The sequence below is a fragment of the Mannheimia kashgarensis genome (assembly GCF_041807705.1).
Lineage (GTDB): Bacteria > Pseudomonadota > Gammaproteobacteria > Enterobacterales > Pasteurellaceae > Mannheimia.
Genome location: NZ_JBGTYY010000005.1, coordinates 1 through 57,671 on the forward strand (window position 1 = coordinate 1; position 57,671 = coordinate 57,671).

The following is a 57,671-nucleotide window of genomic DNA, read 5'->3' on the forward strand; positions in this document are numbered from 1 at the left end:
ACCGAAAAAATTTCCCTTTATTCTTGAAGGAATGTGAATTTCGGTTTAACTTTGGTACACCAAAAGAACAGCTCAAAACGTTGCGAAAATGGTGTGAGATTTAGGGCTAATCTACTACAGCCCCATTACTAATTCTTTTCTTTTATAAACAAAATCCTCTATTTTCGCCGCATTAAAACTGAAATATAAAAGGGGATTTATGAGCCTAAGTATTACCAATCTTTCTCTTGGCTACCGAAAAAATAAGCATACCAAGACGATTTTGCACGATGTCGCTTTTAACGTAGAAAGTGGCACGCTAACCTCGATTCTCGGACCAAGTGGGGTGGGGAAGTCCTCGTTGCTGCGGGTGATTGCCGGGTTGGATAAACCGCTAAGCGGTAAGGTGGCATTGTTTGGCGAGCAAATCAGCCAGCCACACCCTGATGTGGGTTTTGTGTTCCAATCTGCCACTTTATTGCCGTGGCTTTCAGTACGCAATAATGTGGCATTTGGGTTGGATTTTAAATGCCGCACGAGCTTTCTGGCGGTATGGCTCAGCGTGTGAATTTAGCTCGTGCCTTAGCTCGTCAGCCGAAAGTGATTTTGCTTGATGAGCCGTTTTCTGCCCTTGATGAAGTGATTCGTAGCCAAATACAAACCTTGTTGCACGATATTGTTCGCCATCACAATGCGGCGGCAATTATGGTTACGCACGATATTGATGAAGCCTTATTAGTTTCTGATGATGTGTTATTACTTGGCGGCACGCCTGCTCATATTGTTGGAAAATGGCATTTATCCGATCCATTTCCTCGCACCGATCTACTCAGTTTAAACTATATTCGAGTGGATATTTTACAATCCCTCAGACAAGCTCAACAGCGTAATTTGCAAGAGCAAACGGTCGATTTTGTGATTTAGGAGGCGTTATGGATCAGCAACGCAGAGATTTTATGAAATTACTCAGCCTATTTTCTGTGGCTGGGAGTTTCCCTTTGTTACAAGCCTGTGAACAGGTGCAAAAAATGCGGAAAATCGACCGCTTGTGATTGGCTATTTACCGATTACCGATGCAACGCCTTTACTTGTCGCTCATGCTAAAGGCTTATTTGAAAAGTACGGCGTGAATGTGGAAAAGCCCGTGATGTTCCGCAGTTGGGCACAATTAGTTGAAGCCTTTTTAAGCGATAATGTGAATGTGGTTCATCTGCTTTCGCCAATGAGATTATGGGCGAAATATGGTGCCAATGCTCCTGTAAAAGCAGTGATGTGGAATCACTTGGCAGGTTCAGCCCTCACAGTTCGCCCTGAAATTAATAGCATTGCGGAGTTATCGGGTAAAACGATAGCAATTCCGTTTTGGTATTCCATTTATAACATCGTATTACAACGTTTATTGCGTGAAAATGGCTTAAAAGTAACCGAAAAAGAGCCGAAAAGTGGTGAAGTGCGTTTAAGTGTAATGGCTCCTTCAGAATGGTGGCAGCCCTTGCGAGTGAAGCGATTTTAGGCTTTATCGTAGCAGAGCCGTTCAATGCATTAGCGGAAGCTAAAGGCGTAGGCAAAGTGCTGCGTTTTAGTGGCGATGTGTGAAAAGATCACGCCTGCTGCTTAACCTTAATGCACGAATACGACATTCAAAATCGCCCAGAATGGGTGCAAAAAGTGGTGAATGCTTGAACCGAAGCTCAAATTTACACGCTGGAAAATCGTGCTGAAGTTGCGAAATTGTTAGCTCGTGGCAGTGGCTACACGCCACACGAGCAAAAAGTGTTGGAAAACGTTTTAGCTCCAAGCCAAGCACAGATGGATAGATATGTGGAAACAGGGGCGATTATCAATCCACAATGGCACCAAGACCGTATTGGCTTCCAGCCTTATCCGTTCGACTCCTATATGGAAGAGCTGGTTAAAATGCTAAAAGAAACGCACATTGCAGGCAATAACGCTTTCTTAAAACCGCTTGACCCAGTTGAGGCGGCAAAAGCGATTAACGAGCCGAAGTTTATGCGAAAAGCCATTGAAGAGGGCGGTTGGATTGAAACATTCAACCTACAAGCAGGTTGGACAAGAACCGAAGAAATTAGCGTATAAAACAGAAATATATTTACGGCTTAGCAGGTTTATTACTGCTGCTTTTAGGTTGGCAATTAGGCACAACCTTATTAAGCAAAGATTGCCAATGGCATCAATGTTAGCTCCGGCAAAAACCTGGGACAGTTTTGTTTGGTTGATTTCTTCGGGCGAAATTTTTCCGCATTTATTGGCTAGTTTAAAACGTATTGTAGTTGGCTTGGCAGCTGCATTGCTAATTGGCGTGCCTGTTGGGTTATTACTCGGTTTCTCACGCCATTTAGAAATGCTTTGCACGCCATCATTCCAACTGCTGAGAATGATTTCCCCACTTTCGTGGATGCCCATTATCGTGATGTTATTAGGCGTAGGCGATTTACTAATCTACTTTCTACTCGCTTTTACAACCGTGTGGTCATTGCTTATTTCTACCGCTTCAGGAGTAAAAAATATTGACCCACAATGGCTACAACTCGGCAAAGTGATGTCTGCTTCTCGCAAAGAATTGTTGTGTAAAATCGTAGTACCAGCCATTACAGGACACGTTCTCACAGGCTTAAGAGTGACTGTTGGTATTGCGTCGGTGGTGCTTGTACCTTGTGAAATGTTAGGGGTAAACGAAGGCTTAGGCTATTTCATTTTAGATACCAGAGATAGATTAGCCTATTCTGAGCTAATGGCGGTGATCGTCATCATCGGCTTAATCGGCTGGGCGTTGGATAGTTTAATTCGCTTAGCATTGGCGAAAGGTGGGAAATAAATCAAAAACGTAGGGGCTCGATACGCGTCCCCCACAGACGCACTCAGTGTATCCACAAACTTAGCTAGAGAACTCTATCAATCCAGTAACTTTGCCTTCATCATCAACGGCAATAAGCGAGTGAATTTTCAGTTCTTTCATTAAATCTTCGGCTTTTGCTAAAAATTCCGTATCGTTAATGGTTTTCGGGTTGCGGGTCATAATTTCTTCAGCGGTTTTATTTAGGCTCTCTGCCCCAAATTTTGCCAGCGTACGGCGGATATCACCATCGGTAATAATCCCCTCTAACTTTTCGCCTTGCATAATTACCGCTACACCCATTCGTCCTTCGTTCATTACAGAAAGGCATTCTGTAAAGGAGCTTTTTAAATCAACGGTTGGCACTTTTCGTACCATTACATCACGCACTCTATTTAACAATCTTCTACCAAGACTGCCACCCGGGTGGTAGCGGGCAAAATCTTCTGGGCGGAAATTGCGGGCTTTCATTAATGCAATGGCTAACGCATCGCCCAATGCCATTGTAACAAGGGTGGAGCTGGTGGGGGCAAGGTTATTCAAACAAGCCTCACGCTCTATGCCAATGTTTAAAATCACATCAGCATTTCGCCCAAGTGTGGAGTAAGGATTACCCGTCATCGCAATAATTTTATTGCCAAAATTTTTCAGGCTCGGAATCAGTTTGTTTACATCATCGGTTTCACCACTGTTGGAAATCAAAATCACCACATCAATCGGTTTCAACATTCCCAAATCACCGTGAAAAGCTTCTGTCGGGTGCAAAAAAAAGCTCGGCGTGCCTGTGGAAGCAAAGGTCGCCACTATTTTTTTCCCCACCAAACCAGACTTACCAATACCACCAACTACTACTCGCCCTTGGCAAGCCAACATCATCTCAACAACCTCATTAAACTCTTGGGAAAGTCTATGATTTAGCGTAATGATCTGTTGAGCGTAAAGGCTGAGAGTTTCTTTTGCACTGTCTAAATGATTCATTTCTTCCTCACAAGCGGTCAAAATCCGCTGATTTTTTGCAATGAGGTCAATTCTACCAATTTATCGAAATTTAAGCCAATTTTGAAAAACAAAAAGTCGGGCTTCCCCGACTTCTTTCTCACATCACTTTTGCAGTATATTTAAGGTTTCCGACCGCTTGTATCAGCGCTTGGTTATCCACACTTTCTTTTGCCACCACAGTCGCTTTCCGCTCTTTCATTGAGGCTTTGGTGGAAATCACGCCTTCTACTGCTCGCAGTTCTTTGTTTACTAAATAAACGCAGAGCTGGCAATACATTTCCGGAATGTGGAGGACGACGGTTTTCTCTGCTTGTTTCGTTTCAATTTGAGCTGTTTTTTCTTGTGCGTAGCTTGAATGAATCAAACCAAAAGCCAACAGCATCGTTGCGATATATTTTTTCATTTTATTCTCCGCCCCACATTTCCAAAATGCACGGCAATAGATAAGGGTAAGTTAAAAAGAAGATCACCAACACAAACACCACCCAATACAAAATCACTAGGGTCTTGCGAGAGAAGTATTTGGTACAAATAATCTTATTGGAAAAATTGAGCAGCCAAAAACCGTAGCCAAATGCACAAAGTGAAAGAATGAGCATTGGAATTTGCAAAAATTCAAGCTGGTTTAATTCCATCAGCCAAGGGGAAGATATGCCAAACACTAAATAAACCAGTGGCCCAATACAACAGAATGTGGAGGTCACCGCCGACACTACGGCGGTCACGCACATTGTGATAAATTTATGGTTATAACTCTTTAGAGATGAATTCATAGCCAAATTCTTTCGCCTCAAACGAGTTTAATGGGTCACCACCTACCTCAGCATAAGGGTAGCCAAAGTTATTCAGTGGTGTAAGTTCGGGTTGTGGATATAAATCGAAATCACGTCCGTGATTGAAGCCTACCCAGTTCATTTCCCAGTTGCCGAATAAGTATTTCGAGACCGTTTGAACATCAGCATCAGCCACGTCTTTTTTCTCGGCTAAACGCATTTTCGCCACATCGGCAGAATCCACCGGCACCCAACCGAAGCCAGCTAAATAGAACTCCGCACGGCAATGTTGCCCGGTGTTCTCATTCGCAATCCCTTCTTTCGAACTGCCAAACGCCGTTTTGGAATATTGCCCCATTTTGTGAGCTTGCCCTAAACGAATACCAAATACTTCACGAGCGGGAATATCAGAGGCTCTGGCAAGTGCCACAAACACCGAGTTGATGTCGGTACATTTTCCTTTTAGCACTTTGGTGGTGAGAATTTTCTCCACATCGCCATCACCGCAGCCTAATACCGAATTATCACGCTCCATATTGTCCACAATCCATTTGTGAATCAGCTCTGCTTTTTTGAGTGGATTTGTTTCATTGCCCACGATTTTATCGGCATATTCTTTCACAATGCCGTCTGTTTTGATGTGTGGCGTGGCTTTTAAATATTCCTGTACATCAACAGAATAAGTGATTTTCTCCGGCATTTGGTAATTGTTTAACGCTCCTTGTGCCATCGGCTCACGGTCTCGTGTTTCAATCACTAACTTCACTTTCATATCCCGTTTTGGAGCATCTTCGTCCCAAGTGGCAAACAAGGTTTTAGCCCCATAGGCATTATTTTCGGTAATGTACGCATTTTTATAACTGCCCTCAAACTCAATTGATTTCACCGTTTGATAATCGGTATCAGACGGCAGAGGAATCCACAAATTAGTGGTTCCGGACGAGCCTTTTGGCACAACTAAATCATAAGATTGCGTAAATTCGTAAGTGTGGGTAGTGGTGTGGAAATTGTTCTGTTGAACAGGAGCAGCAAAAGCCGTCGCACAGCTTGAAGCCACCAAAGAGGCAATAAGTTTATTCATTGAAATGATCCTTATTAGAGTGAAAAAACAGTTAAAACTTAACATATTAAGTATTCTAACTACGGATTGAGGTTGCATATTAGCCAATCGGGATAGGAAAAGCAATGGGGGGAGATGATTTTTTTAGATAGTGCAAGCGTCCACGCTTGTACTAGAAACAAAGCTAAAATAATCAATAGGCACGAGCGTGGACGCTTGCGCCATCAGAGAGAATAACAAGCGGTCAAAAATCCTCAAAATTTTACAAATAGATTTTTTGCCCTAATTTTGCACTTTCAAATACGCTTTCGATCACTTTTAGCACAAAAATGACGTCTTCGAGTTTGATCATTGGCTCAGCATTGTGAGCGAGGGCTTGGTACAAATCATCAAACAAGTTTTGATAACTGACTTCGGTATTTCGATAGGGCTGGCGAACCACATTACCTTCCACTTCAGTGTGTAAAATTCCCCAGTTCTCCTTTTCTTCGATATTCCAATCTTTGCCAATAGGTTGTACGCCATTTTTCAGCAAATCTTCTTGATTATCGGGAGTTTGTTTCAGATAAGAGCCTAATTTTCCGTGTAATACAAATGTCGGGCTTGGTTCACGAGCATATCGGCTGGCTTTCAGCACCACTTTAAAACCGTTAGCATAATAGAGCTGAATATCAAAGTTATCATCAACCAATGCCCCTTCGTGCTGATAACGCACATCAGCATACACCGCCTCCGGCTTCCCGAAAAGATACAAAGCTTGGTCAATTAAATGTACGCCTAAATCATACACTAAACCTGTACCAAGCTCGCCTGATTCTTTCCATACTTTAACATTTTTCTCTTTCGCATAACGGTCAAAACGAATTTCGCAATCTACCAACTCTCCCAGTAAATTTTGCTCCATTAGCGATTTTGCCGTCGCAATATGGCTGTCCCAACGGCGGTTTTGGTACACATAAAGCACCTTTCCTTGCCGCTTTGCAAGTTCCGCCAACTCTTCCGCCTCAGCCACTGTTGCCACTAACGGTTTTTCAACTAAAACGTGTTTGCCTGCAAGCAATGACTCTTTTACCATTACATAATGGGTTTGATTCGGTGTGGTAATCAGCACTAAATCCACTTCTGGCGTTAAAAGAGCGTTGAAATCCCGCACTGTTTCTGCATTCGGCAACCATTCTGCCGCATTGTTAGAGGTACGTTCATATACCTTTACAATATTAAAACGAGCATCTTGTTTCAAAAACGGGATATGAAAAACTCGGCTGGAAAAGCCGGCACCTGCGATGGCAATATTGATGGGTTGCATAGACAATCCTCATAAAATTTTGATGTTATCTGCTTAAATAAACAAGCGGTCAAATTTTAGGAAAATTTTGCAAAAAACAGATAAAATACGACCGCTTGTTTAACTAATCATAGGTTTTGCAAACAATATCTTTTTCTTCACAAAACATTTCACTGTGGTTTGCACGGCATTGCTTTTGTACATTTAATTTGGCTCTGCCTCGGCTACTATGTTCACTACGATATTCCTGAGTAAATGGCTTTAGAGTACAAATGTGAACCTCTTTGGAATCAAGTGGATCTGAGACACCAATTATAATCGGCATAGGGATACCGGCTTGCCCCGTAGGAGTAACCGGCACGACACAGCCACTTAATAGTATGCTTAAACTTATTAACCAATAACGCATATTTTTCTCCTTTTAAAATGTATAATAAATCAGAATGGAGCATCTTTATCGTTACAGTAAGCTCTTAATATCTTGCCTAATTTCTTGGTATTTTTATTAAAATTTCGGCATTTAGGGCATACCAAAAGATGCAACTGCAAACGCATATGTTGTTGCAAACGAAGTTTCTCATCACAAGACTGTGAAATAAGTTCTGTTGCTTGCCTGCATTTCATTTTTATTCCTCTCTAAACCAATTGCGAGATAAACACTCTTGTAAACTTAAACGAGCACGATAAAGTAATACATTTAAGTTAGAGAGAGAAATTTCACATTCTTGGCAAATTTCCGCACTACTCATCTCCAAATGTTCACGCATCATAAATACTCGTGCTTGCTGGGCGGGTAATTTATTTAAACAAATATCAAAAATTGCCCAAAATTCTTTTTGGTAAGTTGATTGAGCTATCCCCCTCCATTCAGTTACATCTTGATGTTCCAACCAATGATCGTGGCGATCGAAAAAGGCACTTGGTGATTCTTCTTCCTCACATAGAGAACTGACCGGAATATGTCGTTTTCGTGTTCTGAGTAAATCTAAAATTTTGTTCTTTAAAATAGCAAAAATCCAAGTTTTAAGTGCAGCTTCTCGCCGAAAAGAGGCTGAATGCTTATAGGCATTGGTTAAGGCATCCTGTACAACATCCTCAGCTAAATCTTTATCGGCTAGTTGTAGGGTGGCAAATTTAACCATTTGCTTTCTAATCTCTTCTATCTGTGTAGAAGATAGACTCTTCATATATCTCCTTTAGGGAATACCCAATAAAAAATTACACTTATTTTTGTAATAATTCTAGATCAGCTGAGTCCAAAATAATAACAACAATTCATAAAAAAAGGATAGTTCGATGAAAAAATTAACAATTCAAGATGTTACACCCGAAACTATTTTCTACCAACGCCGTAAAATTATTACCGCGTTAGGTTTAGGTATTGCAGCTTCTGCATTGCCTAAAGTAAGTATGGCAGAAACACAAAGACACTTGCAATCACTACAGTTTAAACCGGATCCAAATAAAGGGCTTGAACTCACTCCGGAAAACAAAGTAATAGGCTATAACAATTTCTATGAGTTTGGCGTGGATAAAAGTGCACCAGCAAAAAATGCGGCAAACTTCAAAACCGATCCTTGGACATTGGAAATTGGCGGAGAAGTTGAAAATCCGTTTAGCTTAAATCATCAACAATTGCTTAATACGTTTCCACTAGAAGAACGCATTTACCGTTTTCGCTGTGTTGAAGCGTGGTCAATGGTTGTGCCGTGGATCGGCTTTGAGTTAGCTCGCTTAATTGAGATGGCAAAACCAACCAGTAAAGCCAAATATGTGGTCTTTCACACTTTATATGATCCTGCACAAATGCCGGGGCAAAAAAATCGCTTGCTAGGCGGTGGGATTGATTATCCTTATGTAGAAGCTTTACGCTTAGATGAAGCCTTAAATTCATTAACACTACTATCCGTCGGTTTATACGGTAAAACCCTGCCACCGCAAAACGGTGCTCCTATTCGCTTAGTCGTGCCTTGGAAATATGGCTTTAAAAGTATTAAATCGATTGTGAAAATCACCTTTGCTGAAAAACGCCCACTCACTACTTGGGAAAGTCTTGCTCCAAATGAATATGGCTTTTATGCTAATGTGAATCCAAATGTTGATCATCCACGTTGGTCGCAAGCATCTGAACGAGTAATTGGTGCAGGCGGGTTATTATCCGTCAAACGCCAACCAACACTAATGTTTAATGGCTACGAAAATGAAGTGGCAAATTTATACCGTGGCTTAGATTTAAAGGTGAACTACTAATGCTAACCGGATTACGCATACTTATTCATCTCGGCTGTCTATTACCGCTAGTTTGGGTAGCTCAGCTATTATATACGGGTAATGAAACAGTATTAGGTGCCGATCCGATTAAAGAGCTGGAGCATTTTCTCGGTTATGGTGCGATCGTCATTTTTTGTATAATGTTTCTACTTGGTATTGCTCTACAATACCTAAAGAAAAATCAGTATCAAATTTTACGCCGTCCATTGGGCTTATGGACGTTTGTATGGGCAGCTCTACATATTTCAAGCTATCTATTGTTAGAATTAAGCCTTGATGTAAAATTATTTTTTAGCGAGCTTGCCGGTCGCCCATATTTGATTTTAGGAGCAGCTGCTTTTTTCATTCTAAGCATAATGGCAATAACTTCGCTGCCTATGCTAAAACGAAAATTAGGAACACGCTGGGGGACGATTCACCAGTGGGCTTATCCTGCATTAGTATTGGCGATGGTACATTATTATTGGTCGGTAAAGAGCGTAACATTCGATCCAATTATCATCGGAGTCTTAGTGCTGTTTATTGTTGCTCATAAAATACAGGCTAAATTTGCAAAAAAATAGCAAAATCACACCGCTTGCAGCAGTCAAACTACATACAAAAAATAATGGCATAAGTGACTCACTTATGCCATTTTTTATATGCTTTAACGTTTATTAAAAATCTTAAAAATATTGTTGGCTTCCTCTAAATAATGCAAGATTTTCCGCATTCATATTGCCGTTACCAACACCTGCTACGACAATACCTTGATAGCCTACATCTAACAAGGCCTTAGTGGGCCAATTTTCACAATCTGCTCACCTTTGATATTCGCCAATGTTTTCATTTCTGGCACTGCTTCAATTAAGGTTTCAATATTCAAATTGCCCCGCTTGATATGCACTGCTATTCGCATTCTGCTGACTACCGGCAATAGTTCCGCCTGTCGCTAAAATAGTGATATTAGGTAATTCTGCCGCATTGGCTGTTCCAAATAAGCCACCTAACATTGCTGCTAATACTAATTTTTTGAATTTCATATAAGACTCCTTAATTAAAAAAACTAAAGAGATCATACCGATAAATCAGTATAATTTGATCTGGTACATAAAAGTGAAAAGTAAATCTAACTCACTATTGCAGTGCTTATAAAATAACAACTATTGCTATTTTTACTGTTATAAAGGGTAGTATTTTTTCTAAGAAGCAATGTGGTTTGATAGAAAAGCTATTTTATTAATAGAAAAAAGCACTCGGTCAGAGACGAGTGCCATCAGGATAAGAAAATTATGGATTACAGTAAATTATAGGAATAATATTCATTTCTTTTGCTGCGTGAGAAAATGAAGATATAATCCATAAAAGTTGTATTATATGGCCTCTTACTTTTTCATCTGTTTTTATTTTATTAAACTCAGTCTCTATTTGACTTTTTGATAAAAATGGGCAACATAATATGCATTTTCTAGATAAAGAGTGATTTTTTAATAGAGAATCTAGTTTTGATTCAAAATCTTGCAAATCACCTTTTCTTACTCTAGATATATTAGTTAAAGGGCCTTTGGGTATTTTATATTTTTCATTAAACTTTGAATTTAATTTTTTATCTAGGAACAAAGATTTTGTGAAATACATATTCCCTATGTTCTTAATGGCTTGTCCGACAACTTCATGTAAATTACTCGCGGATGTTGTTATGTTATCAGTATATTTTGAATGTATGAAGTTTATTGATTTATCAGAGATGTTAATAGTTATATGATCAGCCCATTCAGTGCCTAAATCATCACAAAAAATGTAATCATCTTCTTTATGTAAATTTTCTACAAAACCAAAAACAGACTTAATAGAGAATTCAGTAGAACTTTCTGTTAGAGGATCATCTTTAGGTTCTTTTTCATCTTCTACTAAGAAGTTATCCTTAGGTTTAAGTATTTCTAATATATTATCTCTTTCAGAGATGCCTGAACGATCTTGGAAGCAAGAATCCATAAAATACATATATTTGGGATCGGTAAATGTCACACAATATAGCTTATTTTTCTTGATATAAGATTGAATGCTAGTTTCTTTGCTTTCATGTTCTATTTTTAACCGTGAAAGTATATTTATTTTAATAGATAACGTTTTTTTATTGACTTTTAATATATCTTTTTTACCTACCCCTTCAATCAAGAAAGAGTTCTTGTTCAATTCAGATAACTCATAGACTTTTTCTAATCTTAAAGATAATTTTCGTTTTAATCTATCTGTAATATAAACTTTTTTAGAATCTAATCTATAAAAATAGATACTATTATTTTCGAAATCATCAAATAACTGACCAGCATCAATCAAAATTGAACTAGGTTTTACTCCAGAGTCAATTACTTCGCTCAAATCAAGCCTTTTAGCAAAATGCTCTAGGAACTCATTATTTTTACCCCTTTGAAGTATTTCAAGTTTATTTTTAGCCCAACTAATTATATCTTGAAATTTAACTCGTTGTGAAAGCTCATTAACTCTACCAGAATTGGATAGAGATATAATATTTGAATCATCTCTGACCTTTATATGAGATGGTATCGATCTCCCTGCGCCATAAAGAGATAAAACACCATTAAGATTGACAGCTTCATATGATCTGGATCTTATGGCTTTATCAGATACTGTCATATTTCTTAAAGATAATTTCTGACACTCTGCATTTTCAGAGAAAAGGGATGTGTTACTTAATCCACTTAATAATTCGAACTTTTTATCTATTATTTTAGAAATGTTAGAACAACTCTTACTTAAAATAACCAAGAAATTATCTATTTCAATTAGGATTATATAGGCATGTATAATATCACTAAATTTTACGTCACTTTCTTGAGTGTCAATAAAATACGCAGGTTTTTCTGATAGAAATACACGTAAGGAATAGAAATATGATTTTCCATCAATTTCAATATTTTCCCTTACCTTATTAACTAAGAAGTCTTTTCCTTCTTGGCCATTATTACTTGCACAATTAAGAATTTCTAAATGATCTATATTTTGATCTTTAGATTTATAGAAATAAGCGCTCTTTGTTAATGCTAACATTGATTCATCTAGTAGAGTAACCATATCTTTTTACCTTTTATCCAAGTAATAAACAAACACCCACCAAAGGCGGGTGCTTTCATTCATTATTCTAACCCAACCCTCACATTCCTAAACAACCTTACCCAAGCCCCGTCTTCCGTCCAATCTTCCGGACACCAAGAATTGCTGACTGCTCGGAACACTCGTTCAGGGTGTGGCATCATAATGGCTACTCGTCCATCAACATTGGTTAAGGCAGTGATGCCTAATGCCGAGCCGTTCGGGTTGGCTGGGTATTGCTCGGTTGGATTCAGATTGTAGTCCACATATTGAGCGGCAATCAAATTCTGTTTTTGCAGATTGTGAAGTTGATCACTATTTTTAAATTCTACTCGCCCTTCACCGTGTGAAACCGTAATCGGCATATGGCTGCCTGCCATACCTACGAACCAAACTGAATTGGTTTCGTTGATTTTGACCATCGCTACACGAGCCTCGAAGCGTTCGGATTTATTGCGAACAAAGCGTGGCCAGTTTTCCGTACCCGGAATGATTTCCGCCAAGTTGGAGACCATTTGGCAACCGTTACACACTCCTAAGACAAGCGTGTTCGGGTTAACGAAGAATTGGCTGAATTGATCACGCAACATTGGGTTGAACAGGATTGATTTCGCCCAGCCGCCGCCCGCACCCAGTACGTCGCCGTAAGAAAAACCACCGCACGCCACCATTGCGTTGAAGTCGTTTAAGTTGCGTCTGCCGGAGATTAAGTCGGACATATGCACGTCAATCGCTTTAAAGCCAGCACGGTCGAACGCAGCCGCCATTTCGTAGTGGCTGTTTACGCCTTGCTCACGCAGGATCGCAATGCTTGGTTTTGCCCCTTTGTTGATAAACGGTGCAGCGATGTCTTCGTTCACATCATAGGTTAAGAATGCAGATAAGCCTTTGTTATTCTCATCTTTTTTCGCTGCGAACTCTTGGTCTGCACACTCAGGGTTATCACGTAAACGTTGCATTTGGTGGGTTAATTCCGCCCAAATACCACGTAATTCAGAGCGTTTTTCGCTTAACAGTTTGCGAGAGCCACGGCTGATTTCAAAGCGGTTATCCGCATTTACCGCACCTAATTCTTTGGTTACGTGAATCAAGTTGTGAGCTTTTAACACCTCACGTACCGCATTTAGTTCGCTGTCAGCAACTTGGATTACCGCACCCAATTCTTCATTAAATAGTACCGCTAAATCGTTGTCGCCAAGGGCTGAAATATCTACATCTACACCACAGTTACCCGCAAACGCCATTTCCGCAAGGGTGGTGATTAAACCGCCGTCTGAACGGTCGTGGTAAGCCAGCAGTTTGTCGTCTGCCACTAAGGTTTGCATTGCGTTAAAGAAACCTTTTAAGCGTTCTACATTCACTACGTCCGCCGGTTTGTCGCCGAGCTGTTTATAAACCTGTGCTAATGCTGTTGCCCCTAAGCGGTTGTTGCCTTCGCCTAAGTCAATTAACAATAAGCGGCTTGCCCCTTTATCAGTACGAAGTTGTGGAGTAACCGTTTTACGCACATCTTCCACACGAGCAAATGCTGAAATCACAAGGGAAAGTGGGGCGGTAACCGTTTTCTTCTCGCCATTTTCTTCCCAAGTAGTTTTCATCGACATTGAGTCTTTACCCACTGGAATGGTGATGCCAAGTGCCGGGCAAAGCTCTTCGCCCACCGCTTTCACCGCTTCGTATAAACCGGCATCTTCGCCCTCGTGTCCCGCTGCCGACATCCAGTTTGCGGAAAGTTTAATGCGTTTGATGTCGCCAATGTTAGTCGCCGCAATGTTGGTAATGCTTTCCGCCACCGCTAAGCGAGCCGATGCTCCGAAGTCTAGTAGTGCAACCGGTGCACGTTCGCCCATTGACATCGCTTCGCCGTGATAGCTATCAAGGCTTGCGGTGGTTACGGCACAATCTGCCACAGGAATTTGCCACGGGCCGACCATCTGATCTTGTGCCACCATTCCCGTTACTGAGCGATCGCCGATGGTAATCAGGAAGGTTTTTTCAGCCACCGCAGGCAAACGTAATACACGATGAAATGCCTCTTTGAGCTCAATATCAGCGGTGACAAGCGGTGGATTGTTTACGGTTTTTGACGAAGCATCTCGTTGCATTTTCGGGGTTTTACCAAGCAGTACATTCATCGGCAAATCGATCGGCTTATTGTTGAAATGTGTGTCAGCAAGGGTTAAATGCTTCTCTTTCGTTGCCTCGCCAATCACCGCAAATGGGGCTCTTTCCCTTTCGCACAATGCTGTGAAAATGTCGAGTTTTTCAGGGGAAACGGCAAGCACATAACGCTCTTGCGATTCGTTACACCAAATTTCAAGTGGCGACATTCCTTTTTCATCGCACAAGATGTTACGCAAATCAAACTTACCGCCACGTTCGCCGTCGTGAACCAATTCAGGCATCGCATTTGATAAACCGCCAGCCCCCACGTCGTGAATAAATAAAATTGGGTTCTCCGCCCCCATCTGCCAGCAACGGTCGATCACTTCTTGGCAGCGACGTTCCATTTCTGGGTTTTCACGCTGAACCGAGGCAAAATCCAAATTCTCTTTCGATTTGCCCGAAGCCATAGACGAAGCCGCACCGCCACCCAAGCCAATATTCATCGCAGGGCCGCCAAGCACAATTAATTTTGCTCCCACTGGGATTTCGCCTTTTTGCACGTGTTCAGCACGAATGTTGCCAATACCGCCAGCAAGCATAATTGGTTTATGGTAACCCCGCACTTCCTCACCTGCAAAACTATTTACTTTTTCTTCGTAAGTGCGGAAGTAGCCAAGCAATGCTGGGCGACCGAACTCATTATTAAATGCAGCACCGCCAAGTGGGCCTTCGATCATAATATCTAACGCAGAAGCAATACGGCTCGGTTTAGAGAGCGGGTTTTCCCACGGCTGTTCAAAGTTTGGAATAACCAAATTTGAGACCGAGAAGCCTGTCAAACCTGCTTTCGGCTTCGCTCCACGCCCAGTTGCCCCTTCATCACGAATTTCACCGCCCGAACCTGTCGCTGCACCAGGGAATGGCGAGATAGCAGTCGGATGATTATGGGTTTCCACTTTCATTAAAATATGCGCATCTTCTTGATGGTAACGATATTGCCCGTCTTGATCTGGAAAGAAACGGCCGACCGTTGAACCTTCCATCACGGCGGCATTGTCTTTATAAGCGGAAAGCACATAGTCTGGAGTTTTCTCGAAGGTGTTTTTGATCATTTTGAACAGGGATTTTTCCTGTTTCACGCCGTCAATCGTCCAGTCTGCGTTAAAAATTTTGTGGCGACAGTGCTCGGAGTTGGCTTGGGCGAACATATAGAGTTCAATATCGTTCGGGTTGCGTCCAAGTGCGGTGAAATTTTCTACCAAATAATCAATTTCATCTTCCGCCAATGCCAAACCTAAATTCACGTTCGCCTCTTCAAGAGCCTCACGACCACCGCCTAAAATATCCACCGAAGTAAACGGCTTCGGCTCTTGCTGAGCGAAAAGCTGTTCGGCTTGGCTTTCGTTATCCAGCACCGTTTCCATCATACGGTCGTGTAATAAGCCTTTCAACGTCGTAAGTTGACTTTCGTTCGGCGTTTCAGAAAATTCTAAATAATATGCCGTGCCACGCTCAATTCGCTCTACTGCTGCCAAACCGCAGTTATGGGCGATGTCGGTTGCCTTAGACGACCACGAGGAAATCGTGCCGATACGAGGGGTAACAATCAGGCAAAACCCTGTCGGCTCGTCTTCTTCCAGCGTTGGACCGTAGTGCAATAACTCTTTGATTTTGTTTTCTTCATCGGCTACAAGCGGTCGATTTAATGCCACAAAATGCAAAAACTCCGCATAAACTGATTTTACAGGTAATTGATTTTGTTGGAATTTTTGCAGAAGTTGTTGAATGCGAAAAGCAGATAAGGCAGGCGAGCCACGGAAGGTTTGGATTGTCATTCTTTGGATTTTCCTATTTAAGATGAAAAACTAAACCGATTATAAACGATTGCGCAAACGATTGCTATATTTGTCAGACGTTTGCTGTTAGATACATTTATTCATTAGTATCAAATAAATTTGTTCAATACTAATGAATACCTTTCAAAGAAGGTCCCCTCTATCAATCTGTTTTAAAAGATAATTTAAAAATAAGTTAATTTGACAACTCAAAATTAAAAGCAGACAATGCTTTTAATTATATCTTAATAGGAGCAGATTATGTTTAAAGAGAAAGGCTATGATGAATTCCTAGCAGAAAAAATTCGCCTTGGCTTAGAAGATATGCAATCAGGTAATGGTCTTTCACTCGATGAATCAAAAGCACGAACCAAACAACTGATTGAACGTAAAGCAAGAGAACTCGCAAACTTTGAACAAGAGAATATCATTTATGGCTAAAACATTACGAATTAGCAGTAGAGCTCAAAATGATATTGAAGAAATTTTAGCGAGCGTAATTGAATATACTGGTTTTGAAAGTAGTGGAATTCGCTTACAAGACGATATTTACCAAAAATTTGAGACTATCGCTTATATGCCCTCTGCGGCTGGACGTTTAAGAGAAGATGGCACAAGAGAAGCATTCACTAGGCGTTATCGTATTGTTTATACCGAATTAGAAAATGAAGTGTGGATTATTACCATTATTCATAGTAGCAGACTTTATCCACGCATTTAAATAACAAACGACTAAAATAGTCGGTTTTTTATTTGCAAAAAATTAATAAAATATCACCGCTTGTAAGCTCCATAAAAAAAAGCCCGATTGTAACATCGGGCGTTTTAGTCTGAATTTAAGTCAGATTAGAATGTGTAGTTCACACCTGCACGGAATTCACGTCCACGAGCTGATAATTGACCACGCTGACCGTGTGCGTTGTATTTTTTATTTGCTACGTTATCTACAGCAAAGTTTACATTCACGCTATCATCATTCAACGGTTTCCAGTTTAAGGTAATATCAGTTACGTTATAACCGTCTTTACCTGTTGGACCACCACGTCCAAATTGAGGAATACCATTATTATTCATAACAAAGTAGTTATCTTCAGCTTTAACTTTTTCAATAATGCGGTGATGTACTCCAACTTCTAAGTTTGGTTGGTCAAAGCGATAGCTTAAAGATGCTGTCCAAGTACGACCGATTGCAGATGCATACTCAGGGTTAGTACTTAATCTATCACCTTGGAAACGAGGCTTGCTATGTGCAACACCAACACGAGCAGTAAAACCGTTGTTGTGGTAGCCTGCGTTTAACTCGTAACCACGGTTTTTAATAGTACCTGCATTGATAATTTCTGAGTAGCACTCTTTATTATTAGGTGTCAGTTCAGGACATAGATGGTTGTTACGACCGGTTGATGTACCTAAAGCATCTTTGATGTTTTGCCAGAAATAGCTACCGTCAAAGCTGAAGGTGCCGTCATTATAGTTAAAACCAATCTCCGTACTACGAGCTTGTTCTGCTTTAGTATTGTTAGCAATTGATACAACACCACGACGTCCGTGAGATAGTAACGCATCGTGCATACGAGGGCTACGAGTTGCGTAGTTATGGCTTGCACTAAAACTTAAATGCTGAATTGGCTCATAAATAATGCCTACACTTGGGTTAAATGCACCCTCACTACGTTTTTTACCGTCCATTGCTTTGAATTTGAAGTGGTCGTAACGTACACCGGTGGTTAAAGTCACTTTATCAACCGGAGCAGTAATCGCTTCAAGATATACACCGGTGTCGGTTTTCTCTTGGTTCACTAATTGATGACTAAATTTAGCATATGGTTTAGTCTCTTGGTGGCGATAGTTCACACCGTATTTTAATAATACATTTTCGTGAAGGGCAGAATCAAAGTTTACGTTTGCACCGTGGGTTACTATTTTAGTTTTGGTTGCATAATCTACACCACCAGCATAACCATTACGTGTTTCATTCTCAGACCAACGACCTTGTACTAACTGATACACGTTAGCTGTTGCTTCTTGAGCAAAACCTAAGTTTTTACCAGTCCACTCTAAGTTAGTTCTTTGTACTGTCATTCTACGATTTGCCGGTGCTTGACGATCTAAAGTTACACGGCTACCTTTAGTACCTACAGGTGCTGCATCAAACTCTTCACGAACCAAACGCTCCCCTTCATTTCGCTCATTAGAATGACTTAATACAAAGCGATGATCACCAAGAGTTGCACCTAATTTCGCTAAGAAGCTACTTTTATCTAACGCACTGTATGGTACACGGTTTGTACCAAAGTGGTTCACATAATCTTTACCGCCTTTATAGTCGCGATCTCTCACAAGATTACCTGAGACTAAAGCATCAAAGATTTCGCCTTTACCATATAAGGTTGCATTGAAATTGTGAGCGTGGTTTGTGCTGAAGCCAGTACCTAATTTTGCACCGAAGTTTTTATCGCTGTTTTTTAATAAATCTAATGCATCAACGGTTTTAGCAATTACTGCACCATTAGTTTGACCAATACCGGCTGAAGCACTGCCTGCACCTTTTTGTACTGTAACCGTACCTACAAGTGCAGGATCTAACATATGGCGACCTTGGTGATACAAAATTTGGCTATCTGAGTAAGTGTTATCTACTTTTACATCAATTGAGTTTTGACCCATACCACGAATATAGAGATATTGTGATGTACCGTTACCACCACCTAAGCTAATTGCCGGCTCATCTTTTAATAAACCACGTAAGTCTGTTTGAGTACTTTCTTCTTTTTTCTGAGTTGTAACTACATTGGTTTGTACTTTTAAACCTTGGTTGTCAGTTACTGTAACCGTATCTAAAACCGCTACATCCGTTGCTACTGTTTCAGCAAATGCGTTCGCTGCAAGCACGCTTAATACCGCAGCAGAAACCGGAAGTAATTTGAAGTTTTTCATCTGTTTATTTCCTTAGGTAAATTATTTAAGAGGATTACCAAAATTTTGATATTAAAAACAATTCTCAACATCAAACAAAGCAAATTTTACAGAGATAAAAATGGTTGTCAATTGGTTTGAAACTAAATTTCAAAAAATATATTACAACTTTTGCAAAAAGTTCCCTAAATTTCACCGCTTGTAACACAAAATGTGATCGCCTTCTAAAAATCAAATTTGCTTGCTCGACAGTAACGCTACAAGCGGTTAAATTTGGAGAAAAATTTACAAAAAGGATAGATTATGCAGCTGCGACACAAACAGATAATGGAATATATAGAACAGTTTGATGAAGCTAACGTTCAAGAATTGGCGGAACATTGTGGGGTTTCGATTGAAACTATCCGCCGAGATTTAAATAAGCTAGATAAAGATGGATTATTACATCGCACTCACGGTGGAGCGGTGAGCCATAAAAAGCGAGATATTGGTCGCTCATTTACCACCCGACAACGGCTGAACAGTGAGGCGAAACGCAGTATTGCAGAAAATGTGTTGGAATATTTACAACCAGAATCGGTGATTGCTTTAGATGCCAGCTCAACCTCTTGGAATGTGGCACAGCGTATTCCAAATATTCCTTGCACCGTTGTCAGCAGTTCAATGCGGATTATCTACAGCCTTTCACACAAACCGCACATTAAAACGATTGCCACCGGTGGTATTTATTCCGAAAAATACGATGCCTTCTATGGTCCATTATCCGAGCAGTTACTGACCCGTTTAAAAATTGATCTTGCCATTCTTTCTTGTACAGGCATTGCCGATGGGGCGATTTGGGAATCAAATGAAATTAATATTTCCCTTAAACGTAAATTAATTGCGAACAGTAAACAGGTTTTTTTATTAGCCGATCACAGTAAATTTGAGCGTAAAGACTTGTTTCGTATCGAAGATTTATCTTGCATTGATAAATTATTTATCAACCAACCCCCACCGGACTTTCTCAAAAATTATTGCTTAGCACATCAAATTGAAATCATTATTTAGTGATTTCTGCCCGAGTTTGCCCGATTTTTTCAGAAATAAAACAAAATCGGGCATTCTTTTTTCACTCATTTTTACCAAAATCCCCCATTTTTTGTGATCGCACTCACAAAATTTAAACTAAATTCGCATTTTTCTTCATAACTCATATTGCGTATGCATAATAAATTCAATCGCAAATTTTTTTAACCAATCGGGAGAACTATTTATGACAACGTTGAAATCTACCCCTGTAAAAATTGGTATCCGCCCAACCATTGACGGTCGCCGTTTAGGAGTGCGTGAATCACTTGAAGATCAAACAATGAATATGGCAAAAGCCGTTGCACAATTAATTCAATCTGAAGTCCGCCACCCAAATGGCGATTTCGTTGAATGTGTGATTGCTGATTCCACCATCGGTGGTGTTGCCGAAGCTGCGGCTTGTGCAGAAAAATTCAAACGTGAAAATGTCGGAGCGGTGATTACCGTAACCCCTTGCTGGTGCTACGGTTCTGAAACCATTGATATGGACCCACATATGCCGAAAGCCATTTGGGGCTTTAACGGAACAGAACGCCCGGGTGCAGTTTATTTAGCTGCTGCTTTAGCAGGTCATAGCCAATTAGGTTTACCGGCATTCTCCATTTATGGCACAGAAGTACAAGAAGCGGGCGACCAATCCATTCCGGCTGATGTTCGTGAAAAATTATTGCGTTTTGCCCGTGCAGGCTTAGCAGTGGCAACCTTGCGTGGTAAATCGTATTTATCTATTGGTTCTGTTTCAATGGGGATTGCAGGTTCTATCGTAAATCAACAGTTCTTCCAAGAATATTTAGGTATGCGTAACGAATACGTTGATATGACCGAAATTAAACGCCGTTTAGATCGCAAAATTTACGATGAAGAAGAGTTTAAATTAGCGATGGAGTGGGTGAAAACCTACTGTAAAGAGGGCGTAGATGTGAATGCCCCTGAAAACCAACGCTCCGAAGAAGAGCGTGCAACGCTTTGGGAAGATGTAGTAAAAATGACGATTATCGCCCGTGATTTAATGGTGGGCAACCCTCGCTTAGCCGAATTAGGCTACGGCGAAGAAGCGTTAGGTCATAATGCCATCGCAGCCGGTTTCCAAGGGCAACGCCAATGGACAGACCATTTACCAAACGGCGACTTTATGGAAGCAATGCTGAACTCAACCTATGACTGGAACGGTGTGCGTGCCCCTTATATTTTAGCCACAGAGAACGATAGCTTAAATGGCGTGAATATGTTGTTCGGTAACTTATTAACGGGTCAAGCACAAATCTTTGCTGATGTGCGTACTTACTGGAGCGAAGACTCTGTTGAGCGAGTAACAGGTTGGCGACCAGAAAGTGGCTTTATCCACTTAATTAACTCTGGTTCGGCAGCATTAGATGGTACTGGTCAGCACACCGACAAAGACGGTAAACCAACCATCAAACCAGCTTGGGAAGTGACCGAAGAAGATGGCAAACGCTGTTTAGAAAATACCCGTTGGTGCCCGGCGGTTCACGAATACTTCCGTGGCGGCGGTTTATCATCTCAATTCTTAACCAAAGGCGGTATGCCGTTTACGATGCACCGTATCAATTTAATCAAAGGTATCGGGCCGGTATTACAAATTGCCGAAGGTTGGTCTATCGACTTACCTGAACACGTTCACGACACACTCAACAAACGCACCAACGAAACTTGGCCAACCACTTGGTTCGTGCCACGCTTAACAGGTAAAGGTGCATTCACCGATGTGTACAGCGTAATGGCGAACTGGGGTGCAAATCACTGTGTCGCAACTTACGGACACGTTGGTGCTGACTTGATTACCCTTGCTTCTATGTTGCGTATTCCTGTTTGTATGCACAATGTAGAAGACAAAGATGTGTTCCGTCCAAGTGCGTGGAATGGCTTCGGTCAAGATAAAGAAGGTCAAGACTACCGTGCTTGTGCGAACTTTGGGGCGTTGTATAAATAAGGAGATCTCCCCTCTTTAGCAAAGAGAGGCAGGGGGATATTTGGCAGAATAAATGACGGAGAAATTAGGTTATTTCGCTCTAATAACTGAAAAACTATGTTCTGCCTTATCTCTCACTTCGCCAATAACAACTGCCAAATCTCCCCTAACCCCTCTTTGCTAAAGAGGGGAATTAGAAAGGAGGTAAATATTAACTAACATAGGAGATAAAAAATGCCAATCGCCTTTATCTTCGACTGTGGCGCAACAAACCTTCGTACTATTGCAATCGACCAAACAGGTCAAATTGTTGCAGCCCATCATCTACCGAATAACACACAACCAGATGTGGAAAACCCAGAATTTCATATTTGGGATATTGAAGAGATCTGGTCGAAATTAATGACCTGTGCCAAACAGACGCTTTCTCAACTTTCAGAACAACAACGACAAGAGATTGTTGGGATTTCAGTAACCACCTTTGGCGTGGACGGTGCATTATTTGACAAAAACGGCAAGCAGCTTTATCCGATCATTTCTTGGAAATGCCCGAGAACCCTACCGATTATGGAAAACCTTGCCAATTATCTTGATGTTGAGGCGTTATATCAACGTAATGGCGTTGGACATTATAGTTTCAACACCTTATTCAAATTATTGTGGTTAAAAGAGAACAAACCAGAAATTTATCAACAAGCTGAGAATTTCTTATTCATCTCATCTATTTTGACTTACCGTCTTACAGGCGTGCAAACAACCGACCGCACAATGGCGGGAACGTCAATGATGACAAACATCGAAAACGATTCGTGGGATAAAGCAGTTTTAGATTTATTAGGCTTAACCGAAAACCATTTTCCTCCAATGAAAAGTGCAGGAGAAGTTGTGGGAACATTAAAAGGAGAAATTTCCCAAGAGTTAGGTTTAAGCGGTCAAATTCCAGTAATTTCTTGCGGACACGATACTCAATTTGCCATTTTTGGCTCAGGAGCTGGCTATAACCAACCTGTGTTAAGTTCAGGCACTTGGGAAATTTTAATGGTTCGTACCCCAAAAGCAAAACCACAATGGCAATTCGTTCAAAACGGCTTAACCATTGAGTTTGATAGCCAATCTGGTTATTTCAACCCAGGTGTGCAGTGGGTAGCTTCAGGTGTGATGGAGTGGTTTGGCAAACGTTTCTTCTCTGATATAGCCAATACTGAACATTACTACCGCACAATGATTGAAGAAGCGGCAGAAGTGCCTGCTGGCTCAAACGGTGTGAAATTAGTCGGCAATTTTGATGGCACAACAGCTCAAACCGGCTCGATTATCGGGCTGTCAATGCACAGCTCCCGTGCTGAAATTTACCGTGCGGCATTGGAATATATGGCATATCAATTAAAAGCCGGATTAGACGTGTTAGAACAAGTCGGTCACTTTAATGCAGAAAGCCTGATTTGCGTAGGTGGCGGCTCTAAAAATGCGTTATGGAACCAAATCCGTGCCGATGTGCTAAACCGCCCGATTGATGTGGTGGACTTTCCTGAAAGTACCGTGTTAGGCGCGGCAATGTTTACTTTTGCAGGTGCTGGTGTATTTGAAAATCCAAATGCGGCTCAACAGGCAATGAAGCCAAATGTGAAACGGGTTGAGCCATCGTCAAATAGTCAATTTTATAAATAAAGTTTCTCCCCTCTCTCTGATTTGAGGTTCATTCAGAACATCAAATCAGAGAGAGGGTAAAAAAGGAGTTCAAAATGTTAAAAGGTATTCACCCGGCAATTTCCCCAGATTTATTAAAAGTCTTAGCCGAAATGGGGCACGGCGATGAATTAGTGCTTTCTGATGCACACTTCCCTGCTCACTCTATTCATCAAAACGTCATTCGTGCAGATGGCTTAAGTGTTGCCACCTTATTAGAAGGCATTTCTGCTCTGTTTGAATTTGACCAATACGTTGAAGCCCCACTTGCAATGATGCAAGCAGTAAAAGGCGACACGCTCGATCCAAGCGTTGAAGAGCGTTACCTCAATGCAATTAAAAAAGTAAACGGAACAGCCCCGAAAATAGAGCGTGTAGAACGCTTCGCTTTCTATGATAGAGCCAAAAACGCTTATGCCGTTGTCATTACAGGCGAGTTAGCCAAATACGGCAACATTATTATCAAAAAAGGCGTAACACCGGTTTAATTACAAGCGGTTAAAAAAGCAGAATTTTTTACAAATATAAAATTAAAAGGAGTTCAACAATGGACAGAAAAATACTGGCGAGACAAATCATTGATACTTGTCTTGAAATGACCCGAATTGGGTTAAATCAAGGTACAGCAGGCAATGTGAGCGTACGTTATAAAGACGGTATGCTCATTACGCCAACAGGTACACCTTATGAGCAAATGACCGAAGATTCTATCGTCTTTGTTGATGGCAACGGCAAACACGAAGAGGGAAAACTCCCTTCAAGTGAGTGGCAGTTCCATTTAGCGGTTTATGAGGCTCGCCCTGAATTAAATGCGGTAGTTCACAACCACGCTAAAAACTGTGCAGCGGTGTCTATTTTAGGCGAACCTATCCCTGCCATTCACTATATGATTGCGTGTACGGGTACAGATCATATTCCGTGTGTAGCTTACGCCCCATTTGGCACACATAAATTAGCGGATTATGTGCGTGAAGGCATTAAAGGCAGTAAAGCGATTTTATTAGCTCATCACGGTTTAATTACCGCTGATAAAACCTTAGACAAAGCCTTAGGTGTTGCTCACGAGGTAGAAGTGATTGCTGAATGGTATCTGAAATTACTTGCCACAGGTAAACCAATTCCAACCTTAAACAAAGAGCAAATGGATATCGTACTCGGAAAATTTAAGTCCTATGGTTCTTGGGTAGAAGAAAAACAATAACCAAATAACGCAAACAGAAGGAATGTCCTATGACAGCTAAAGTTCTTGAGAAGAAATTTGTAGTACCATTTATTTTGATTACCACATTATTTGCCCTTTGGGGTTTTGCAAATGATATTACTAATCCAATGGTAGCGGTGTTCCAAACCGTAATGGAAATTCCAGCCTCTGAAGCCGCTCTTGTCCAATTTGCCTTCTATGGCGGTTACGGCACAATGGCGATTCCAGCTGCACTTTTCGCTAGCCGTTACAACTATAAAGCTGGAGTGCTATTAGGCTTAGCACTTTATGCTATCGGGGCATTCTTATTTATTCCAGCGGCAATGTATGAACAGTTTTCGTTCTTTCTTTGGTCTCTTTACATCTTAACCTTTGGTTTAGCATTCTTAGAAACGACAGCAAACCCATACATTCTTTCAATGGGTGATCCGGCAACGGCAACACGCCGCTTGAACCTTGCCCAATCATTCAATCCTCTAGGTTCGATTACAGGTATGTTTTTTGCTTCACAAATTGTATTAACCAATCTTGAGTCTGAGAAACGGGATGCGACAGGCAACTTATTATTTGACAGCTTATCTGCAGCAGAAAAAGCTGTCGTTAAAACCCACGATTTAGCAATGATTCGTAACCCATACGTTGTGATTGGGTTAGTTGTTGTGGCGGTGTTTATCATAATTGCGTTATACAAAATGCCGGCAACTAAAGTCGAATCTGCAGCCCGTATTTCGGTAAAAGAGTCTTTTAGTCGCTTAATTTCTAATGCCCGCTACCGTGAAGGAGCGATAGCTCAAGTATTTTATGTGGGCGTACAAATTATGTGTTGGACATTTATTATTCAATACGCAGAACGTATCGGTTTAACCAAAGCTGAAGCACAAAACTGGAATATTGTAGCAATGGCATTATTTATCACTAGCCGCTTCATCAGCACTGCATTAATGAAATATCTCAAAGCAGAGTTAATGCTATTCCTCTTCGCTATTGGTGGCTTATTCAGTATTCTCGGTGTGATCTTTATTGACGGAATGAGTGGGCTATACTGTTTAGTATTAACCTCTGGCTTTATGTCTCTAATGTTCCCAACTATTTACGGCATTGCATTAGATGGTCAAGGCGAAGAGTCAACTCTCGGTGCAGCTGGATTAGTAATGGCAATTGTTGGCGGAGCATTAATGCCACCACTACAAGGATGGATCATAGACCAAGGCATTGTTGCCGGTATGCCGGCAGTTAATTTCTCATTTATTCTTCCGTTAATCTGCTTTATTGCGATTGCCATTTATGGTTTCCGTTGTTGGAAGATATTGAAATAGCCGAAAAAACTCAACAAAACAAGCGGTTAAATTTTTATCAAAATTTGCAAAACATAACGTGATTTGACCGATTGCAAGTTAATCGAATTGTTTAACTTTTAAGAAGGAAAATAGTATGGCAAATCGTCTTATCCTCAATGAAACTAGCTACCACGGCAAAGGAGCAATCCAAAATATTGTTCACGAAGTGACCAGTCGGAGTTTTAAAAAAGCCCTTGTGGTGACAGACAAAGATCTGATCAAATTTAACGTCGCCCAAAAAGTGACCGCTTTGCTTGATGCCGCAGGCTTGCCTTATGAGATTTTCGATGAGGTAAAAGCCAACCCTGCGGTTGATGTAATTAAATCAGGGGTAGCAAAATTTAAAGCCTCCGGTGCTGATTATTTAATTGCGATTGGTGGCGGCTCACCGATTGATAGTGCCAAAGCGATTGGTATTATCATCAATAATCCTGAATTTAGCGATGTACTTTCGCTGGAAGGTGTCGCTCCAACCCACCAAAAATGCGTGCCGATTATCGCCATTCCAACTACCGCAGGTACAGCCGCAGAAGTCACGATTAACTATGTCATTACCGATGAAGCGAAAAAACGCAAATTTGTGTGCGTGGACGTTCACGATGTGCCGGCAGTGGCATTAGTCGATCCGGATATGATGGAATCTATGCCGAAAAGCTTGGCTGCCGCAACCGGTATGGACGCCCTCACCCACGCCATTGAAGGTTACATTACCAAAGCCGCGTGGGAATTAACCGACGCCTTACATCTTAAGGCGATTGAGCTGATCGGTCGTTCATTGCGTGGTGCAGTGGAGAAAAATCCGAAAGATGTCGAGGCAATGGCATTGGGACAATATGTGGCGGGAATGGGCTTCTCAAATGTCGGCTTAGGCGTGGTACACGGTATGGCTCACCCACTGTCCGCTTACTACGACACCCCACACGGCATTGCCAATGCGGTGTTACTGCCGTATGTGATGGAGTACAACAAAAATCACACCGGCGAAAAATACCGTGAAATTGCCCGTGCAATGGGGGTGAAAGGCGTGGACGCAATGAGCCAAGAAGAGTACCGTAATGCAGCGATTCAAGCAGTACAACAGCTCTCGATTGATGTCGGCATTCCGCCAAAACTGCACCAAATCGGTGTGAAAGAGGAAGATTTACCTGCATTATCTATAGATGCTTTTAATGATGTATGTACAGGTGGAAACCCGAGAGATTGTACTCCTGAATCAATATTAGAAGTGTATAAAACAGCGTTTTAAAATAATGCAAGCGGGTATTTTTTACTGAGAATTTGTAACTCGTAGCTAAAAATAATGCCTGATTTTTTCTGTTTTAGGAAAAATCGGGCATTTTTAGCACTTCAACTAAGGGTAAAAATGTGATTTCCTTCACACTTATTACATTAGATTAACAAAAAAGTAACTTTGTATTTGAAAACAACCGCTATTTCTCCAATCATAATGATAAATTTCCTACGATAATAACAAGGAGTAACCTATGGTAAAACAATATCAAATGTATATTAATGGTGAATTTGTGCCTGCGTTAGACGGTCGCACTATCGCTGTGTATAACCCGGCAACCGAAAAAATGATTTCCGAAGTGCCTCGTGGCGGTGAAGCCGAAGCAAAATTGGCGATTGATGCGGCCGACGCTGCACAAGAGGCGTGGGAGCGTTTACCTGCCGTAGAACGAGGCAACTACCTACGCAAAATTGCAAATGGTGTGCGTGCGAGAGCCGATGAAATTGCCCGCACCATCAGTGAAGAGATGGGTAAAACGCTGGCATTGGCTACAGTTGAAGTCCATTTCACAGCCGATTATTTAGACTATATGGCAGAGTGGGCAAGACGCTATGAGGGTGAAATTATCCAGAGCGACCGCCCGAACGAGCATATTTTCCTCTACAAAAAAGCCATCGGTGTGACCACTGGTATTCTGCCTTGGAACTTCCCGTTCTTCCTTATCGCCCGTAAAGCCGCCCCTGCATTGGTGACAGGTAACACTATCGTGATTAAACCAAGTGAAGACTCACCAAACAATGCAGCGATTTTCTCGGAAATCGTCCACGAAATCGGCTTACCAAAAGGGGTATTCAATGTGGTAACCGGTTACGGCAATGAGATCGGACCGGAGTTATCCAGCAACGAAAAAGTGGGAATGGTGTCGTTCACCGGTAGCCAGTTTGCCGGACAAAAAGTGATGGAAGCGGCCAGCAAAAACATCATTAAAGTGAACTTAGAGCTGGGTGGTAAAGCCCCTGCGATTGTATTAGATGATGCAGATTTAGACTTAGCCGCCACAGCGGTGGTGAACTCCCGTGTGATCAACTCAGGGCAGGTGTGTAACTGTGCAGAACGAATCTATGTTCATAGCTCGATCAAAGAGCAATTTGTACAAAAATTGATTGAGAAGATGCAAGCAGTGAAATACGGCAACCCGTTAGAGCGAGACGACATCGATATGGGGCCAATGATCAACGAAAAAGGCTTACACAAAGTGCAAGAAATGGTGACTCACGCAATCCATCAAGGCGGTAACTTAGTGCTGGGCGGAAAAGTGGTGGAAGGCACGGGCTACTACTTTGAGCCGACCATTATCGACAATGTGGATAACACGATGGACATTATGCGTCACGAAATTTTCGGGCCGGTTATTCCTGTCGCCACCTTTGAAACGATTGATGAGGCAATCCGCTTGGCGAACGACTGTGAATACGGCTTAACCTCATCGGTTTATACCCAAAACATCAACAAAGCGATGAAAGTGGTTTCCCGCCTCAAATTCGGCGAAACCTATGTAAACCGTGAAAACTTTGAAGCAATGCAAGGCTACCACGCAGGTTGGCGTAAATCAGGCATCGGTGGGGCAGACGGTAAACACGGTTTAGAAGAGTACCTGCAAACGCAGGTGGTTTATCTGCAATTTGATGATCAAGTATAAACACAACGGTAATCTGCACTGCAAAACTGTGCGGATTTTTACAAGCGGTTAAATTTTCCGGAAAATTCACCAAACAAAAAGAGCATTGTTTAACCAATGCTCTTTCTTTTTATAAGAAAAACACCCCAAGTTGGAATAATTTTTCAATCTCATCAATCTGTTTTTTATGATTGACAAAAATAATCACTCGGTCGTTTTCCTGAATAACAGTGGATTTATGGGCAATAATCACTTCTTCACCTCGCACTACTGCCCCAACAATCGCACCTTGTGGAAGTTTTAATTCACGAATTTGTCTGCCAACCACTTTGGAGGAATTTTCATCACCGTGTGCAATAATTTCTATCGCACCTGCCACACCAAGTTTGAGTGAAGAAACCTGTTGAATATCCCCTTTTCTCACATACCCTGCAAGAGCAGAAATTGTGGCTTGTTGTGGGGAGATGGCAATATCAATCGTTCCGCCTTGAATCAGGTGCAAATAGGCAGGGCGCTGCACCAAAATAATCACTTTTTTCGCACCTAATCGTTTTGCCAATAATGCCGACATAATATTTGATTCATCATCACCAGTTACCGCAAGGAATAGGTCGATATTCTCAATATGCTCTTCAAACAGCAGCTCCTCATCAGAGGCATCACCTGTTAAAACTAAAGTATTCGAGAGTTTTTCCGCCAGTTTTTCCGCTAATTGTGGATTGCGTTCAATCATTTTCACCCGATATTTTCCTTCCAGATCTCGGGCGAGCGATGAGCCGATACTACCGCCGCCCACAATCATAATCCGCTTATGGGGCTTATCTAGGCGTTGTAGTTCGCCCATTACCGCTCGGATATGTTGTGTGGCACAGATAAAAAAAACTTCATCGCCTGCTTCAATAATGGTTGAGCCTTGGGGAATAATCGCTCGATCTTGACGGAAGATTGCGACAATTCGGGCTTCGATATGTGGTAGGTGATCTTTTAACGCAGAAATCGGGTAGCCAACTAGAGGCCCACCATAATAGGCTTTTACATTTACAATGCTGACCAATTCATCAGCAAAATGGGTGATTTGCAATGCCCCCGGGTAGTGAATAAGGCGTAGAATATCTTCTTTCACTAAAATTTCCGGGGCGATAATGTGATCGATTGGCAGCACATCATTGTTAAACAGTTGCTCCCGTTCCCGCACATAATCGGCATTACGAATACGAGCAATTTTGGTTGGCACATTAAAGAGCGTGTAAGCAATTTGGCAGGCGATCATATTCACTTCATCGCTACTGGTAACAGCAACTAATAAATCTGCATCATTTGCCCCTGCATCTCGCAGTGTTCTAGGCGAGGCAAATTCGCCACGAATAACTTGTAAATCGTGCTTGTCTTTTAGCTTGTCTAAGCGTGCAGGATCGTTGTCAATTAAGACAATATCGTTATCTTCACTAACTAAATTTTCTGCAAGCGTTGAGCCTGCTTGCCCTGCACCTAAGATGATAATTTTCATTTAATTTGCCACTTTTTGTAATGTTGCGTAAAAGAAGCCATCGCCACCATTGTGTTGTGGGAAGAACTGTTTTTCCAATGCTTTTTCTCCGTTAAAATCCATTTCTACTAATTTTGCATTCGGCGTTGTTTGCACGAATTGTTGAATTTGCTCGCTGTTTTCTTCAGGCAGTACGGAACAAGTTGCATAAAGCAAAATACCGTTCGGTTTCAGTCTTTCCCATAAAGCATTTAGAATATTTCTTTGAAGTGCTGCCAGCTCTGCAATATCACTTTCTTGGCGTAGCCATTTAATATCGGGGTGGCGGCGAATAACACCCGTTGCAGAGCAAGGGGCATCTAATAAAATGCGGTCGAACATCACCCCCTCTTCAAGCCACTCTTGAGACTTGGAAGCATCGCCACAAATTACCTGTGCGGTTTGCCTCAGTCGGGATAAATTTTCACGCACTCTGCTTAAACGGCTTTCTTCAATATCAAGAGCAATTACTTTAGCCTTTGGGGATTTTTCTAAAATATGGGTAGTTTTGCCGCCCGGTGCAGCACAGGCATCTAAAATAGTTTCGCCATTTTCTGCCCCTAATAATTCTGCCGACCATTGAGCGTGAGCATCTTGCACTGTTGCCCAACCTTGCTCGAAATTATGCAGTTGATTTACACCCACTGCTTTATCTAACAACAAGGCACAATTCGGGATACAAGCGGTCATATTTTCTGAATTTTTTGCAACTAAACTGCCAAGTAACACCGCATAATCTTTTGCTTTGATATGTTGCTGATTGGCTCGAATCCACATTGGCGGGCGTTGGTTATTTGCCTCCACAATTTCTCGCCAGTTTGGATAGGCTTTTTTCAGTTTATTGACCAGCCATTCAGGGTGTAGCGTTTGCCAATGTTTATCAACTTTTGCCAAGATTTCGTCTTGCTCACGCAAAAAGCGGCGTAACACACCGTTAGTTAAGGCTCGGAAGCTATCTAGTTTCAGCGTTTTCGTTGCATTCACTACTTCATCAACTGCAGCGTGGGCAGGCACTCTCATATAAAGTAGTTGATATAACCCAACCAACAGTAAGCAATGCACCAAACGTGTTTTACCTTTAAGCGGTTTTTCCACCAATAATTTGATGATTGACTCTAAACGAGGTAGCACTCGGCATACGCCAAAGGCGATTTCTTGTACTAAGGGTAAATCTTTTGGGTCAAGTTGTTTTTGGGCTTCGGGAATCAGGGTTGAAAGCGATTTCCCCTGATCTAATACTTGTAAAATAATGTTTGCACTTATTGCTCTGGAAGAAAGTGCTTTCGTAGGTTGTTTTTTCATAAATAAAAAATGCCATTCGACAGAATGGCACTATTGTAACTGAATGCGAGATTATCTTAAAACTAAAATTGGCTTGCTGGTATTACGAGCAACTTTTACCGTATTCGAGCTTAGCCCCTTTGAGTTTGGTTTACTGCTTGCCAGCATTAAGATTAAATCTACCGATTTTTCATCAGCAATACGGCAAATTTCTTCATAAATGGTGCCGTACGCCACAATGTGTTGCACTTTTGAACCTTCTGGGAAATGGGTTTTAGTAAATTCGTGCAGTTTTTCATTTGCCTCTTTTACCACTTCCTTATCAAAGTTTTTTGGTAAAAAAGCAGAAATTAAGCTGTTATCCACAGGTTCAATAATAGAAGCAACACGATAAACCGCATTTGGATTTTTTGCGGTAATCTGTAATGCCGTATCAACTGCATATTTCGCACTTTTAAGATCTGCTAAATCAATAGCAATAAGAATTTTGTTATACATCGTTATTTCCTTTTACTGCCGCTTTTGAAAAGACAAGCGGTCATTTTTTTATAAATTTTTGCATTTTTTCTCCTTAATTAAATTGCATTGAGCGATTTAATCGGTCTCTCCCATAAGGGAGAGACTTTCGCTAGTAAGGAGATATCTTACTGTTTTTTCACTCTGCGGCGTTGGTTTGCCACAATGCCGAACACCAGTAATAAAGCTGGAATGAAAATCCAATCTTTTGCCGGAGCATCTTGTGGCACAGCAACATAGTGAATGGTTTGATCCCAGTTTAAGCCTGCTTTTGCAGCAGGAGAATCAATTTCTACCATATCGATTACCACTTTTGGTGTTTCTACGCCATCAACTTCGATTTTCTCATCAGTTTGAATAAGCGTTAAACCTAAGTTTTTCAAACGTTCTTCGCCAGTTGAGCCTTCTGGTACAGGTAATTGAGCATAGAACTCAATTTCTTTACCGTAAGGGTTTAGCCCTTCTACTTTTAAGGTAACATTTTGACCCACTTTGCTTTCAAGTAGTTGTTCTTCAAAATGTACCGGCTCAATATGGCGTTCTGACGGATAAATTCTATCCATAAAGAAGCCCGGACGGAACAAGGCAAATGCAGCAACCACAAGCAATGCGGTTTCCCACCATTTATTTTTGGTCACAATGTATTGCATTGTTGCCGAAGTAAAGGCAAGAACCCCAATGGTTGCAGTAATAAACACCACCCATCCGTGCCCCGGATAACGCAAGTCAATTAATAACAAGTCAGTATTAAAGATAAACAAGAACGGTAAAATAATGGTTCTCAAGCTATATTTAAACGCCACCATACCTGTATTAATCGGGCTACCACCTGAAATTGCCGCCGCTGCGAAAGAGGCTAAGCCTACAGGAGGGGTAACATCTGCCATAATCCCGAAGTAGAACACGAATAAATGTACCGCAATGAGTGGCACAATTAAACCGTTTTGGCGGCCCACTTCCACAATAACCGTTGCCATTAATGATGACACCACAATATAGTTTGCGGTGGTTGGTAAGCCCATACCGAGAATTAAGCTAAAGATGGCAACCAAAATCAACATTAATACAATGTTGCCCATTGATAGGAATTCAATCACGCTTGAGAGCTGTACACCAAAGCCTGTTAATGCCACAACACCTACGATAATCCCTGCGGTTGCGGTTGCAAGGGCGATACCCGTCATATTACGACCACCTGCCTCAAGGCTATCGACCACATCTCGAACACCTTGTTTAATAATCTCTTTCGTTACGCTCTCTTTGCGGAAGAAATTAAGTAACGGGCGTTGGGTTAATTGAATGAAAATTAAGGTAATTGTTCCCCAGAACGCGGATAAGCCCGGAGAAAGCATTTCCACCATTAAACACCAAAGCAACACAACAACAGGAATGAGGTAATGTAAGCCTGCATTTACTGTCGGTTTTCTTTTTGGTAGAGCAACAATGTCTGAATTTGGATCGTCCGCTTCTAAATCAGGGTAGCTTGCTACACGGCGAATAGCCAATAAATACCACAAGCCTAAGAAAGCACAAACGATAATGAAAGCATAATCTTCCGCCACATTACGAATCCAACCTAAACCGTAGTAAACCCCAATGGCTAAACCTACAATCACTAAAATTGAGGCTACTGTTCTTAACAAGAAGACTAAAATCGGGCTTGGTTCTTCAGTTCTAGGTAAGCCTTGCAAGTTCATTTTGCAGGCTTCTAAATGCACGATATAAACTAAGGCAATATACGATATTAACGCCGGTAAGAATGCGTGAGTGATGAGCTGGCTATACGGCATATTCACATATTCAATCATCAAGAACGCCGCAGCCCCCATTACCGGCGGCATAATTTGCCCGTTTACCGATGAGGCAACTTCCACTGCCCCTGCTTTTTCTTTGGTAAAGCCTACACGCTTCATCATTGGAATCGTAAACGTACCCGTTGTTACCACGTTTGCAATTGATGAGCCTGAAATTAAGCCTGTTAATGCAGAAGAAACTACCGCCGCTTTCGCCGGGCCGCCACGCAAATGCCCTAAATAGGCAAAGGCAGTTTTGATGAAATAGTTACCTGCTCCTGCTTTATCAAGCAATGCTCCGAATAGTACGAACAGGAACACATATTTGGTTGAAACCCCAAGAGCAACACCAAACACCCCCTCGGTAGTAATCCATTGCTGGTTAATGATTTGAGAAAGAGAACCAGAACGATGGCTTACAATCCAATCAGCAGGAAAATACTGCCCAAAGAAATTATAAACCAAGAATACCATCGCAATAATCACAAGTGGCAAGCCAAGGCTACGGCGAGTGGCTTCAAGCACCAATAAAATCCCCAAACAGCCTGCAATAATATCTTGCGTATTAGGTGCGCCAAAGCGTTTTACCAATCCTTCATAGAAGAAAATATAGTACAACGCTAAGCAAGCGCCCACTATTGCAAACACCCAATCAACTTTTGGAATACGGTGCTTTGGCGAGGTTGCAAAGGCAGGATAAGACAGGAAAGCCAAGAACATTGCAAAGGCTAAGTGGATAGAACGAGCTTTGGTATCATCTACCACCACGTTCAAATTAATACCTGCTTGGGTAAGCCATTCTTGAAAAACAAATGGCAACGGAGAAGCGTAGTAAATTTGGAAGATAGACCAAAGAATAGCGACATACACAATGGCTTTCTTCGCCAAGCCAGACGGTGTTCGACCGCCTGTATCATTTGAAGCGACCATATCTTGTAGGTCATCGTAATCAGCTTTAGATTCAACCGACATAATAGATTCCTCAAAAAACAAGCGGTCATATTTTATAAAAAATTTGCAAATTTTCTCGGAAAAACCACCGCTTGCTAAATAAAATACTATGGATAACTTATCGATCAAAAGGAAAAATCGATAAATTATCAACAGCCTTATAAATGCAAAAAACCAGCACGCTAAAAAACGTGCTGATTAAGCATAAATCTAAGATAAATATGGATTATTTAATCCAACCTTTCTCTTTGTAGTAACGCACAGCACCTTCATGTAATGGAGCTGAAAGTGCATTTTTAATCATCTCATCTTGTTTTAAATTTGCAAATGCTGGGTGTAAACGTTTGAAACGGTCGAAGTTATCAAATACCGCTTTAGTCACGGTATACACTTTATCGGCATCAACATCAGCAGAAGTTACTAAAGTTGCATATACACCGAAGGTTTCTGTTGGCTCATCAGAACCTTTATATAAACCGCCCGGAATAGTTGCTTTTGCATAGTATGAATGATCAGCCACTAATTTATCGATTTCAGGGCCTGTTACCGGTACCAATTTCGCATCACAAGACGCTGCAGCTTCTTTTAACGCTCCATTTGGGTGACCTACGTTGTAAGTGATCGCATCTAAGTTGTTATCACACATTACAGACGCCATTTCTGCCGGTTTTAATTCTGATGCTACTTTGAAGTCTCTATCCGTCCAGCCTTTTGCCGCTAAGATAACATTCATTGTTGCACGAGTACCAGAACCCGGATCGCCCACGTTTACACGTTTTGCTTTTAAGTCATCGAAAGATTTAATGTTCGCATCAGTACGAGCCATTACCGTAAATGGCTCTGGGTGAAGAGAGAAAATTGCACGGATTTTATCGTTTTTCTTACCTTCAAATGAGCTTGAACCATTATAAGCGTGGTATTGCCAATCTGATTGAGCAATTCCCATATCCATTTCTTTCACTGCAATCGCATTTAAATTTGCCACCGAGCCGCCCGTTGATGGCGCATTACATTTCACCCCAGTTTTTGCCGTATCACGGTTTACTAACTGACAAATAGACTGCCCCACCACATAATAAACCCCCGTTTGACCACCCGTACCGATAGTCACAAACGTTTCAGCCGCGTGAACAGATGCCCCACCCATTACTAAGCTGGCAAGAAAAGAAAGTTTGACTAATTTTTTCATTATTGGCTCCTAAAAATCAGCATAAAAAAAGCATTTATTTTAAGCAAACGCTCAAAACACCATAAAAACTAAGGCAATTTTTTAGCACAGATTATTTGATTAGTAAAACAATTTTTCTCGCCCCCCACACAAAAAACAGGCTAAAACTGAAAACAAATTGACAATCACCACATTCAACACTACCATTAGGGCTGATCGTGGTTATATACTTATATGATGATCACTAGCTAGTATTTCTTGTTTGTTACCCCCATAAGAACTTGCAAGAAATTTTTATTGTATACAATTCAATTTTTTATGGAGTTTCTATTATGAACAAAATTTTTAAAGTGAAGAAAAATGCACTTGGTCAATCTGTGGCTTGCTCAGAATTAGCTACGTCTCGCTCAAAATCACTTGTAGTTGTTACGGCATTAGCAATTATGGGAATGAGTGGTATGGGTATAGCTAATGATATTAGTAAAAATCCAATTAGCTTTTATATTCCAGGTCCAAATGATACATTAGTAAAGAAAAACTCAAATATCGACGAGTTTGCAACTAATACTAGTATAGCAATAGTTGCAACTGCTGAAGAAATTATTCGTCTTAAAAAGGATGTAGATACTGTAGCAAATATAGCATCTGATATTATATTCAACCAAGCAAACATTGCTGCAACAGCAGTTTATGTAAACGGTCTTACAGACATAGTTAATAACAATGTAATGGATATTGAAGGCCTTCAGGCACAAATTACGGCTAACCAAGCAGACACCGCTAAAAACTTTGCCGACACTGACGCAAAAGTAAACGCGAACGCAGAGGCACTAAAAACCAAAGTAGAGCAAAGAGACTTCTACCACGTTCAAGATAATGTAAACAACAATAATACTGAAATTGCAAAATTACAGGCAAATAAAGCAGATGTTAAATATGTTGAAGAAACAATTGCTGAAACAGTGGGCTATGTGAATTCTGTTGCAGAAGCAACTGATAAGAATGCAATGGATATTGCAGAAAATAAAGCAGATATTGCTAACAACAAAGCAGAAGTTGCTAAAATTGAAGGCCTTCAGGCACAAATTACGGCTAACCAAGCAGACACCGCTAAAAACTTTGCCGACACTGACGCAAAAGTAAACGCGAACGCAGACGCACTAAAAACCAAAGTAGAGCAAAGAGACTTCTACTACATTCAAGATAATGTAAACAACAATAATACTGAAATTGCAAAATTACAGGCAAATAAAGCGGATGTTGAATATGTTGAAGAAACAATTGCTGAAACAGTGGGCTATGTGAATTCTGTTGCAGAAGCAACTGATAAGAATGCAATGGATATTGTAGAAAATAAAGCAGGCGTTGCAAGCAACAAAGCTAACATTGCGAAAAACAAAACTGCTACAGAAACCAACAAAACTAAGATTGATGGCAATGCAGCTAAAATTAGAAGCAATACAGATGCACTTGTTAACAAAGTTGATGTAACTAATTTCGATACGTTAAAAGGCCAAGTAACTACTTTAGCAACACAAGTGTCAGACATTACACCAACTAAAGCTAGAGTATCTGCGTTAGAAAACAGAACAACTGTGTTAGAAACTCGAGTAAACAAGCTTGACAAAAACCTAAGTGCTGGTATTGCAGGCACAGCCGCGTTATCTATGATGCCAACTGCGGGCGAAAAAGGTGCTCACTACATCACGGCAGGTGCAGGTCATTATAATGGCCAACAAGCGATTGCTATCGGTTTAACGGGTAACTCTAATAGCGGTAAATTTAACTATAAAGTAGGTGCTTCTGCAACCACATCTGGCTCTCCAGTAGTAGGTGCAGGTGTAGGTTACCGTTGGAAATAATCATTAATAAATGATTGTGTAAAACATAAGGCACTTGCGTTTGGCAAGTGCCTTTTTTGTGCATTCATTTATGCGTTATTTATTGCGGTTTATTTTAGCTTTACCCCTACCTAAAACGTTTTGCTATCTCTTAATAAATGCACATCACCTTTACGTCTTAAAAAGCCTGAACGATCAAAATATTCTATTAACTGCACGGTTAATTTTCGCCCATAGCCTAATTCATCACGCAATTGATTGACTGAAATCGCTCCCTGTTTTGCCACAAACCGCTTAATTAAGGTCGCGAATTCACTGATTTGTTCACTTAATAAAAAGCGATCTTTCACAATAGGAATAAGATAGCCTAATTTTCCTGCTTTATATAAAAGATTACGCATTTGCACCTCCTCTACAGAAAGCTGGCTTGCTACATCACGCACCCAAAGTGCTTGGTTAGTTGCCTCAAAAAGCGGTCGAATTTGTTGCCACATTTGCAACTCTTCTGCATTAAGTTCAACACGATGTTCAGGCAAATGTAACCAGCCTCGGCTGTTTGCTAATCGGTTTTCTGCCACTAGCTCTTCAATAAATTGATTGGCTAAACTTTCGGGCAAATCCAATAATGCTATACGATAAAGCCGTGCTTTGGTGACGCCTATTTGATCTTGATGTTGTTGGTGATAGGTTGTTATGTTTTCTATCACCCGTTGTTGGGCTTGGGATTTAAATTCGTGATTAAATAGCCATTTTGAAGAGACATCAAACCCTAATTTTGCTACCGCTTTCGTAGTCAATTGCTCCGCCCATAATAGCAATGGCAAATCAATGGCTTTTTTTTGCAGATAGAGATTAAGACGTGCGGCAAAATCATTACAAGCGGTCGTTTTTGCTAAATTTTTTACCAATGCCAAACGTTCATCGGTGCGTTTGTGGCGTTTGGGTGAGTGGATCTCTAGCACCTCCGCCCCCGCTAATGTTTGGCTATCATCGCCACTACGGATAATCAACTTATCATTTACCGCAATATGTAACGGCTCGTCTAAAATCACTTCTGCAAAAAATTGCTGATTTTTGACCGCTTGTTTGCCCTCAAGTAAATTGAGTTTACCCGTAATATGCGAGGCGAAATGGTACAAGTGAATAATGCTATTCTCTTTGAAGGCTTGGTTAGCGGTAAGTTGGACGGTAATGCGATCGGTCGCAAATGTTGGCTCAAGCTCGGTAATCCAATCGCCACGCTTGATTTCTTCTTTTTCTACATTAGCGATATTCAACGCCAAACGTTGCCCAGCAGAACCCGTTTCCGATGGCGTATTTTGGGCATGAATGGCTTTCACACGCACTTTTTTACCGTTCGATAAAAATAGCACTGAACCAACTCTCACTTGCCCTGCCACCGTTGTGCCAGTTACCACTAATCCAGCCCCTTTCACATTAAACACACGGTCAATGGCATAACGAAACGGTTTGTTTATTTGAGTGTTTTGCTGATTAATCTCAATTAAATACGCCTTTAGTTCCTTAATACCTTGCAAGGTTTTCGCTGAAGTAATAAAAGTTTTCGATTCTGCTAAAAACGGATAAGCGGTTTTCACTTGCTCAATTAGCTGATGAATTTGCGACTCTTCAGCTCGATCAGCTTTAGTAATCACAATCATAATGTGCTGAAAATTCAGCAGGCGGAGAATGTCTAAATGCTCTTCGGTTTGCGGCTTAATCCCTTCTTCGGCAGAAATCACCAACAAGGCGTGATGAATTCCGCCAAGTCCAGCCAACATATTGGATAAAAAACGCTGATGCCCCGGCACATCAATAAAACCTAAAATATCGTTCTCAATGGGTAAATAAGCATAGCCCAAATCAATCGTCAGTCCACGTTTTTGTTCTTCGGGTAAATGGGTAGTATTCGTGCCAGTTAAGGCGTGTAAAAGAGAGGTTTTGCCGTGATCGACGTGGCCAGCAGTACAGATAATCATTGATAGTCCTTATAAATTAGTAACTATTTTGGCGAGCAGATTTAAAATCCACAATATAAACATTTTCCTGACCAATCAGGAATTTTACTTGATATTTACCGTTTAAAATCGGAATTTCTTTTTTCTTACGCAGCCGATAAACATCTGCCGTATAGGAAAGTTTATCCACTTCGCTTTTGATTGCGTCATAAAATTGTTCTGCAATAATCGGATTTTGAGATTGTTGCAAAATATAATCCGCTTGATGGAGTAATTTAATTTCTGCTTTTTCTAACCAAACAATGTTGTAATCAAACTTCATCATTTTTCAGTTAATCCTAGCTTTTTACGCAGATTTTCCATTACCTGATCGTGAGATTTAGTTTCCACTAAGCCTTTTTCTAATTTATCTAGCAATTCCAATTCATCATCAGTATAAAAACTTTTTTTCTGATCTAACTGAGATAATTCGTGTGATAACGTCAGTTCCATATAGCCCCCTTACAGATAAAGCTCTCCCAATATTCTATCTTTCTTTATACCAAATTCAAAATCAGAACTTAGGGCGATAACCTCACCTTTTCCCACGCCCCTGATACTAACTTATACTGAATACGGTCGTGCAAGCGGCTACTTCTTCCTTGCCAAAATTCAATACAATCTGGAATCAAAATATAACCACCCCAACGCGGAGGACGAGGTACTTCAAGTGGAAATTGCAATGCAAACTTGGCAGATTTCAACAATAGCGCTTTGTAGTTTTCAATCGGCAGACTTTGTTCGCTCGCCCACGCCCCTAAACGGCTAGTATAAGGACGAGAGGCAAAATAAGCATCAGACTCCGCCTCTGGAATTTTCTCAATTCGCCCTTCCACCCGCACTTGACGTTGTAATTCCGACCAAAAGAACGTTAAGCAACCAAACGGATTTTCAGCAATTTCCAGCCCTTTTCGGCTCTGATAATTGGTAAAAAAGACAAAACCCTGTGGATTAACTTCTTTCAGTAAAACCATTCTGCTACTCGGGCGACCATTCTCTGCAACTGTCGCAATATTCATTGCAGTCGGCTCATTCACTTTCGTATTAATAGCTTCACTCAACCACTGCTCAAACTGGGTGATTGGGCTTGAATGGCAATCTTTAATAGAAAGCACTTTTTTGGTGTAGTCTTCCCGAATGTGGTGTAGATCCATAAGGATTCCTTTATCTTATTCTGTTTCTGTAATTTATCGGACAGGCACAGGACCTGTCCCTACCGTCACTAATATCCCAACATCTCAATCAACTTTTCAAACTCCGCCACCGATCTTAAATCCAACCACATTTTACTCTGTGCAATGCGTCCAATAATGGGGCTTGGGTAGGTTTTGAACTGTTTTTCTAACGCAAGTAAATCGCGCTGTTTTTCAGCGGAAATCGTTACTGCCACCGATGGCAATCTTTCCGAAGGCAATGCACCGCTGCCAATTTGAGCGGGGCTCGGCTCAATTTGCAAAATATAATCGGCATTTAACCGCTTGTTTAAGGCGTTTTTCAAGCGTTCTGCCTTGTGCTGTAACTCCTCGAGCGATTGTGTGAGCAAATTAAGCGTCGGTAAATCGTCCGTTAATTTTTCAGGGAATAAATAGTGGCGGAGCGTTGCTTCAAGGGCGGATAAAATCACTTTATCGCAACGTAACACTCGTTTAAGTGGGTGCTGTTGCAGTTGGCTAATCATCGCTTTACTCCCCACGATAATGCCCGCTTGAGGCCCACCCAATAATTTATCGCCCGAGAAAGAAACTAAATCCACCCCTGCTGCCACTTTTTGTTGCACCATTGGCTCCGCGGGTAAATTGAGTGCCTGCATATTGGTAAGCGAGCCGCTGCCTAAATCGGTAATCACAGGCAGATTAAACTCTTTACCGAGTGCGACTAGCTCTTCTTCCGATACTGAGCTAGTAAACCCCTCAATATGATAGTTGCTCGTGTGAACTTTCATCAAAAAGGCAGTGTTTTCAGTGATTGCGTTGCGATAATCCTTTAAATGAGTGCGATTAGTTGTGCCGACTTCCACCAATTTACACCCTGCTTGAGCCATAATATCAGGAATACGGAATGATCCACCGATTTCAACCAGTTCACCGCGAGAAACAATAACCTCTTTACCTTGTGCGAAAGTGGCGAGCATCAACAACACCGCAGAGGCATTGTTATTTACGATACAAGCTGCCTCCGCCCCCGTTAAGATTTGCAAAAGTTCGGATATATAATTGTCTCGATGCGAGCGTTTGCCCTCATCAATATCAAATTCTAACGCAACGTTTTGTCGCATTGCGTTTGTGGCAGCTTCAATCGCTTTTTCCGACCACAATCCTCTCCCCAAATTAGTATGCAGCACCGTGCCTGTTAAATTAAAAACAGTTCTGATCTTAACGTTGCTTAAGGCTTGCAGATTGCTTTCTAATATGGAGAAAAATGCCTTTTCCTCTGAGATAAAGCTCGGTAATGCTTGATGCTGAGCGATAAATTGACGGGCTTGGTTAATCAATAATCGTGCTTGTTCTGCAACCGTAGAATAAGCAAATTTTTGGCATAATTCGACCGCTTGTGGCTTTTTCAGAAGTAGGTCGAGTGAGGGAATTTGTCGGAATAGTTGTTGCATAAAATTTTATCGAGAGAATGTTTTGGATTATTCTAATAAATAAAGTACAATATTGCTACACATTCGGAAGTGTGTCATCTCTGGTGAGGTGGCAGGACTTCAAATCCTGTTGAGGACGCCAGCGTTCTCGGGTGGGTTCGACTCCCATACACTTCCGCCAATTCATCATCTTATCTTCTACTTCTATAAATTCTCCAATATATTTACTTAATCCCAAATTGGGATTATCATATAGATAGACTTTTGAATTTAGGAAAATTATGAGAATAATCTCAACTTCAACCTTAATTGATTACTACACCAAATATCCCGAAACAGAGCAACCATTAAAAGCGTGGGTAGCAGAGGTTAAAAAGGCAAATTGGCAAACTGCTCACGATATTAAAGCTCAATATAAAAATGCCAGTATCCTGAAAAATAGACGTGTTGTATTTAATATTAAAGGTAATGATCATCGCTTAATCATAGCAGTAGCCTTTAGATTAGGGGCTGTTTATATAAAATTTATCGGAACACACGCCGAATATGATCGCATAAACGCTGATGAAATCGAATTATAGAGGTAAAAAATGAATATAACTCCAATCAGAACGGAAACAGATTACCAAAATGCACTTAAGGCGGTTGAGCCTTTATTTGATCGTGAAGATGAATTAACTACCGATGAGCTAGATTATTTCGATGTAATGATAAGCCTCATTGAGAATTATGAAAGCAAACATTATCACATTGACTTACCTGATCCTATAGAAGCTATCAAATTCAGAATGGAACAACAAGGAATGGAAATTAAAGATCTTGATGGGATTATCGGTAAACCAAACAGGGTTTATGAGATTTTTAATAAAACCCGACCACTCACCCTAAATATGATTAGAAATTTGCACAATAAATTAGGAATAGGTGCAGATGTGCTAATTCAAACCTAAAAAAATAGCCGTTAGTTGCAAAATTAACGGCTATTTCTTTTTCTAAACTTTCACAAAAAATGAGATCTAGCTCACATTTTCTTATTTTTCCATTTGTAGTAAAAATTTATAGGTTTATAATTATTTGGAGTATTTCTTCATAAACAAAATCTAGTCTATGGCTACTTTTTGCAGTACAAAAAGGAAAAGATTATGTCTGTATCTCGTCATACTATTTTAAATAAAATCCAAAACGGGCTGATTGCTTCTTGCCAACCGGTTGATGATGGTCCGATGGATAAACCTGAAATTGTGGCTGCTATGGCGGCTGCTTCTGTTATTGGTGGAGCAAAAGGCATTCGCATTGAGGGCGTAGAAAATTTAAAAGCAACTCGTGCCGTTGTTGATGTGCCGATTATCGGCATTGTAAAACGTGATTTGCCAGATTCCCCCGTTCGTATCACCCCATTCTTAGAAGATATTGATGCCTTAGCCGAAGCTGGGGCAGATGTTATCGCCGTTGATGGCACATTCCGCACTCGCCCTGTCAGCATTGAAGAGGCGGTTAAACGCATTCACGAAAAAGGTTGTTTAGCAATGGCGGATTGCTCCAATTTGGAAGAGGGTTTGCATTGCCAACAACTTGGTTTTGATATTGTCGGCAGCACAATGTCGGGCTATACAGGCGGTGAAGTGCCAGATGAGCCAGACTATCAATTAGTGAAAGATTTAAAAGCCGCAGGCTGTAATGTAATGGCGGAAGGGCGTTATAACACGCCAGAGCTTGCCAAAGTGGCGATTGAAATTGGGGCAGATTACGTTACCGTTGGTTCAGCATTAACTCGCTTGGAGCATATCGTTAGCTGGTTTGCGGATTCTGTAAAATCGGCTCAAAAATAGGGGAAAGTATGCGTTGTTTAGCGATTGATATTGGCGGCACAAAAATTGCAACGGCGATTGTTCAGCACAATCAAGTGGAACAACGCAAGCAAATTCAAACCCCAACCGATAAACCCCAAGCCGATCAAGCTGAAAGTTTACATCAAGCCATTGCGGAAATTGTACAAATTTATCAAGGGCAATTTGATTTTGTTGCAGTTGCCTCCACAGGCATTATCAATAATGGTGTGCTGACTGCGTTAAATCCGAAAAACTTGGGTGGTTTAGCCGAGTTTCCGTTAAAAGAAAGCATTGCTCGCCATACCGATAAATCGATTGCGTTATTAAATGACGTGCAAGCGGCGGTGTGTGCCGAATATTTAAATGAAGACCAACAAGCGGTCAAAAATTTCGTCTTTATTACCGTATCTACAGGTGTCGGCGGTGGCATTATTTTAAATGGTGACCTGCAAATCGGCTCAAACGGCATTGCAGGGCATATCGGGCATACGTTGGCTGATCCGAACGGGCCTGTGTGTGGCTGTGGGCGTGTCGGTTGTGTGGAGGCCGTTGCCGCAGGGCGTGCGATTGAAGCCTCCGCCAGCAAATGGGATTCCCCTTGTTCGCCAAAAGAGGTGTTTGAGCGTTTCAGACAAGGCAACTCACAAGCGGTCGAATTAGTGGAAAAATCTGCAAAAGCGATTGCAAACTTAATTGCTGATTTAAAAATCAGCTTGGATATTCAAAAAGTGGTGTTAGGTGGCAGCGTGGGTTTGGCAGAAGGTTATTTACCGCTCGTTCAACGTTTTCTTGCTGAACTTCCAGCCGTTTATCACTGTACATTAGAAAATGCCAAATCAGGGCAAGATGCCGGCTTAATCGGGGCAGCTTGGTGGGCAGAACATCATTTTAAGAAAAATTAACTCTTTCAAAAACTCCGGAGATTCAAATGAAAAGTTTAAAAGGTATTTTTAGTGCGTTACTCGTTTCTTTTAACGAAGACGGCTCAATCAATGAACAAGGCTTACGCCAAATTATCCGCCACAACATCGATAAAATGAAAGTGGACGGTTTATACGTTGGCGGCTCAACGGGCGAAAACTTTATGCTTTCAACCGAAGAGAAAAAAGAGATCTTCCGCATTGCAAAAGATGAAGCGAAAGATGACATTGCCTTAATCGCTCAAGTGGGTAGTGTAAACTTAAAAGAAGCAGTGGAATTAGGTAAATACGCAACAGAATTAGGCTATGACAGCTTATCAGCGGTAACACCGTTCTACTACAAATTCAGCTTCCCTGAAATCAAATACTACTACGACACCATTATTGCAGAAACAGGCAATAATATGATCGTGTACTCTATTCCATTCCTAACAGGTGTGAATATGGGGATTGAGCAATTCGGCGAGCTTTACAAAAACCCGAAAATCTTAGGTGTTAAATTTACCGCTGGCGATTTCTACCTATTAGAACGCTTGAAAAAAGCCTACCCGAACCACCTAATCTGGGCTGGTTTTGATGAAATGATGTTACCTGCTGCGGTATTAGGCGTAGATGGTGCAATCGGCTCAACCTTTAACGTAAACGGTATTCGTGCAAGACAAATTTTTGAATTAGCTCAGCAAGGTAAAATCAAAGAAGCACTTGAAATTCAACACGTTACAAACGACTTAATTGAAGGTATTTTAGGCAACGGCTTATACCAAACCATCAAAGGTTTATTAGAAGAAGAAGGTGTTCAAGCAGGCTACTGCCGTGAACCAATGACAAAACTCAACGCACAACAAAAAGCAGTTGTAAAAGAGTTAAAAGCGAAATTTCTTTAATTTAAGTTGCAAAAAATGAACGAAAATAACCGCTTGTTACTTACAAGCGGTTATTTTTTCTCAAAAATTTGCTATTTAGCGAAAAAAATATCTAGATAAGATAAGATAAGATAAGATAAGATAAGATAAGAGGCTCATTTTAACCCTTAAATACAAGGATTCTACTCTATGATGAAAAAATTAATTAAATTCTCTGCTTTGTCTTTCGTTATCTCTGCAGCTTTAATAACGCACTCACAAAAAGCGTTTGCTGTATCTCCAGCAAATCCTGCTGATATCGAAAAATATCTTATTAAAAGCCCTTATATGGATTTTCAAGTGACTATTAATCGAGCGATGATAGTAAACTCAATTAAATCTGAATATGAACTCAATGAAATACAACGTGCGTGTTTAGGTAGCATCGAGGGTAATCCAAACTATCTAGAAGTACTTGAGCCATATTTTAAAGGTATCTTGACTGAAGAAGAAATTAAAGAAGCTGATGATTTCTTTGCAACCAGTGCTGGACAAAAACTTGCTGAAGTTCTATTACGTCAAGCGGGTTATGAGAACTTACCACCATTTATTCCACCAACAGCAGAAGAAAAAGAAGAAATTGTTAAAGCTACTACCAAACCATTCTTTGTAAAAACAAAAGCAGACACAGATGCAATGAGCGAAGAAGATGCAATTAAGTTTACATTACCTATTTATGAAAAAGAGATAGCTCGTTGCAAAATTTCTTCGTAAAAAACAAAATTACCGCTTACAAGCGGTAATTTTTTCTCAAAAATTTGCAATTAGTGCAGCCATTCTGCTTTTTCTACTGGAGAGTAACGGCTGCCATTATATTTTAATCGCACTTTTTCTTGGCGATAGTTTTCTGATTTTAACTCCCTGCCTATATCATAAAACCCCGTACTCCAGATATGTTGGGTAATATCCGCTTTGACAATAATATCATTGAAGCCGTTGGTCTGTTTGTTATCCATTTGCAATACCAAGTTTGTCGTTTCCGTTTTGGTTTCTTTATCATCTAAAATAGACCAAAAAGCCATCGGATAATCAAAAACAAGTTTTAACTTTTCTTTTTCCGGCACAAATAACATCAAATGATCATTTGCAGAATACTCAGGAGCACTTGGACCACGAGCAGCGTTATTAAACCTCACGCCGAAAGCTCTTACTTTATCGTTTAAAATGTAACGGACGGTATCAATTTTAAGGCTATCAGCATTCACATTAAGAGCAGCGTCTATCTCCATTTCCTTTGCCCACGATTGCAATATCGAATTTTCATTCACACGGGCAACAAACAACGTCCATTTCGGCGTATTTTCGTGATCGTCTTGATAATTTTCTTTGCTGTATTTAGGTTCTATAACCGCATAACTCACTAAGGTTTCCGCTGAATTGTTAGGAGCAGTTTTACAGGCAGAGGCTAAAGCACGAGCAGAAAGTTGCTCTTGAGCAATCTTAAAATGATGAGCAATCATTTGATGTTGTTGCTCAGCACAAATCTGAGTGTGATTACCTTCATCTGCATTGATTGGAGTTGTAAGCGTAAGTAAGAGAGCCAAAGGGAATATCTTTTTCATATATCTTATCCGTATAGACAGAAAGGTAGCTCATTCTAAAAGAAAAGCAGTCTATTCTCCACCGAACTTTGCAAAAAAGTGGCAAAAATAGACCGCTTGTATGACATATTACTCCGCTAAACTCACCCCATAGAATGGTGTGTAACCAAACGGATTTTGCACAAAACCCTGAACTCTTTTACTTAATGGCACATAGTTGATAGCGTGAGCAAGAGGAATAAACGGCGTTTGTTCATTTACTATCTCTACGGCTTGCTGATAGAGCTTAGCCCGCTCCTCACGGTTTTGAGCTTGAACGGCTGTGGCTAATAATCGCTCAAATTTCTCATCACTCCAACGTCCATAATTTGTTCCCGGAATATTGGATTTGCTCAATAACGGGAAGAGGAAGTTATCGGGATCGCCGTTGCGACTTGTCCAACCATAAGTTCCGGCAAAAAATTCGCCTTCACGGGTGCGTTTATTAAAATCAGCCCATTCGTGGGTAACTAATTTGGCTTTTACCCCAATTTTTGCCCAATCCGCCTGAATAATTTCAGCCGTTCGACGAGGATTTGGATTTGAAGGACGTACAACCGGTTGCACCCAAATTTCTGTTTCAAAGCCGTCTGCAAAACCAGCTTCCACCAGCAGAGATTTTGCTTTTTCTAAGTTAAATTCATATTGTGGCAACTCAGCGTTATAGCCTAATACCGCATTAGGGAACGGATTAATGGCAACGCTTCCCCCCCCTTGATAAATCGCCTCAACAATGGTTTTCTTGTCTGTTGCATAATGCAATGCTTGGCGAACTTTGGCATTATTTAAAGCAGGCTTGGTATTATTTAAGCCGATATAAGCTAAATTTAGCCCTTCCCTTGCTAATAAATTGACTTTTGGATCTTGCTTCATTTGAGCAATATCCGAAATATTCGGGAAATCAATCACATCGCATTCACCAGCTTTTAATTTTGCATAGCGTGTGCCTGCATCGGGCGTGATACTAAAAACAAGCCTATCAAACTTTGCTTTTCCCTCAAAGTAATCCGCATTTGCGGTATAACGAACATCTTGATCGGTTTGATATGCTTGGAAAATAAACGGCCCTGTACCGATTGGGATTTGATCAAGCAATTCAGGCTTACCCTCTGCAAGTAATTTATCCGCATATTCTTTTGAATAAATGGAGAGGAAATCCATAGCAACGGTGGTTAAAAATGGCGTATTTGGCTGATGTAATGTAATTTTCACGGCATGTTCATCAATTTTTTCTACCGACTTCAAAATTTTCGGCAGGTTCATCCAGTGATAGTAAAAATATGTGCCGTCTGATACCTTATGATATGGGTGGTTAGCATCTAACTGACGCTTAAATGAAAATAGTACATCATCAGCATTTAAAGGGCGTGTTGGTGTAAAAGTTTTATTTGAATGGAATTTAACATCTTTCCTTAAATGAAAAAGGTAAGTTAAACCATCTTCACTGATTTCCCATTTTTCAGCCAAACTTGGCTCAACAGTTAATTCACCATCTTTAAACTTCAACAGGCGGTTATAAATTTGCTGAGAGCTGGCGTTGAAATCGTTAGCATCATTGGTAATAGCAGGGCTTAGTTTCATTGGAGGTGTTGCAACACAGTTAATTAATGTATTCGCTGGGGCTGCCAACACCAAAGAGCTTGAATCCAATAACAAAACACTTAACATTGATTTAGAAAAACGCATAAATACTCCTCAATAGTTTATTTTAAGCTAACTTACTTGGCTTTTTGTTGTTTGCAAAATAACCAAAAGTTATAAAATATAATCTTTAGAATAATCGCTTGCAAAGCACGTTTTCTTAGCTAGAATAGCCAAAAATTATTTATAAGAGAGCTATTATGACATCTATTTGCATTATCACAGGCAGCACCTTAGGCGGTGCGGAATATGTTGCAGACCACATTAATGATGTATTAACCGAGCAAGGCTTTGAAGTAGAATTACACAACCAAGCAACCCTTTCAGATATTGAAGGGAAATCACATTTAATTGTGGTTACCTCTACACACGGAGCAGGCGAATTGCCCGAAAATATTCAACCTTTATTTGACGATTTAGCGAATAGCACGTCTGATTTCAACTCAATGAAATTTGGCGTTATTGGCTTAGGCAGCACTGATTACGATACATTCTGCAATGCGGTAAATATTGTTGAAGATGCCTTAAAAGCGAAAGGGGCAAATCAAGTGTGTGAATCTTTACGCATTGATGTGGTCAATAATTTTGATCACGATACCACCGCAGAAGAGTGGTTACCGTTTTTTGTAGAAAGTTTATAGGAACACAAATGAGCAGAATCCAAACAAAATCCCCAACTAACAAAATAAAATGGATTAAGATTGCAATTATCTTAATTTATATGTTCAGCCCTGTTGATATTCTGCCTGAAGCAATTCTAGGCCCGCTTGGATTGGTTGATGATGCCGCAGCACTAATGCTGTTGATTAAAACTATTTTGGACAAGTAGTTTGTAAAAAATCAGGAAAAAATGACCGCTTGTAATTTAAGTTTACAAGCGGTTATTTTATAAAACGCACTCTTTACTTAGCAAATTTATATGCTAAATCATTCCAGCGTAATTCATTTTTAAGTTGTGGTAGTTCCGTTTTTTCATTGATGTGAATAAATTCAATACCAAAATATTCTGCAAAAGTACGAAGCATATCCGCATCAATATCTAAACTATAAGCACTGTGATGAGCTCCGCCTGCTAAAATCCACGCTTGTGTGCCAACATCAAAGTTAGGTTGAAGTTTCCAGAATGCGTGTCCAACAGGTAAATTTGGCATTTGGTTTGGTGCGTCGATAGCATCTAAATCCGCTACCACCATTCTGAAACGCTCACCCATATCAACCACTGTTGCATTAACCGCTTTACCAGCCTTTCCGCTGAAAATTAAACGAACAGGGTCAGCTTTACCGCCAATGCCAAGAGGTCTAATTGCTAACTTCGATTTTTCTTTCGCTATTGATGGGCAAACTTCAAGCATATGAGCCCCTAGCACGACTTGGTTTTTCTCATCTAAGTCGTAGGTGTAATCTTCCATAAAAGACGAACCATTTGGTAAGCCATATCCCATTACTTTAACGGCACGCACAAGAGCAGCGGTTTTCCAATCGCCCTCGCCACCAAAACCATAACCTTGTTCCATTAAGCGTTGTACCGCTAAGCCGGGTAATTGTTTAATGCCATTTAAGTTTTGGAAGTTATCGGTAAAGGCTTTAAATCCGCCATTATCCAAGAAGGTTTTTAAGCCAATTTCAATACGAGCTGAATATTCTAATGATTCTCTTGCTGAACCTTTTTCTTTCAAGCTCTCTTCAACATTATACAAGCGGTCATATTCTGCCAATAATTTGCGAACATCTTCATCAGAGATAGCATCAATCGCTTCTGCCAGTTCATAAACGCCATAACCATTCACGCTGTAACCAAAGACTTTTTGAGCTTCTACTTTATCGCCCTCTGTTACTGCAACTTCTCGCATATTATCGCCAAATCGAGCAATCTTAAGTTGTTTATGATCGTAAATTGCAACCGCCACACGCATCCAACGATTGAATTTATCTAATACGCTTTCATCTTGCCAATGCCCTACAACTATCGTTCTTGGTAAACGTAGGCGAGAGACAAGGAAACCAAATTCACGATCACCGTGAGCGGTCTGGTGCAAATTCATATAATCCATATCAATTTTATCCCACGGAATATGGCGATTAAATTGAGTATGGAACTGCACTAAAGGTTTAGAGAATGCTTGTAGCCCTGCAATCCACATTTTGGCTGGTGAGAAGGTGTGCATCCACGCAATCGCACCGATACAGTTTTCTTGATTATTCGCTTCCTTACATACAGCAAACACTTCTTCAGGTGTTGTTGCAACAGGTTTTAGTTTGATTTTGACAAACGGATTTTGTTGATTAAGGTAATCGACAATTTCCGCTGCATCTTTTTCTACTTGTTTTAACGCTTCAGCCCCATATAAATGTTGGCTACCAACAATAAACCAAGCCTCGAGTGATTTAATAAATTCCATCAGAAAACTCCTATTCTTTAAATGCTAAAACGGCTTCTTTTACTACTCCTAGTCCTTTTTTATAACGTTGCATAAAGGCATCAAAACCTGCTGAGATTTCCGCATCAGGCTCTGCAACAGAAACAGAAGTAGTATTAAAAATTTGATGATTGAGATAATCGTCTAACGAAATCCCTTTTTGATGTTCATTGAGATAATTAGCTAATAATGCAATGCCCCAAGCACCGCCTTCACTTGCGGTTTGCATTGTGGCAATAGGTACATCTAGGGCAGAAGCTAAGAATTTTTGAGCGACATTTTCAGTTTTAAAAATACCGCCGTGTCCAAGAATTTGCGTAATTTCCACCATTTCTTGCTGCATTAAAATATCCATTCCAATCTTCATTGCCGCAAATGCTGTGTAGAGATGAACTCGCATAAAATTCGCTAAATTAAAATTCGCATTGGCGGGGTGCATAAAGGTAGGGCAACCTTCTGATAACCCCACGATATGCTCGCCCGAATAAAATCCATAAGAGAGTAAATTACCGCAATCGGCATCTCCCTCTAAGGCTTTTAAAAAGAGAGTTTGGTATAAGGTATCTGTATCACAAGATAAATTGAGAGCTGACAAGGTTTCTTTAAATAATCCAACCCACGCATTAATATCTGAAGAACAGTTATTAGAATGAGCCATAGCAACTAACTTACCTGTTGGTGTTGTGACCATATCCAATTCTTCATACACTTTTGAGAGCTCTTTCTGTAGTACGATCATCGCAAAAGCAGAAGTTCCTGCGGAAATATTGCCTGTTTTCTCAGAAATACTATTGGTTGCGACCATTCCCGTGCCAGCATCGCCTTCAGGTGGGCAAAGTATAGAACCCGCTTTTAATGAACCTGTTGGATCAAGCAATAATGCTCCTTTCTCGGTTAAAATGCCTGCTTTTTCGCCTGCTACTAACACTTTCGGTAAGATATCTGATAAAGACCAACCAAATTGTTTATCTTTAATCAGTTCATCGAATTGAGAAAGCATTTGAGCATTGTAGTTTTGCGTAGCTAAGTCTATCGGGAACATACCTGACGCATCGCCAATACCTAACACTTTTTCGCCCGTTAATTGCCAGTGCACATAACCTGCTAAGGTTGTTATAAAATTAACCTCAGGTAGATGTTCTTCCTTATTCAAAATAGCTTGATAGAGATGAGCAATACTCCAACGTTGTGGAATATTATAGTTAAAGAGTTGAGTTAATTGATGAGAGGCTTCAGCAGTGAAATTATTTCTCCAAGTGCGGAATGGCACAAGCAACTCATTTTGTTGATTAAACGCTAAATAGCCGTGCATCATCGCACTAATGCCAATATTGGCTATTTTTTGCAATGGTTGCCCATATTGCTGCTGCACATTTTCGGATAATGCTTTGTAAGCAGCTTGAACGCCCGTCCAAACTTCGTCTAAAGGATAAGTCCAAACACCATCGACAAAATGATTTTCCCAATTAAATCCGCCAACAGAAAGAATATCGCCTTTCTCATCAATTAAAACAGCCTTAATGCGGGTTGAACCAAATTCAATGCCTAGAGAAACCTTTCCTTCAGTAATGGCTTTTTGTGCTTCTGACATAAAATACCCCCTAATAATATCTAATTGAGTGCTAGACTAACACCCAAATTTAAATAGAGTTAGGGGATAAACAGCTATTTATATGGACAAAACAGCTACATCATTTTAAATGAGATTAAGATCACAATTTTATCTCGAATCCCTAAACGCCGAAGGGCTTAGCCCTGTATAACGTTTAAATAATCGAGTGAAATAGAGTTGATCGTCATAACCTAGCTGACGGGCAATATGATAAATAGGGGCGTTCGAGGTATGCAATAAGTGCCTTGCTCTTATCATTCTCTGTTCTTCTCGCCATTTCACAATACTTGTACCTACTTGTTCTACAAATAAATGAGTTAAACGAGAAGGAGATATGTGGATATATTCTGCTAATTCTTCAATTTTATGGTTTAAGTGAATATCTTGTGAGATTAAATTACACACATCTAATATTCTTGGCTCTATTTTCCTTTTTTGATTAGAAGGCTCTAGCTCAATGCAGGTAATAATTAATTGTTCAAGTAAGCACATAGACATTGCTTCAGAAAACAAACGATTAGAGTTGTACTCTTTTTCAATTTGTTGAAATAAAGCCAAGATATTTTGATATGTTTTCTGATCTGGAATAGTTAATCTGCCTACATTTTCAATAGTATCACTCCATTTTAACCAATCCTTCCATAAGGTTCTGGCTCTGAAATAAATCCATTGGTGATGCCAAGAATCAGAATCAGGAGAGCGTTGATAATCGTGAACGGCATTCGGTGGAAATAAAAGAAGATCACCAACATTGCAATCAAATTGGTGATCATTTTGGAAAACTGAACCTTTTCCTTTTATGGTTAAATTGAGAATATAACCATTCATTCCATTTGGACGGTAAATAGGAAAATCCAGTTCATTTGATTTTTCAATTTGGGTACAACCTGCCACTAAATAAGCATTAAAGTCATACCCGGGAAGTAAAGGATTAGTTTGTGAATCCTGTTTATGTTGAGGCATTTTACCCCCGATAATTTTATCTAAATATTTTTTGTTTATATTTATCAAAAATTACCGCTGCCATCAAGATTAAACCACGCACAACATATTGAGCAAATGGCGAAATATTGAGTAGGTTCATCACGTTTTCAATTGTACCTAGAATTAATACCCCAGCAATCACAAATGAAATTCGACCGACACCACCCGTTAATGAAACACCACCTAATACACAAGCAGAAATAGCGGTTAATTCAAAACCAACGGATGTCATTGGCTGACCACTTGTCATACGAGCAGCTAAGATAACCCCTGCAATGGCTGAAATCATTCCTGATACTACGAAAATCATTAATTTTGTGCGATCAACATTAATCCCTGCCAATCTTGCTGCTTCTTGATTACCGCCAATAGCTAATGTATTACGACCATAAGTGGTTTTACTGAGTAAGAAGCCAAAGATAATAAAGCAAATAACGGTAAACCAAATTGGAAGTGGTACACCTAAGAAATCTTGATAACCAATTTCAAAAAATTCCTCTTTAGTAATACCTACCGCTTTACCATCAGAAATAATGTAACCTAAACCACGAGCAATCTGCATACTAGCAAGTGTTGTGATTAGAGAGTTAATTTTAAGTTTTGCAATAATAAAACCATTTAATAAGCCAACACCAATACCTAATCCTACACCTGCTAAAACTCCAATCCAAACACTTTGAGTTTGATTGATAACTACCGCTGTTACAACACCTGCACAAGCAATTACAGAGGCTACAGATAAATCAATTTCGCCAGCAGCTAAACAGAATAACATTCCGCACGCAACCATTCCGCTCATTGAAATAGCTAAACCGAGTCCTTTCATATTAATCGCTGTAGCAAAATTAGGTACAAAAATACAAGCGACAATAAAAATAGCGAAGAAAATCAATAACATTCCATAAGCTGTCCAAATTCGATTAATTGGAGTCGCTGATTTTACATTTGTTGTTATTACATCTGACATAATAAATCCCTCTGTCGGTAAAAATTCTAGTGATTAACCATAGCAAGTTTTAAAATTCCAGCTTCTGTTGCATCATCTCGGCTAACTTCGCCTGTAATTTGTTGCCCTTTCATAACCATTATTCTGTCTGATAAACCTATTACTTCTGGTAAATCACTCGACACAACAATAATGGCTAATTTTTCATCTGCTAGTTTAAAAATTAAATCGTAAATTTCTGATTTAGCCCCAACATCAATTCCTCTTGTTGGTTCATCTAAAAGTAATACTTTTACATTTTCAGATAACCATCTCCCTAGAATGGCTTTTTGCTGATTACCGCCAGATAAATTCACAATTAATTGTTCAATAGATGGAGTTTTCACATTCATCTGTTTGCGTTGGAATTCTGCATTTTCCTTTTCCCACTTATCATTAATGATAAAACGTATAAAATTATATAACCGTCTGGCACTAATATTGATATTTTCTCCAACTGTTGCTGTTGGAATAATACCTTCTTTTTTACGATCTTCTGGGCAAAGCACAATGCCATTTTCAATGGCATCTTTAGGCGAGTTAATAGATAGTTTCTCTCCATCTAATTCAATAGTGCCTTGTGTAATCTTATCTGCACCGAAAATCACTTTGAGTAATTCAGAACGTCCTGCTCCTACTAAACCGAACAAACCTAGCACTTCGCCTGCTTTTACACTTAAATTGAAATTACCTTTAAGGGCTGTTCCCGATAAATTAGAAATTATTAAACGTTCTTCGCCAAGCTCTCTTAGGCGGTGGTTATAAATATCACCTAAATTACGCCCAACCATACTACGCACAAGATCATCATTAGTAATTTGAGATAAATCAGAGAAGGTTTGTACAAACTGCCCATCTTTTAATACAGTAATTTCATCGCTGATTCTAAAAATTTCTTCCATACGATGAGAAATATATAGAATTACTTTTCCTTCTGCTTTTAGCTCATTAATCACAGAAAATAACTTTTCAATTTCAGGGGCAGACAAACTACTGGTTGGCTCATCAAAGGCAATTATTTTTGCCCCACGACTTAATGCTTTAGCAATTTCAATCATCTGCCATTGACCAATAGATAAATCTTTAAGCTGAGTAGAAGGCGAAATATTCAGCTCCAATTTATCTAAATAAAATTGTGCAGTTTCTTCCAATTTCTTTTGATTTACCACACCAAAAGAGTGCGGAAATTGCCCTAAACATAAATTTTCAGCCACCGTCATTTCAGGAACAATATTTAATTCCTGATAAATAATCGCAACACCTGCTAATAAAGCATCTTTGGTATTACGGAAATTAACAGTTCTTCCACCAATATGTAACTTCCCTTTTGTTGCAGAATAGTTACCACTTAAAATCTTCAGTAAGGTGGATTTACCTGCACCATTTTCGCCCATTAATGCGTGAACTTTTCCTTCATAGCATTAAAATGAAACGCCCTGTAAAGCCTTAACACCGGGAAATTCTTTATAAATATTATCGAATTCTAAATATGCGACCATATATCCTCCTTACTGAAGTTATTTACCCATTAAAGCCCTTTCTTATCAAGTTCGGCTCTAAAATTCTCACGAGTCAGTAATACAGGATCGCCAATTGGTGTAAATTTAGGTGGTTCTACACCTTCTTTTACCCATTTATAAAGCATTTCTGTACTACGATAACCGTGAACGTCTGGGCTTGGTAATAATGAACCCACAAAACCAGTTGGATTTGGTTTAGAAAGCTCATTTACCGCATCAGTACCATTAATACCAATGCCAATCACATTTTCAGGTTTAAAGCCTTGACCTTCTGTTGCACGAACACCACCTAAAACGGTATTGTCATTCATACCTACAAT

Annotated in this window: 54 protein-coding genes, 1 tRNA gene and 3 pseudogenes (1 of these 58 running past the window's edge); 28 read left to right on the plus strand and 30 right to left on the minus strand. The window is 40.4% G+C overall.

Going from position 1 to position 57,671, the window contains the following annotated elements; all coding sequences use genetic code 11:
* From ACERCF_RS03750 to ACERCF_RS03775, 6 genes and pseudogenes are all read left to right on the plus strand, one after another.
* Positions 1-104, plus strand: a pseudogene (locus ACERCF_RS03750) (IS1595 family transposase); the annotation flags it as partial.
* Positions 105-199: 95 nt separating this feature from the next.
* Positions 200-547: an ATP-binding cassette domain-containing protein gene (locus ACERCF_RS03755; protein ID WP_373624664.1), complete on the plus strand. Its 348-nt coding sequence runs from the start codon at positions 200-202 to the stop codon at positions 545-547.
* Positions 508-903 (plus strand): ATP-binding cassette domain-containing protein, encoded by a 396-nt coding sequence (locus ACERCF_RS03760; RefSeq protein WP_373624665.1) that lies wholly within the window; start codon positions 508-510, stop codon positions 901-903. The genes ACERCF_RS03755 and ACERCF_RS03760 overlap by 40 nt, the downstream gene beginning before the upstream one ends.
* Before the next feature lie 124 nt (positions 904-1,027).
* Positions 1,028-1,492, plus strand: a complete 465-nt coding sequence (locus ACERCF_RS03765) for an ABC transporter substrate-binding protein (RefSeq protein ID WP_373624666.1) — start codon at positions 1,028-1,030, stop codon at positions 1,490-1,492.
* A 218-nt stretch (positions 1,493-1,710) separates the two neighbouring features.
* Positions 1,711-2,076 (plus strand): hypothetical protein, encoded by a 366-nt coding sequence (locus ACERCF_RS03770; protein ID WP_373624667.1) that lies wholly within the window; start codon positions 1,711-1,713, stop codon positions 2,074-2,076.
* Between the two features lie 88 nt (positions 2,077-2,164).
* On the plus strand, positions 2,165-2,815 hold the full coding sequence (locus ACERCF_RS03775) for an ABC transporter permease (protein WP_373624668.1): 651 nt from the start codon (positions 2,165-2,167) through the stop codon (positions 2,813-2,815).
* Positions 2,816-2,875: 60 nt separating this feature from the next.
* On the opposite strand, the gene ACERCF_RS03780 is transcribed toward ACERCF_RS03775, so the two are convergent.
* From ACERCF_RS03780 to ACERCF_RS03815, 8 genes are all read right to left on the minus strand, one after another.
* Positions 2,876-3,811, minus strand: coding sequence for a KpsF/GutQ family sugar-phosphate isomerase (locus tag ACERCF_RS03780; RefSeq protein WP_373610216.1), 936 nt, complete (start codon positions 3,809-3,811; stop codon positions 2,876-2,878).
* 118 nt (positions 3,812-3,929) lie between these two features.
* Entirely contained in the window at positions 3,930-4,235 is a 306-nt protein-coding gene (locus tag ACERCF_RS03785) for a heavy-metal-associated domain-containing protein (protein ID WP_373624669.1), read from the minus strand.
* 1 nt (position 4,236) lies between these two features.
* Positions 4,237-4,605 (minus strand): mercuric transporter MerT family protein, encoded by a 369-nt coding sequence (locus tag ACERCF_RS03790; protein WP_373624670.1) that lies wholly within the window; start codon positions 4,603-4,605, stop codon positions 4,237-4,239.
* Positions 4,580-5,686: a transglutaminase-like domain-containing protein gene (locus ACERCF_RS03795; protein ID WP_373610219.1), complete on the minus strand. Its 1,107-nt coding sequence runs from the start codon at positions 5,684-5,686 to the stop codon at positions 4,580-4,582. The genes ACERCF_RS03790 and ACERCF_RS03795 overlap by 26 nt, the downstream gene beginning before the upstream one ends.
* Positions 5,687-5,927: 241 nt before the next feature.
* The gene (locus tag ACERCF_RS03800; RefSeq protein WP_373624671.1) at positions 5,928-6,971 is read right to left on the minus strand and encodes a Gfo/Idh/MocA family oxidoreductase; all 1,044 of its coding nucleotides are present in this window, start codon (positions 6,969-6,971) and stop codon (positions 5,928-5,930) included.
* A 103-nt stretch (positions 6,972-7,074) separates the two neighbouring features.
* On the minus strand, positions 7,075-7,359 hold the full coding sequence (locus ACERCF_RS03805) for a hypothetical protein (RefSeq protein ID WP_006249755.1): 285 nt from the start codon (positions 7,357-7,359) through the stop codon (positions 7,075-7,077).
* A gap of 29 nt (positions 7,360-7,388) precedes the next feature.
* The gene (locus tag ACERCF_RS03810; protein WP_006249756.1) at positions 7,389-7,574 is read right to left on the minus strand and encodes a zf-HC2 domain-containing protein; all 186 of its coding nucleotides are present in this window, start codon (positions 7,572-7,574) and stop codon (positions 7,389-7,391) included.
* 2 nt (positions 7,575-7,576) lie between these two features.
* Entirely contained in the window at positions 7,577-8,137 is a 561-nt protein-coding gene (locus ACERCF_RS03815) for a sigma-70 family RNA polymerase sigma factor (RefSeq protein WP_373624672.1), read from the minus strand.
* 109 nt (positions 8,138-8,246) lie between these two features.
* Here ACERCF_RS03815 and msrP point away from each other — a divergent pair, with 109 nt between their 5' ends.
* Complete coding sequence (msrP, locus tag ACERCF_RS03820) at positions 8,247-9,200, plus strand: protein-methionine-sulfoxide reductase catalytic subunit MsrP (protein ID WP_006249758.1); 954 nt, start codon at positions 8,247-8,249, stop codon at positions 9,198-9,200.
* Positions 9,200-9,784 (plus strand): protein-methionine-sulfoxide reductase heme-binding subunit MsrQ, encoded by a 585-nt coding sequence (locus ACERCF_RS03825; protein WP_373624673.1) that lies wholly within the window; start codon positions 9,200-9,202, stop codon positions 9,782-9,784. Before msrP ends, ACERCF_RS03825 begins: the two co-directional genes overlap by 1 nt.
* A gap of 218 nt (positions 9,785-10,002) precedes the next feature.
* Here the strand turns inward: ACERCF_RS03825 and ACERCF_RS03830 are convergent.
* From ACERCF_RS03830 to purL, 3 genes and pseudogenes are all read right to left on the minus strand, one after another.
* Positions 10,003-10,243 (minus strand): annotated as a pseudogene (locus ACERCF_RS03830) (asparaginase domain-containing protein); the annotation flags it as partial.
* 247 nt (positions 10,244-10,490) lie between these two features.
* On the minus strand, positions 10,491-12,296 hold the full coding sequence (locus tag ACERCF_RS03835) for a hypothetical protein (RefSeq protein WP_373624674.1): 1,806 nt from the start codon (positions 12,294-12,296) through the stop codon (positions 10,491-10,493).
* Positions 12,297-12,358: 62 nt separating this feature from the next.
* Positions 12,359-16,255: a phosphoribosylformylglycinamidine synthase gene (purL, locus tag ACERCF_RS03840; RefSeq protein WP_373624675.1), complete on the minus strand. Its 3,897-nt coding sequence runs from the start codon at positions 16,253-16,255 to the stop codon at positions 12,359-12,361.
* A gap of 261 nt (positions 16,256-16,516) precedes the next feature.
* Here purL and ACERCF_RS03845 point away from each other — a divergent pair, with 261 nt between their 5' ends.
* The gene (locus ACERCF_RS03845) at positions 16,517-16,696 is read left to right on the plus strand and encodes a hypothetical protein (RefSeq protein WP_006249766.1); all 180 of its coding nucleotides are present in this window, start codon (positions 16,517-16,519) and stop codon (positions 16,694-16,696) included.
* Complete coding sequence (locus tag ACERCF_RS03850) at positions 16,689-16,976, plus strand: type II toxin-antitoxin system RelE/ParE family toxin (protein ID WP_373624676.1); 288 nt, start codon at positions 16,689-16,691, stop codon at positions 16,974-16,976. Before ACERCF_RS03845 ends, ACERCF_RS03850 begins: the two co-directional genes overlap by 8 nt.
* A 125-nt stretch (positions 16,977-17,101) precedes the next feature.
* On the opposite strand, the gene ACERCF_RS03855 is transcribed toward ACERCF_RS03850, so the two are convergent.
* Complete coding sequence (locus tag ACERCF_RS03855; protein WP_373624677.1) at positions 17,102-19,192, minus strand: TonB-dependent receptor domain-containing protein; 2,091 nt, start codon at positions 19,190-19,192, stop codon at positions 17,102-17,104.
* Between the two features lie 282 nt (positions 19,193-19,474).
* Here ACERCF_RS03855 and ACERCF_RS03860 point away from each other — a divergent pair, with 282 nt between their 5' ends.
* The 8 genes from ACERCF_RS03860 to aldA all read left to right on the plus strand — a co-directional run bounded on the left by ACERCF_RS03860 (position 19,475) and on the right by aldA (position 29,326).
* Complete coding sequence (locus tag ACERCF_RS03860) at positions 19,475-20,221, plus strand: DeoR/GlpR family DNA-binding transcription regulator (protein WP_025234989.1); 747 nt, start codon at positions 19,475-19,477, stop codon at positions 20,219-20,221.
* Between the two features lie 205 nt (positions 20,222-20,426).
* The gene (gene fucI, locus ACERCF_RS03865) at positions 20,427-22,193 is read left to right on the plus strand and encodes an L-fucose isomerase (RefSeq protein WP_373624678.1); all 1,767 of its coding nucleotides are present in this window, start codon (positions 20,427-20,429) and stop codon (positions 22,191-22,193) included.
* 213 nt (positions 22,194-22,406) lie between these two features.
* Entirely contained in the window at positions 22,407-23,840 is a 1,434-nt protein-coding gene (gene fucK, locus ACERCF_RS03870; RefSeq protein WP_373624679.1) for an L-fuculokinase, read from the plus strand.
* Positions 23,841-23,914: 74 nt separating this feature from the next.
* Entirely contained in the window at positions 23,915-24,346 is a 432-nt protein-coding gene (fucU, locus tag ACERCF_RS03875) for an L-fucose mutarotase (protein ID WP_006249407.1), read from the plus strand.
* Between the two features lie 59 nt (positions 24,347-24,405).
* Entirely contained in the window at positions 24,406-25,059 is a 654-nt protein-coding gene (locus ACERCF_RS03880; protein ID WP_373610232.1) for an L-fuculose-phosphate aldolase, read from the plus strand.
* A 29-nt stretch (positions 25,060-25,088) separates the two neighbouring features.
* Positions 25,089-26,375, plus strand: coding sequence for an L-fucose:H+ symporter permease (gene fucP, locus ACERCF_RS03885; protein ID WP_373610233.1), 1,287 nt, complete (start codon positions 25,089-25,091; stop codon positions 26,373-26,375).
* Positions 26,376-26,490: 115 nt separating this feature from the next.
* Positions 26,491-27,642, plus strand: coding sequence for a lactaldehyde reductase (fucO, locus tag ACERCF_RS03890; protein ID WP_373624680.1), 1,152 nt, complete (start codon positions 26,491-26,493; stop codon positions 27,640-27,642).
* 238 nt (positions 27,643-27,880) lie between these two features.
* The gene (aldA, locus tag ACERCF_RS03895) at positions 27,881-29,326 is read left to right on the plus strand and encodes an aldehyde dehydrogenase (RefSeq protein WP_373624681.1); all 1,446 of its coding nucleotides are present in this window, start codon (positions 27,881-27,883) and stop codon (positions 29,324-29,326) included.
* Between the two features lie 109 nt (positions 29,327-29,435).
* On the opposite strand, the gene trkA is transcribed toward aldA, so the two are convergent.
* The 5 genes from trkA to ACERCF_RS03920 all read right to left on the minus strand — a co-directional run bounded on the left by trkA (position 29,436) and on the right by ACERCF_RS03920 (position 36,560).
* Complete coding sequence (gene trkA, locus ACERCF_RS03900) at positions 29,436-30,812, minus strand: Trk system potassium transporter TrkA (protein WP_373610235.1); 1,377 nt, start codon at positions 30,810-30,812, stop codon at positions 29,436-29,438.
* Positions 30,813-32,132 carry a 16S rRNA (cytosine(967)-C(5))-methyltransferase RsmB gene (rsmB, locus tag ACERCF_RS03905; protein ID WP_373624682.1) on the minus strand — a complete coding sequence of 440 codons (1,320 nt, stop codon included), beginning with the start codon at positions 32,130-32,132 and terminating at the stop codon, positions 30,813-30,815.
* A 51-nt stretch (positions 32,133-32,183) separates the two neighbouring features.
* Complete coding sequence (locus ACERCF_RS03910) at positions 32,184-32,609, minus strand: universal stress protein (protein WP_373610237.1); 426 nt, start codon at positions 32,607-32,609, stop codon at positions 32,184-32,186.
* Between the two features lie 146 nt (positions 32,610-32,755).
* The gene (locus ACERCF_RS03915; protein WP_373624683.1) at positions 32,756-35,392 is read right to left on the minus strand and encodes a TRAP transporter permease; all 2,637 of its coding nucleotides are present in this window, start codon (positions 35,390-35,392) and stop codon (positions 32,756-32,758) included.
* 205 nt (positions 35,393-35,597) lie between these two features.
* Entirely contained in the window at positions 35,598-36,560 is a 963-nt protein-coding gene (locus ACERCF_RS03920) for a TAXI family TRAP transporter solute-binding subunit (protein WP_373624684.1), read from the minus strand.
* A gap of 311 nt (positions 36,561-36,871) precedes the next feature.
* Between ACERCF_RS03920 and ACERCF_RS03925 the strand changes: the two genes are divergently transcribed.
* Entirely contained in the window at positions 36,872-38,401 is a 1,530-nt protein-coding gene (locus tag ACERCF_RS03925; RefSeq protein ID WP_373624685.1) for a YadA-like family protein, read from the plus strand.
* A gap of 110 nt (positions 38,402-38,511) precedes the next feature.
* On the opposite strand, the gene selB is transcribed toward ACERCF_RS03925, so the two are convergent.
* The 5 genes from selB to selA form a co-directional block, all read right to left on the minus strand.
* A complete protein-coding gene (gene selB, locus ACERCF_RS03930) occupies positions 38,512-40,359 on the minus strand; it encodes a selenocysteine-specific translation elongation factor (RefSeq protein ID WP_373624686.1) in 1,848 nt (615 codons plus the stop codon).
* Positions 40,360-40,375: 16 nt separating this feature from the next.
* Positions 40,376-40,663, minus strand: coding sequence for a type II toxin-antitoxin system RelE/ParE family toxin (locus tag ACERCF_RS03935; RefSeq protein ID WP_373610241.1), 288 nt, complete (start codon positions 40,661-40,663; stop codon positions 40,376-40,378).
* On the minus strand, positions 40,660-40,830 hold the full coding sequence (locus tag ACERCF_RS03940; RefSeq protein ID WP_192919070.1) for a hypothetical protein: 171 nt from the start codon (positions 40,828-40,830) through the stop codon (positions 40,660-40,662). The genes ACERCF_RS03935 and ACERCF_RS03940 overlap by 4 nt, the downstream gene beginning before the upstream one ends.
* Before the next feature lie 68 nt (positions 40,831-40,898).
* Complete coding sequence (gene pdxH, locus ACERCF_RS03945; RefSeq protein WP_373610242.1) at positions 40,899-41,531, minus strand: pyridoxamine 5'-phosphate oxidase; 633 nt, start codon at positions 41,529-41,531, stop codon at positions 40,899-40,901.
* A gap of 68 nt (positions 41,532-41,599) precedes the next feature.
* Positions 41,600-42,982: an L-seryl-tRNA(Sec) selenium transferase gene (gene selA, locus ACERCF_RS03950; protein WP_373610243.1), complete on the minus strand. Its 1,383-nt coding sequence runs from the start codon at positions 42,980-42,982 to the stop codon at positions 41,600-41,602.
* A gap of 65 nt (positions 42,983-43,047) precedes the next feature.
* Here selA and ACERCF_RS03955 point away from each other — a divergent pair.
* From ACERCF_RS03955 to ACERCF_RS03985, 7 genes are all read left to right on the plus strand, one after another.
* Positions 43,048-43,142 (plus strand) — tRNA-Sec (locus ACERCF_RS03955).
* A 100-nt stretch (positions 43,143-43,242) separates the two neighbouring features.
* On the plus strand, positions 43,243-43,542 hold the full coding sequence (locus ACERCF_RS03960) for a type II toxin-antitoxin system HigB family toxin (RefSeq protein ID WP_373610244.1): 300 nt from the start codon (positions 43,243-43,245) through the stop codon (positions 43,540-43,542).
* A gap of 9 nt (positions 43,543-43,551) precedes the next feature.
* On the plus strand, positions 43,552-43,911 hold the full coding sequence (locus tag ACERCF_RS03965) for a helix-turn-helix domain-containing protein (protein ID WP_373610245.1): 360 nt from the start codon (positions 43,552-43,554) through the stop codon (positions 43,909-43,911).
* 192 nt (positions 43,912-44,103) lie between these two features.
* Positions 44,104-44,790, plus strand: a complete 687-nt coding sequence (locus ACERCF_RS03970) for an N-acetylmannosamine-6-phosphate 2-epimerase (protein WP_373610246.1) — start codon at positions 44,104-44,106, stop codon at positions 44,788-44,790.
* Positions 44,791-44,798: 8 nt separating this feature from the next.
* Positions 44,799-45,692, plus strand: a complete 894-nt coding sequence (locus ACERCF_RS03975; RefSeq protein WP_373610247.1) for an N-acetylmannosamine kinase — start codon at positions 44,799-44,801, stop codon at positions 45,690-45,692.
* A gap of 26 nt (positions 45,693-45,718) precedes the next feature.
* A complete protein-coding gene (nanA, locus tag ACERCF_RS03980) occupies positions 45,719-46,594 on the plus strand; it encodes an N-acetylneuraminate lyase (protein WP_373610248.1) in 876 nt (291 codons plus the stop codon).
* A gap of 168 nt (positions 46,595-46,762) precedes the next feature.
* Complete coding sequence (locus tag ACERCF_RS03985) at positions 46,763-47,326, plus strand: DUF2059 domain-containing protein (RefSeq protein WP_373610249.1); 564 nt, start codon at positions 46,763-46,765, stop codon at positions 47,324-47,326.
* Between the two features lie 50 nt (positions 47,327-47,376).
* Here ACERCF_RS03985 and ACERCF_RS03990 read toward each other — a convergent pair whose 3' ends face one another.
* Both ACERCF_RS03990 and ACERCF_RS03995 read right to left on the minus strand, forming a co-directional pair.
* Positions 47,377-48,174: a PA3715 family protein gene (locus tag ACERCF_RS03990; RefSeq protein WP_373624687.1), complete on the minus strand. Its 798-nt coding sequence runs from the start codon at positions 48,172-48,174 to the stop codon at positions 47,377-47,379.
* 108 nt (positions 48,175-48,282) lie between these two features.
* Positions 48,283-49,878, minus strand: a complete 1,596-nt coding sequence (locus tag ACERCF_RS03995) for an ABC transporter substrate-binding protein (protein WP_373624688.1) — start codon at positions 49,876-49,878, stop codon at positions 48,283-48,285.
* 152 nt (positions 49,879-50,030) lie between these two features.
* Here ACERCF_RS03995 and mioC point away from each other — a divergent pair, with 152 nt between their 5' ends.
* Positions 50,031-50,474 carry an FMN-binding protein MioC gene (gene mioC / locus ACERCF_RS04000; protein ID WP_373624716.1) on the plus strand — a complete coding sequence of 148 codons (444 nt, stop codon included), beginning with the start codon at positions 50,031-50,033 and terminating at the stop codon, positions 50,472-50,474.
* A gap of 8 nt (positions 50,475-50,482) precedes the next feature.
* Entirely contained in the window at positions 50,483-50,662 is a 180-nt protein-coding gene (locus ACERCF_RS04005; protein WP_373610252.1) for a DUF1232 domain-containing protein, read from the plus strand.
* 73 nt (positions 50,663-50,735) lie between these two features.
* On the opposite strand, the gene araA is transcribed toward ACERCF_RS04005, so the two are convergent.
* The 6 genes and pseudogenes from araA to ACERCF_RS04035 all read right to left on the minus strand — a co-directional run.
* Positions 50,736-52,232, minus strand: coding sequence for an L-arabinose isomerase (gene araA, locus ACERCF_RS04010; protein ID WP_373624689.1), 1,497 nt, complete (start codon positions 52,230-52,232; stop codon positions 50,736-50,738).
* Positions 52,233-52,242: 10 nt separating this feature from the next.
* Positions 52,243-53,841 (minus strand): xylulokinase, encoded by a 1,599-nt coding sequence (locus ACERCF_RS04015; RefSeq protein ID WP_373624690.1) that lies wholly within the window; start codon positions 53,839-53,841, stop codon positions 52,243-52,245.
* A 129-nt stretch (positions 53,842-53,970) separates the two neighbouring features.
* Entirely contained in the window at positions 53,971-54,825 is an 855-nt protein-coding gene (gene araC / locus ACERCF_RS04020) for an arabinose operon transcriptional regulator AraC (RefSeq protein WP_373610255.1), read from the minus strand.
* Positions 54,826-54,841: 16 nt separating this feature from the next.
* Positions 54,842-55,813, minus strand: coding sequence for an L-arabinose ABC transporter permease AraH (gene araH, locus ACERCF_RS04025; RefSeq protein WP_373610256.1), 972 nt, complete (start codon positions 55,811-55,813; stop codon positions 54,842-54,844).
* Between the two features lie 26 nt (positions 55,814-55,839).
* Positions 55,840-57,240 (minus strand): annotated as a pseudogene (gene araG, locus ACERCF_RS04030) (L-arabinose ABC transporter ATP-binding protein AraG); the annotation flags it as partial.
* A gap of 119 nt (positions 57,241-57,359) precedes the next feature.
* Positions 57,360-57,671, minus strand: the 3' end of a protein-coding gene (locus ACERCF_RS04035; protein WP_373610258.1) for an arabinose ABC transporter substrate-binding protein. It continues 702 nt past the right edge of the window; the window shows 312 of its 1,014 coding nt (coding positions 703-1,014); its start codon lies beyond the right edge, outside the window — the gene reads right to left on this strand; its stop codon occupies positions 57,360-57,362.

Coding starts and splice junctions, on each gene's coding strand:
- ACERCF_RS03985 (WP_373610249.1), top strand. CDS start 46,763: ATGATGAAAAAATTAATTAAATTCTCTGCTTTGTCTTTCGTTATCTCT.
- selA (WP_373610243.1), bottom strand. CDS start 42,982: ATGCAACAACTATTCCGACAAATTCCCTCACTCGACCTACTTCTGAAA.
- ACERCF_RS03780 (WP_373610216.1), bottom strand. CDS start 3,811: ATGAATCATTTAGACAGTGCAAAAGAAACTCTCAGCCTTTACGCTCAA.
- ACERCF_RS03800 (WP_373624671.1), bottom strand. CDS start 6,971: ATGCAACCCATCAATATTGCCATCGCAGGTGCCGGCTTTTCCAGCCGA.
- ACERCF_RS03855 (WP_373624677.1), bottom strand. CDS start 19,192: ATGAAAAACTTCAAATTACTTCCGGTTTCTGCTGCGGTATTAAGCGTG.
- ACERCF_RS03785 (WP_373624669.1), bottom strand. CDS start 4,235: ATGAAAAAATATATCGCAACGATGCTGTTGGCTTTTGGTTTGATTCAT.
- araH (WP_373610256.1), bottom strand. CDS start 55,813: ATGTCAGATGTAATAACAACAAATGTAAAATCAGCGACTCCAATTAAT.
- ACERCF_RS03755 (WP_373624664.1), top strand. CDS start 200: ATGAGCCTAAGTATTACCAATCTTTCTCTTGGCTACCGAAAAAATAAG.
- ACERCF_RS03860 (WP_025234989.1), top strand. CDS start 19,475: ATGCAGCTGCGACACAAACAGATAATGGAATATATAGAACAGTTTGAT.
- ACERCF_RS03760 (WP_373624665.1), top strand. CDS start 508: ATGCCGCACGAGCTTTCTGGCGGTATGGCTCAGCGTGTGAATTTAGCT.
- ACERCF_RS03935 (WP_373610241.1), bottom strand. CDS start 40,663: ATGATGAAGTTTGATTACAACATTGTTTGGTTAGAAAAAGCAGAAATT.
- ACERCF_RS04015 (WP_373624690.1), bottom strand. CDS start 53,841: ATGTCAGAAGCACAAAAAGCCATTACTGAAGGAAAGGTTTCTCTAGGC.
- fucK (WP_373624679.1), top strand. CDS start 22,407: ATGCCAATCGCCTTTATCTTCGACTGTGGCGCAACAAACCTTCGTACT.
- ACERCF_RS03845 (WP_006249766.1), top strand. CDS start 16,517: ATGTTTAAAGAGAAAGGCTATGATGAATTCCTAGCAGAAAAAATTCGC.
- ACERCF_RS03940 (WP_192919070.1), bottom strand. CDS start 40,830: ATGGAACTGACGTTATCACACGAATTATCTCAGTTAGATCAGAAAAAA.
- ACERCF_RS04005 (WP_373610252.1), top strand. CDS start 50,483: ATGAGCAGAATCCAAACAAAATCCCCAACTAACAAAATAAAATGGATT.
- aldA (WP_373624681.1), top strand. CDS start 27,881: ATGGTAAAACAATATCAAATGTATATTAATGGTGAATTTGTGCCTGCG.
- ACERCF_RS03810 (WP_006249756.1), bottom strand. CDS start 7,574: ATGAAATGCAGGCAAGCAACAGAACTTATTTCACAGTCTTGTGATGAG.
- ACERCF_RS03835 (WP_373624674.1), bottom strand. CDS start 12,296: ATGGTTACTCTACTAGATGAATCAATGTTAGCATTAACAAAGAGCGCT.
- ACERCF_RS03815 (WP_373624672.1), bottom strand. CDS start 8,137: ATGAAGAGTCTATCTTCTACACAGATAGAAGAGATTAGAAAGCAAATG.
- msrP (WP_006249758.1), top strand. CDS start 8,247: ATGAAAAAATTAACAATTCAAGATGTTACACCCGAAACTATTTTCTAC.
- fucU (WP_006249407.1), top strand. CDS start 23,915: ATGTTAAAAGGTATTCACCCGGCAATTTCCCCAGATTTATTAAAAGTC.
- ACERCF_RS03805 (WP_006249755.1), bottom strand. CDS start 7,359: ATGCGTTATTGGTTAATAAGTTTAAGCATACTATTAAGTGGCTGTGTC.
- ACERCF_RS03920 (WP_373624684.1), bottom strand. CDS start 36,560: ATGAAAAAATTAGTCAAACTTTCTTTTCTTGCCAGCTTAGTAATGGGT.
- ACERCF_RS03970 (WP_373610246.1), top strand. CDS start 44,104: ATGTCTGTATCTCGTCATACTATTTTAAATAAAATCCAAAACGGGCTG.
- ACERCF_RS03960 (WP_373610244.1), top strand. CDS start 43,243: ATGAGAATAATCTCAACTTCAACCTTAATTGATTACTACACCAAATAT.
- araA (WP_373624689.1), bottom strand. CDS start 52,232: ATGGAATTTATTAAATCACTCGAGGCTTGGTTTATTGTTGGTAGCCAA.
- selB (WP_373624686.1), bottom strand. CDS start 40,359: ATGATTATCTGTACTGCTGGCCACGTCGATCACGGCAAAACCTCTCTT.
- ACERCF_RS03825 (WP_373624673.1), top strand. CDS start 9,200: ATGCTAACCGGATTACGCATACTTATTCATCTCGGCTGTCTATTACCG.
- ACERCF_RS03975 (WP_373610247.1), top strand. CDS start 44,799: ATGCGTTGTTTAGCGATTGATATTGGCGGCACAAAAATTGCAACGGCG.
- ACERCF_RS03990 (WP_373624687.1), bottom strand. CDS start 48,174: ATGAAAAAGATATTCCCTTTGGCTCTCTTACTTACGCTTACAACTCCA.
- ACERCF_RS03995 (WP_373624688.1), bottom strand. CDS start 49,878: ATGCGTTTTTCTAAATCAATGTTAAGTGTTTTGTTATTGGATTCAAGC.
- ACERCF_RS03795 (WP_373610219.1), bottom strand. CDS start 5,686: ATGAATAAACTTATTGCCTCTTTGGTGGCTTCAAGCTGTGCGACGGCT.
- purL (WP_373624675.1), bottom strand. CDS start 16,255: ATGACAATCCAAACCTTCCGTGGCTCGCCTGCCTTATCTGCTTTTCGC.
- fucI (WP_373624678.1), top strand. CDS start 20,427: ATGACAACGTTGAAATCTACCCCTGTAAAAATTGGTATCCGCCCAACC.
- fucP (WP_373610233.1), top strand. CDS start 25,089: ATGACAGCTAAAGTTCTTGAGAAGAAATTTGTAGTACCATTTATTTTG.
- ACERCF_RS03850 (WP_373624676.1), top strand. CDS start 16,689: ATGGCTAAAACATTACGAATTAGCAGTAGAGCTCAAAATGATATTGAA.
- nanA (WP_373610248.1), top strand. CDS start 45,719: ATGAAAAGTTTAAAAGGTATTTTTAGTGCGTTACTCGTTTCTTTTAAC.
- ACERCF_RS03910 (WP_373610237.1), bottom strand. CDS start 32,609: ATGTATAACAAAATTCTTATTGCTATTGATTTAGCAGATCTTAAAAGT.
- fucO (WP_373624680.1), top strand. CDS start 26,491: ATGGCAAATCGTCTTATCCTCAATGAAACTAGCTACCACGGCAAAGGA.
- ACERCF_RS03915 (WP_373624683.1), bottom strand. CDS start 35,392: ATGTCGGTTGAATCTAAAGCTGATTACGATGACCTACAAGATATGGTC.
- trkA (WP_373610235.1), bottom strand. CDS start 30,812: ATGAAAATTATCATCTTAGGTGCAGGGCAAGCAGGCTCAACGCTTGCA.
- ACERCF_RS03790 (WP_373624670.1), bottom strand. CDS start 4,605: ATGAATTCATCTCTAAAGAGTTATAACCATAAATTTATCACAATGTGC.
- ACERCF_RS03775 (WP_373624668.1), top strand. CDS start 2,165: ATGGCATCAATGTTAGCTCCGGCAAAAACCTGGGACAGTTTTGTTTGG.
- ACERCF_RS03925 (WP_373624685.1), top strand. CDS start 36,872: ATGAACAAAATTTTTAAAGTGAAGAAAAATGCACTTGGTCAATCTGTG.
- ACERCF_RS03965 (WP_373610245.1), top strand. CDS start 43,552: ATGAATATAACTCCAATCAGAACGGAAACAGATTACCAAAATGCACTT.
- ACERCF_RS03880 (WP_373610232.1), top strand. CDS start 24,406: ATGGACAGAAAAATACTGGCGAGACAAATCATTGATACTTGTCTTGAA.
- araC (WP_373610255.1), bottom strand. CDS start 54,825: ATGCCTCAACATAAACAGGATTCACAAACTAATCCTTTACTTCCCGGG.
- pdxH (WP_373610242.1), bottom strand. CDS start 41,531: ATGGATCTACACCACATTCGGGAAGACTACACCAAAAAAGTGCTTTCT.
- rsmB (WP_373624682.1), bottom strand. CDS start 32,132: ATGAAAAAACAACCTACGAAAGCACTTTCTTCCAGAGCAATAAGTGCA.